The 44,741-nt window shown below is 58.9% G+C and carries 37 protein-coding genes and 1 pseudogene; 16 read left to right on the top strand and 22 right to left on the bottom strand.

Annotated elements, in window-relative coordinates:
• Positions 1 to 43 precede the first annotated feature (43 nt).
• The gene (locus ACVWXF_RS08515; RefSeq protein WP_457474165.1) at positions 44 to 997 is read right to left on the bottom strand and encodes a hypothetical protein; all 954 of its coding nucleotides are present in this window, start codon (positions 995 to 997) and stop codon (positions 44 to 46) included.
• 169 nt (positions 998 to 1,166) lie between these two features.
• Between ACVWXF_RS08515 and ACVWXF_RS08510 the strand changes: the two genes are divergently transcribed.
• Positions 1,167 to 2,627 carry a BCD family MFS transporter gene (locus tag ACVWXF_RS08510; protein WP_457474164.1) on the top strand — a complete coding sequence of 487 codons (1,461 nt, stop codon included), beginning with the start codon at positions 1,167 to 1,169 and terminating at the stop codon, positions 2,625 to 2,627.
• Here ACVWXF_RS08510 and ACVWXF_RS08505 read toward each other — a convergent pair.
• From ACVWXF_RS08505 to ACVWXF_RS08490, 4 genes are all read right to left on the bottom strand, one after another.
• Positions 2,624 to 2,977, bottom strand: coding sequence for a DUF6464 family protein (locus ACVWXF_RS08505; RefSeq protein WP_414349734.1), 354 nt, complete (start codon positions 2,975 to 2,977; stop codon positions 2,624 to 2,626). The two genes, ACVWXF_RS08510 and ACVWXF_RS08505, sit on opposite strands and share 4 nt — an antisense overlap.
• Before the next feature lie 267 nt (positions 2,978 to 3,244).
• Positions 3,245 to 4,747 (bottom strand): DUF697 domain-containing protein, encoded by a 1,503-nt coding sequence (locus tag ACVWXF_RS08500; RefSeq protein ID WP_457474163.1) that lies wholly within the window; start codon positions 4,745 to 4,747, stop codon positions 3,245 to 3,247.
• Between the two features lie 179 nt (positions 4,748 to 4,926).
• Complete coding sequence (locus ACVWXF_RS08495; protein ID WP_414407388.1) at positions 4,927 to 5,106, bottom strand: hypothetical protein; 180 nt, start codon at positions 5,104 to 5,106, stop codon at positions 4,927 to 4,929.
• 67 nt (positions 5,107 to 5,173) lie between these two features.
• The gene (locus tag ACVWXF_RS08490; protein ID WP_457384026.1) at positions 5,174 to 5,260 is read right to left on the bottom strand and encodes a fasciclin domain-containing protein; all 87 of its coding nucleotides are present in this window, start codon (positions 5,258 to 5,260) and stop codon (positions 5,174 to 5,176) included.
• A gap of 305 nt (positions 5,261 to 5,565) precedes the next feature.
• Between ACVWXF_RS08490 and ACVWXF_RS08485 the strand changes: the two genes are divergently transcribed.
• Positions 5,566 to 6,597 (top strand): RRXRR domain-containing protein, encoded by a 1,032-nt coding sequence (locus ACVWXF_RS08485; protein WP_414341962.1) that lies wholly within the window; start codon positions 5,566 to 5,568, stop codon positions 6,595 to 6,597.
• A gap of 28 nt (positions 6,598 to 6,625) precedes the next feature.
• On the opposite strand, the pseudogene ACVWXF_RS08480 reads toward ACVWXF_RS08485, so the two are convergent.
• Positions 6,626 to 7,183: pseudogene (locus ACVWXF_RS08480) on the bottom strand (transposase).
• 101 nt (positions 7,184 to 7,284) lie between these two features.
• Between ACVWXF_RS08480 and ACVWXF_RS08475 the strand changes: the two are divergent.
• Positions 7,285 to 9,060, top strand: coding sequence for a phospholipase D-like domain-containing protein (locus ACVWXF_RS08475; protein WP_457474162.1), 1,776 nt, complete (start codon positions 7,285 to 7,287; stop codon positions 9,058 to 9,060).
• A 199-nt stretch (positions 9,061 to 9,259) separates the two neighbouring features.
• Positions 9,260 to 10,471: an RNA-guided endonuclease InsQ/TnpB family protein gene (locus tag ACVWXF_RS08470; RefSeq protein WP_457474161.1), complete on the top strand. Its 1,212-nt coding sequence runs from the start codon at positions 9,260 to 9,262 to the stop codon at positions 10,469 to 10,471.
• A gap of 17 nt (positions 10,472 to 10,488) precedes the next feature.
• Here the strand turns inward: ACVWXF_RS08470 and ACVWXF_RS08465 are convergent, their stop codons facing one another.
• Positions 10,489 to 11,466, bottom strand: coding sequence for an acetyl-CoA carboxylase carboxyltransferase subunit alpha (locus ACVWXF_RS08465; protein ID WP_457474160.1), 978 nt, complete (start codon positions 11,464 to 11,466; stop codon positions 10,489 to 10,491).
• Positions 11,467 to 11,591: 125 nt separating this feature from the next.
• Here ACVWXF_RS08465 and ACVWXF_RS08460 point away from each other — a divergent pair, with 125 nt between their 5' ends.
• Positions 11,592 to 12,143 (top strand): hypothetical protein, encoded by a 552-nt coding sequence (locus tag ACVWXF_RS08460; RefSeq protein WP_457474159.1) that lies wholly within the window; start codon positions 11,592 to 11,594, stop codon positions 12,141 to 12,143.
• On the opposite strand, the gene ACVWXF_RS08455 is transcribed toward ACVWXF_RS08460, so the two are convergent.
• The 13 genes from ACVWXF_RS08455 to ACVWXF_RS08395 form a co-directional block, all read right to left on the bottom strand.
• Entirely contained in the window at positions 12,119 to 12,601 is a 483-nt protein-coding gene (locus tag ACVWXF_RS08455) for a hypothetical protein (protein ID WP_011434295.1), read from the bottom strand. The genes ACVWXF_RS08460 and ACVWXF_RS08455 overlap by 25 nt on opposite strands.
• Before the next feature lie 3 nt (positions 12,602 to 12,604).
• Positions 12,605 to 15,376, bottom strand: coding sequence for a hybrid sensor histidine kinase/response regulator (locus ACVWXF_RS08450; protein ID WP_011434294.1), 2,772 nt, complete (start codon positions 15,374 to 15,376; stop codon positions 12,605 to 12,607).
• 1 nt (position 15,377) lies between these two features.
• Positions 15,378 to 17,615, bottom strand: a complete 2,238-nt coding sequence (locus ACVWXF_RS08445; protein ID WP_011434293.1) for a methyl-accepting chemotaxis protein — start codon at positions 17,613 to 17,615, stop codon at positions 15,378 to 15,380.
• Between the two features lie 48 nt (positions 17,616 to 17,663).
• Positions 17,664 to 18,212, bottom strand: a complete 549-nt coding sequence (locus tag ACVWXF_RS08440; protein ID WP_011430974.1) for a chemotaxis protein CheW — start codon at positions 18,210 to 18,212, stop codon at positions 17,664 to 17,666.
• A 107-nt stretch (positions 18,213 to 18,319) separates the two neighbouring features.
• Positions 18,320 to 18,694, bottom strand: coding sequence for a response regulator (locus tag ACVWXF_RS08435; protein WP_011434291.1), 375 nt, complete (start codon positions 18,692 to 18,694; stop codon positions 18,320 to 18,322).
• A 47-nt stretch (positions 18,695 to 18,741) separates the two neighbouring features.
• Positions 18,742 to 19,986, bottom strand: a complete 1,245-nt coding sequence (locus ACVWXF_RS08430; protein ID WP_414413063.1) for a response regulator — start codon at positions 19,984 to 19,986, stop codon at positions 18,742 to 18,744.
• Between the two features lie 384 nt (positions 19,987 to 20,370).
• Positions 20,371 to 20,868: a bis(5'-nucleosyl)-tetraphosphatase gene (locus ACVWXF_RS08425; RefSeq protein ID WP_457474158.1), complete on the bottom strand. Its 498-nt coding sequence runs from the start codon at positions 20,866 to 20,868 to the stop codon at positions 20,371 to 20,373.
• A gap of 7 nt (positions 20,869 to 20,875) precedes the next feature.
• Positions 20,876 to 22,111, bottom strand: a complete 1,236-nt coding sequence (locus ACVWXF_RS08420) for a hypothetical protein (RefSeq protein WP_457474157.1) — start codon at positions 22,109 to 22,111, stop codon at positions 20,876 to 20,878.
• 129 nt (positions 22,112 to 22,240) lie between these two features.
• On the bottom strand, positions 22,241 to 22,429 hold the full coding sequence (locus ACVWXF_RS08415) for a hypothetical protein (RefSeq protein ID WP_414374286.1): 189 nt from the start codon (positions 22,427 to 22,429) through the stop codon (positions 22,241 to 22,243).
• 70 nt (positions 22,430 to 22,499) lie between these two features.
• Complete coding sequence (locus ACVWXF_RS08410) at positions 22,500 to 24,572, bottom strand: argonaute PAZ domain-containing protein (protein ID WP_457474156.1); 2,073 nt, start codon at positions 24,570 to 24,572, stop codon at positions 22,500 to 22,502.
• Between the two features lie 232 nt (positions 24,573 to 24,804).
• The gene (locus tag ACVWXF_RS08405) at positions 24,805 to 25,281 is read right to left on the bottom strand and encodes a hypothetical protein (RefSeq protein WP_457403898.1); all 477 of its coding nucleotides are present in this window, start codon (positions 25,279 to 25,281) and stop codon (positions 24,805 to 24,807) included.
• Between the two features lie 64 nt (positions 25,282 to 25,345).
• Positions 25,346 to 26,323 carry a hypothetical protein gene (locus ACVWXF_RS08400; RefSeq protein ID WP_457474155.1) on the bottom strand — a complete coding sequence of 326 codons (978 nt, stop codon included), beginning with the start codon at positions 26,321 to 26,323 and terminating at the stop codon, positions 25,346 to 25,348.
• Positions 26,324 to 26,633: 310 nt separating this feature from the next.
• Entirely contained in the window at positions 26,634 to 27,245 is a 612-nt protein-coding gene (locus ACVWXF_RS08395) for a CpcT/CpeT family chromophore lyase (protein WP_457474154.1), read from the bottom strand.
• Between the two features lie 638 nt (positions 27,246 to 27,883).
• On the opposite strand from ACVWXF_RS08395, the gene ACVWXF_RS08390 reads away from it, so the two are divergent.
• The 6 genes from ACVWXF_RS08390 to murJ all read left to right on the top strand — a co-directional run bounded on the left by ACVWXF_RS08390 (position 27,884) and on the right by murJ (position 33,497).
• Entirely contained in the window at positions 27,884 to 28,402 is a 519-nt protein-coding gene (locus tag ACVWXF_RS08390; protein ID WP_011434282.1) for a globin family protein, read from the top strand.
• 193 nt (positions 28,403 to 28,595) lie between these two features.
• Positions 28,596 to 29,078 carry a globin family protein gene (locus ACVWXF_RS08385; protein ID WP_011434281.1) on the top strand — a complete coding sequence of 161 codons (483 nt, stop codon included), beginning with the start codon at positions 28,596 to 28,598 and terminating at the stop codon, positions 29,076 to 29,078.
• A 471-nt stretch (positions 29,079 to 29,549) separates the two neighbouring features.
• Positions 29,550 to 30,407: a phycobilisome rod-core linker polypeptide gene (locus tag ACVWXF_RS08380; RefSeq protein ID WP_414332161.1), complete on the top strand. Its 858-nt coding sequence runs from the start codon at positions 29,550 to 29,552 to the stop codon at positions 30,405 to 30,407.
• Positions 30,408 to 30,440: 33 nt separating this feature from the next.
• On the top strand, positions 30,441 to 31,271 hold the full coding sequence (locus ACVWXF_RS08375; protein WP_457474153.1) for a HEAT repeat domain-containing protein: 831 nt from the start codon (positions 30,441 to 30,443) through the stop codon (positions 31,269 to 31,271).
• A 151-nt stretch (positions 31,272 to 31,422) separates the two neighbouring features.
• On the top strand, positions 31,423 to 31,689 hold the full coding sequence (locus tag ACVWXF_RS08370; protein WP_457403902.1) for a hypothetical protein: 267 nt from the start codon (positions 31,423 to 31,425) through the stop codon (positions 31,687 to 31,689).
• 161 nt (positions 31,690 to 31,850) lie between these two features.
• Positions 31,851 to 33,497 carry a murein biosynthesis integral membrane protein MurJ gene (gene murJ, locus ACVWXF_RS08365; RefSeq protein ID WP_457474152.1) on the top strand — a complete coding sequence of 549 codons (1,647 nt, stop codon included), beginning with the start codon at positions 31,851 to 31,853 and terminating at the stop codon, positions 33,495 to 33,497.
• On the opposite strand, the gene sigC is transcribed toward murJ, so the two are convergent.
• Positions 33,494 to 34,594: an RNA polymerase sigma factor SigC gene (sigC, locus tag ACVWXF_RS08360; RefSeq protein ID WP_011434275.1), complete on the bottom strand. Its 1,101-nt coding sequence runs from the start codon at positions 34,592 to 34,594 to the stop codon at positions 33,494 to 33,496. The two genes, murJ and sigC, sit on opposite strands and share 4 nt — an antisense overlap.
• A 600-nt stretch (positions 34,595 to 35,194) precedes the next feature.
• Here sigC and ACVWXF_RS08355 point away from each other — a divergent pair.
• Positions 35,195 to 35,755 carry a cofactor assembly of complex C subunit B gene (locus tag ACVWXF_RS08355; protein WP_414398630.1) on the top strand — a complete coding sequence of 187 codons (561 nt, stop codon included), beginning with the start codon at positions 35,195 to 35,197 and terminating at the stop codon, positions 35,753 to 35,755.
• A gap of 12 nt (positions 35,756 to 35,767) precedes the next feature.
• Here the strand turns inward: ACVWXF_RS08355 and mutS are convergent, their stop codons facing one another.
• Positions 35,768 to 38,443 carry a DNA mismatch repair protein MutS gene (gene mutS / locus ACVWXF_RS08350; RefSeq protein WP_457474151.1) on the bottom strand — a complete coding sequence of 892 codons (2,676 nt, stop codon included), beginning with the start codon at positions 38,441 to 38,443 and terminating at the stop codon, positions 35,768 to 35,770.
• 466 nt (positions 38,444 to 38,909) lie between these two features.
• On the opposite strand from mutS, the gene ACVWXF_RS08345 reads away from it, so the two are divergent.
• The 4 genes from ACVWXF_RS08345 to ACVWXF_RS08330 all read left to right on the top strand — a co-directional run bounded on the left by ACVWXF_RS08345 (position 38,910) and on the right by ACVWXF_RS08330 (position 44,626).
• Entirely contained in the window at positions 38,910 to 39,953 is a 1,044-nt protein-coding gene (locus ACVWXF_RS08345; RefSeq protein ID WP_414424714.1) for a FecCD family ABC transporter permease, read from the top strand.
• On the top strand, positions 39,950 to 40,783 hold the full coding sequence (locus tag ACVWXF_RS08340; RefSeq protein ID WP_011434270.1) for an ABC transporter ATP-binding protein: 834 nt from the start codon (positions 39,950 to 39,952) through the stop codon (positions 40,781 to 40,783). Before ACVWXF_RS08345 ends, ACVWXF_RS08340 begins: the two co-directional genes overlap by 4 nt.
• Before the next feature lie 65 nt (positions 40,784 to 40,848).
• Positions 40,849 to 43,278 carry a TonB-dependent hemoglobin/transferrin/lactoferrin family receptor gene (locus ACVWXF_RS08335; RefSeq protein WP_457474150.1) on the top strand — a complete coding sequence of 810 codons (2,430 nt, stop codon included), beginning with the start codon at positions 40,849 to 40,851 and terminating at the stop codon, positions 43,276 to 43,278.
• 46 nt (positions 43,279 to 43,324) lie between these two features.
• The gene (locus tag ACVWXF_RS08330) at positions 43,325 to 44,626 is read left to right on the top strand and encodes an energy transducer TonB (RefSeq protein ID WP_457474149.1); all 1,302 of its coding nucleotides are present in this window, start codon (positions 43,325 to 43,327) and stop codon (positions 44,624 to 44,626) included.
• The last annotated feature ends 115 nt before the right edge of the window (positions 44,627 to 44,741 follow it).

Genomic DNA, 44,741 nt, shown 5'->3' with positions numbered 1-44,741 from the left:
TCGGGCCTGTTTTGTTCTCTGGTAGAGCAGAGCAGGCTCAGGGCTACTGAAAGCCCGCTCCGTACCGCTTAGCGGTCGGAGCCGGGTAGTTTACGGCTTCTTCTGCTACTTCCGCCGAATGGGGATCTCTGGGGGTTGGGTTGGCGGCTTGCTCGGCCCGAAAATCGCTGAGGCGCTGCCCGGTGAGGCTGGCCCGTTCACCGTTTTGATTGAAGAAAAGGCGCTGGCCCCAAATAGCCCCGCCCACCCTATCTTCGGTGCGGTTCTCGATCACCGTAATGCTGGTGCCCTCGCGGGTGGCCAAGATTGCCAGCACGGCTGGGTTACCGGGATAGGATTGGTAGTTGAACAACACCGGGTTGAATTGGGCAGAGCCCCCGGCAGGGATAGGCAAAAAGGCAGCTTGGGCGCTCACCAACACATGGCTATCCCGTGGGGCCAGCAGAGAGTTGCGGTTGCCGGCCCAGGAGCCGGGATCATGTAAGTAGCGGCGCAGATTCCCCAGCAGCTCTCGCAACGACACGGGTTGCAGGGGTTTTCCTTTTTCGTTGCCCACCAGCACCTGTAGGCTGTCGAGGGGCAGGTCGGCAGACAGATCGGCAAAGTTGGGGTAGCGGATCACCGGCATCAAGCTCAGCTCGTAGTGACCCGTTCTGGGGTTGAGCTGTTGTACCTGGATGGTCATGTCGCTGATGTTGGGGCCAAGGGCGGATCCCTTGTGGCGTCCGGTATCTTCCCAGGTGATGTTGACGATATCCAGCCCATACTGCTTTGCCAAGGCTCGCGCTTGCGGATCCCAGGTCATGGAGATCGTCCGGTCGATGACCTGCCTGTAGGCCAAGTACTCTGCCCACTCCGAAGGCGAGGGGGAAGAAAGGGACTGGTGGAGGGGAAAATCCATAGGGGTTGCCTGAGAAGTAGACACCATCGGCGGAGCGGCCAGGGAAATGCCCACCCAGCTCAGTGAACTCAGCAGCCAGGGGATGGGGGCGCGCATAGCAATATTCCTGAGGATTGGAAATTGGGGGACTATACCCTGACAATAGCTCCCAAAAGGGGAGAGGACGTGGCGGTTTCGCTTTTGGCAACCCCATGCTTTTGCCGGGATCCCAGGCTGCCTGGGCTACGATAAAAGGCTGTAGCACCCTTTCGAATCATTCCAGATCATGGCCAATATCCGTCGGGATCCCGAGGTCAACGCTTCTGTGGCTTCTGTAACTCCAGCTTCTCCAGAGCCTCAGGTGCAGGTTCAGTCTTTGCCGCTGCATGTCATGTTCCGCCTGGGCCTGTTTCAGATGGGCTTGGGAATGATGTCGCTGCTCACTCTGGGAGTGCTGAACCGCGTCATGATCGACACGGATCTGCTGGCCATCCCGGCAACGGTGGTGGGGGGATCCCTGGCCATGCACCAGTTGGTCTCCCCGGCTCGGGTTTGGTTTGGGCAGCTCTCGGATGCCAAGCCCCTGTTTGGCTTGCATCGCACCGGCTATGTGCGCCTGGGATCGGTGCTGTTTGCGGTCTGCATCTTCCTGGGGGTGCAGGTGGTGTGGGGTTTGGGGGATAGCTTTGCGGCCACGGGTTGGTCTGGAGCCACCTATGGCTGGATAGGCTTGGCCTGTTTGATGTTTGCCCTTTATGGTCTCTGCCTCAGCGCCTGCTCCACGCCTTTTGCGGCTTTGCTGGTGGATGTGTCAGACGAGGACAACCGCTCTAAGTTGGTGGGGATCGTCTGGTCCATGTTGATGGTGGGCATTGCTGGGGGGGCGATTGGCTCGGCGGTGCTGCTGCGGGGCTTGCAGCCAGACAACCTGCAGAGCACCGTCAACCGCCTCTTTGTCATCATTCCAGCCGTGGTGATCCTGCTGGGGGTGATCGCCACCTGGGGAGTGGAAAAGCGCTATTCCCGCTACGGATCCCGTTCCACCCTGGCCGGACGGGAAGACCAAATCACCCTGGGTACGGCCATCAAGGTGCTGACCGCCAGCCGCCAAACCCTGATCTTTTTCGGCTTCTTGGTGTTGATGACCATGGGTCTGTTTATCCAACAGCCGATCCTAGAACCCTACGGCGGCGAGGTGTTTGGCATGACGGTGGCCCAGAGCACCCAGCTCAATGCCTTTTGGAGCCTGGGTATTTTGGCAGGGATTGTGCTGACCGGATTTTTCATCGTGCCTAAGCTAGGCAAGCAGACAACGGCCCGTCTGGGCTGTCTGCTGGTGGCCATCTCTTTTGGGCTGACCATTGCATCAGGGTTTACAGGCAATCCACGGCTGCTGCAACTGTGCATGATCCTGTTTGGTTTGGCTTCTGGGATCACCACCAATGGCGCCATTAGCCTCATGTTGGACTTGACGGCAGCGGAGACGGCAGGCACCTTTATCGGGGCTTGGGGTCTGGCCCAGGCCATGTCCCAGGCGGTTTCCACCTTGCTCGGCGGGGCTTTGCTCGATCTGGGGCGCATTCTCTTCCCCACTTCTTCAGTGCTTGCCTATGCCACCGTCTTTGGGGTGGAGGCAGCGGTGATGTTGCTGGCCGTGTATTTGCTGGGACGGGTGAGCGTGGCCGAGTTTCGCGAAAAGACCAACCGTGCGCTGACCCAGGTGTTGGCTCTGGAGCTGGAGGGCTAGCAACGCGGGGCCGACTCGTAGTGGGGGCAGCCCTGACAGGGCCCGCTGGGGTTGACGGCACAACGCAGCAAGGGCGAGTGAGCATTAAACCGACAGGAGGGATCCCCCAGGAACCTTCCCACTTCCTGAGGTGGGGTGACCGAACGCACCAGGGCGCGGATCCCACACAGGTGGTATTTGCCTTGCCGGAGCCGGTAGGAATGACGCTTTTCCAGAACCAGGTAGTGCTGCTCTGCCAGTTGGACGTAGGTGCCCGGATGGGGACTGCTCTCCCAAGGGCATTCTTCCACCACCTCTCCCGAATCCGCGTCGATCCACTGAATGGGCAAGGTCGGGTTGATGGAAGACATAAGGCGCAAACGGAGCCAGTTTAGGGCAGCAGACTACAAAATGATGGACTGGGCTTGACTTGTGATTAACAAATTGTGCAACTTTTTCCGGCAACACTGAGTATGGCTGGTACAAATGTTCTCTCTTGTGTGACCTGGAGCCTGCTAATCTACAGAACTTCTACAAAGTTAAGTTAGAAAAAGCTGTACTCAGTGTAATGGATTTTCTGCGGCGGGCGGAGAACGGGATAGGTTGGGCCTGTGGCGGCGAAAAGACGGATGCTTGGACTAGCTGTTGGAATGGGCTTGGCGGGCCAGTTGGGTGAGAAAGGCCAGAGGATGACGGTTTTGGAGCTGCTGCCTAATCCGCTCTTGCAGGATTTCCTCTTGCCAGGGATCCCCAGAGGACAGCCACTCTAGGTAACTGAGCCCCGCCACCCGTGTCAGATAGGCCCCCGTCACTGCCTGCAGGGGGATCCCCATCACCATCAAGGGGCTGGCCTTGAGCAGAGAGCCCAAAGCCTGAGTAGCCAGCTCCAGCCCCCCCAGTTGCACCACCATTTGCGCCAAACTCTGGGCGATTTGCTGGGCCCGGCGTAAGGTAATGCGTCGGTCAAACACCTGGTGCAGTTCCCCAATCATGCGCGCCTGAATGGCTACTCCTGCCAGCACATCCAAAGCAGGAAGAGGGTTTGCCGCCAGGGCAGCAGCGGTGGCCCACTGCATCCGTTCCACGATCTGACGACCCTGTTGGCGACGTTCTTCTTGGAGGGCCTGCTGGACGGCTTCGCTGAGAGTTCGGGTTTGCAACAAGGCATTGGCCAAGCGCAGGTGGGATCCCTTCTGCTGCAGCAGGTGAGCCATTTGTTGAATGAGGGCCTCTGTCTCGGGGGGCTGCGGCTCCCAAGTTTCCCACACAGAGCCATCTTCGGAGTAGTAGCGAACCTTGAGGGGCTCTGGATCAGCGGCGATGGCCACCACCTGTTCGGCAGGGATAACACCGGCGGTGCGTCGGCGCAAATGGGCCAAGATGGTCTCTACATCCTCCGGCAGCATCTGATCGGTTTTGTTGAGGGCCAGGATGGCGGATTTGCCCAGCCGGGCCAACTCCAGCATTTCGGCATATTCCGAAGCCAGCAGATCCCCGGCCACCACCAAGATCAGCAGATCGGCTTTCTGGGCCAGGGCGCGGGCTTCCGCTTCCCCTGCTCCCCCAATCGTCAGCAGCCCAGGTGTGTCGGTAAGGGAAATGGGGCCGTTCCAGCCCTCCAATTGGTAGGTGTGGATGGATCCCTGCTGGGTGGTGCCCAGGGTGGGGGCCGTTTCGCCCACCGGTCGGCCCATCAAGGCATTGATCAACGAGGTCTTGCCGGCGGAACTGGTGCCGAACACCACCAGATGCAATTCCTCCTGGTTAAGCCGCTGATTGATCTCTTGCAGCTTGGCACGCAGGGCACGGCGACTGATGTCATTCTGCAGCTTCTGGATCAGGCGATCGGCATCTTCCAGATCGGCTTGCACCTGATTCCGAGTTAACTTAACCCGCCGCAGCGGTTGTGTCCGCTGGTTTGGAGTACTTTGCCGTCGGCCAGCCTGCTGCCACCAATGGCGCGCTGCCAGACCTGCTGCTGCTGTCCCCCCAAGGATGGCGCCCACCACCAGATCCGCAAGAGGCTCGGAATGGGGAGCCACGAAGCTGTAGATCCCGCCAACCCATTGCAGATATTGGCTTAGGGCCGCCAAACCCAGCCCTGCCCACAACCACACCCAAGTGGAGCGCGACAACACCATCCCAACCCACAGCCTGCCCAAATCTTCAAATCAAGCAACCCAAAATTGCTGAGCCATCCGAGTCGCTTCTCCAGCATAGGGCTTGCTGTAGCTGAGCATACAATTTTGTCAAGAGTTTTGCTGGGGATCAGCCACCCGCAAGTAAAAGAGGAAGGGGAAGCAGGAAGTCAAAAGCGCCCTCAGCTCAACCGGCCCCATGAGCCAGGGATCCCCTCTCCCAAAATCGCCGGCGGCTCCAGCGGTGCCGGCAAAAACTCGCCCCCGCGATAATCCAACAGCTGCACCAGCAGCAAGTAGCCCACCCCCAGAGCAATGGCCAGGATCCCTGTAACGATTGCTACCCACTTAGGCCGCTCCACGCTGAATCTCCCCAATAAAGTGCTGGATCTCGATGCCTCTATGATGCCCGAAGTGGTGGCCCAATTCCTAACGCGGCGGGATCAAGACTGCATCGATGACGTGGATGATGCCGTTGGAAGCTTGAATATCGGCGGTCAAAAGCCTTTCTCTCACGGGTGGCCCTAGAGTAGAGCAGAGAGCACCTTGGCGCAGAAACAGCTGCCGTAAAGTTCGGTATCCTGGGGCTGTGATTGCTGGAGAGGAGAAAGGCCGTCAAGTACCCCCATTCTTAGCTGGGGGCTTGTGGGAGTAGGGCCTAGCCAGCCTGAAACCCCAAGGGCAAGGAAAGACTAGCCTGCCCAAGCAACCCAGTTATGGGGGGCGTTTGAAGGAGACTGAGCCGACTGGGCGTGGCAGCCCAAAGTACGTAGCGAATGCTTCCCTAGTTTGCTACCTCTACGTCGGCCAGGGGCGAAGGGATGTACATACTCCGCAAGGAGACTTACCGCATGTTCGTGCCCGTCGTAGACCACAACCAAAACCCCCTCATGCCGACCACTCCCAGCCGGGCGAGGCGGTGGGTTAAATCCGGCAAGGCTACTCCCTTTTGGAAGAGAGGGGTGTTTTGTGTTCGTCTCAACGGGGAACCTTCTGACCGGCAAACCCAACCCATAGCCGTCGGTATTGACCCAGGAAGCAAGAAAGAAGGGTGGTCGGTCAAATCAGCCGCACACACCTACCTCAACATCCAAGCGGACGCGGTTAATTGGGTGAAGGAGCATGTTGAGCAGCGTCGAAACATGCGTCGGTTGAGGCGGTATCGCCAAACGCCCTGTCGGCAACCGAGAGCGAACCGGGCTAGAGGCGGATTGCCCCCTTCCACCAAGGCTCGGTGGCAGTGGAAGCTCTGTCTTGCCAGGTGGCTGAGCAAGTTGTTTCCCATATCCGTATTTGTGGTGGAGGACATTAAGGCGAAGACCTCAGGCCAGCGTCGCTGGGACGTGTCTTTCTCCCCCCTAGAGGTGGGTAAGCAGTGGTTTTATCAACAACTAGCGGGCTTGGGGCAAGTGTTGATCCGCTCAGGGTGGGAAACCCAGCAGATGCGGGACGCCCTTGGGCTGAAGAAAACCAACAAAAAGACAGCCGAGGTCTTTGAGGCTCACTGCGTGGATGCGTGGGTGTTGGCTAACTCCGTAACCGGTGGGCACCTGCAACCTGACAACCGGCAGATGCTCATAGTAGTTCCTCTACGGTTTCATCGTCGTCAACTGCATCGTTTGCAACCGGCCAAAGGTGGGAAAAGACTGCCCTACGGGGGGACTATCAGTCTGGGTTTGAAGCGCGGCAGTTTGGTGCGTCATCCCAGATGGGGGCTCACTTTTGTGGGTGGCAGTTCTGGGGGGAGGTTAAGTTTGCATTGCTTACGGAGCGGGAAGAGGTTGACGCAGAGCGCCAAAAGAGAGGATGTGCGGTACTTATGCTTTTGTTCCTGGAGGTTTTATGGAGAGTAAAGCCGCCCTCAAGAGCGGGGTTTCAGACCTAGGTTGTGTTGATCTTTAGCCAGAAGAGAGCACCTGCGAAGTAGAGAAAGCTCAAGAAGTTCCTGGCCAACTTGTCAAAACGAGAAAACAAATGCCGATACTGCTTTAGCTTCTGAAAAAAGCACTCTACTAGGTGCCTCTCTCTGTAAACATGCCGGTCGTAATCTCGCACCACCCTCCTCTTCTTCCTAGAAGGAATCACCACCCGACTCTCCCTTATCACTTTCGTGCGTTCTTTTTGCCAGCTGTATCCACCTCGACTCCTGCCCAAGGCTTGCTCCCCTCTGGCTGCACAGGGGTGAGCACGAACGATAGTTGAGTCCAGGATAAGATGCTCTCAATCGGGTTCTGTGATGAAGAACTGAAACATTCTTTCCCAGACTCCCAAGCGACTCCAGTGATGGAATCTTGGGTAAACGGTGTACCACTTTCCACATCTTTCCGGGAGGTAGCGCCAGGGGGAGCCAGAACGAGCCATCCACAGCACGCCCTCGATAAACCGCTTGCATCCTGCCTCTTTGCCAATGTGGGGTTCTGTTCGCAGAAAAGCCAGAATCTTTTGCTATTTATTGTCATCTATGACAAGGCAACTCATCAGACCTTGCCCAAAAACTATCCTCACCTCATACTAAAAGTAAACACAGCCTAGTTTTTTCGATGAACGGGATCCAGTCGTGGTTGCGGCAACTCCGCCGCTGGCTGCCCTGGGTTGCTCTGCTTCTCGTCTTGGTCTTGATCGGCTACTGGGTTGGCCCCCGGCCCAGACCCTACCCCCAAGATCAGGAGCTGCCCACCCTGGCCCCTCTGCCGCAGCACCCCCGCATCCGGGTGGTGTTCAACCAAAGCCGCGAGAGCACCTATCGGGATCCCTACCGCCAGATCCGCCGCTACGGCTACAACCTGGAAGAGTTGATCATTTCCCAGATTCGCTCCGCTCGTCAGTCGGTGGATATTGCCGTGCAAGAGCTGAACCTACCCCTGATTGCCCAGGCTCTGGTGGAGCGACGACAGGCCGGGATCCCTGTGCGTTTTATTACTGAAAACACCTACGTGCGAGCCTGGCACCAGCTCACCCCTGACCAAGTGCGGGCGCTGGACGAGCGCAGCCGTCGCAAGTTCGAGGAGTACCGCAACCTGGTGGATGTGAACCGCGATGGACGGTTTTCTCCCGAGGAGATTGCCAGCCGAGATGTGTACGCCTTGCTGGATGGAGGCCAGGTGCCCTGGCTGGATGATACCGCCGATGGCTCCAAGGGCAGCGGCCTGATGCACCACAAATTTGTGGTGATCGACGGGCAGAAAGTCTTGACCGGCTCGGCCAATTTCACCCTCTCTGATATTCACGGGGACTTTGATGCGCCTGGCAGTGTCGGCAATGCCAACCATCTGCTGCTGCTGGACAGCCCGGAGCTGGCCCGCCTCTACACCGAGGAATTTGATCTCATGTGGGGCGATGGTCCTGGCGGCCTGCCCGATAGCCGCTTCGGCGTGCAGAAGCTCAAGCGTCCCCTGGAAACGGTGTACCTTGGCGATGCCATTGTGGGGGTTCACTTTTCTCCTGCCAGCCGCTCCTTGCCCTACGAAGCCACCTCCAACGGCATCATCGCCGCCACCCTGGCCCAAGCCCGGCGACAGGTGGATCTGGCTCTGTTCGTCTTTACGGATCCGGGCATTGCCAACCAGCTCAGGCAACTGCGCCAGGAGCGTAACGTGGAGATTCGCGGGGTGTTCGATCCCGGCTTTGCCTTCCGCGACTACAGCCGCACCCTGGAGATGTGGGGGCTGTTGCTCCCCGACGAAAAGTGCCAGGTGGAGGCGGCGCGCCTGCCCTGGACGCTGCCGGCCCAGTCTGTAGGCATACCCAACCTCGCCCCCGGCGATAAGCTGCACCATAGGTTTGCCATCATCGATCCCGGCACTCCTCAGGCCACGGTGATCACCGGATCCCACAACTGGTCGATGGCCGCCAATCACGTCAACGATGAAAACCTCCTGATCATCCGCAATAGCCGAGTGGTGGATCACTTTGTGCGGGAGTTCGACCGGCTCATTGCCGATGCCCGCTTTGGCCCCAGCCGCCGCCTGCAACAGCAGGCAGAAGAGGGATCCCGTCGCTGCCCCAACCCCGTCCCCGTTGCCGCTTCCTTGCCTGAACCGGAGCCGGAGCTGCTGGAAGTCGAGGTCGTTCTTCCTCCTGAGGCGGGATCCCCTTCCCCGTCGGTTGCTTTTCCGGTGGCGTCTCCTGGGGGATCCCCTCGCGTTAACCTGAATACGGCCACGGCGGCGGAGCTGGAACAGTTGCCCGGCATTGGCCCCGCCCTGGCGCAGCGCATTATCGAGGCCCGCCCCTTCTCCTCTTTGGAGGATCTGCAACGGGTCAATGGCATTGGCCCAGCCCGGATTGAGCAACTGCGGGATCGGGTAACCTGGTAGGAGTTAGCCCCCTCTTGGTCAGGTTGAGGGCGCGGAGTGCTTTCGGAAGTTCATCCCAGAGCAGCTCCTAAAGGGCCTCTCCCCTCGAATAAACCCCAAATTAAACCCCAAATACAGTCATTTCAGCTAGAAATCGCAGGAGCCCCGCACTGTACCCGTAGGGTCAGTGCCGAGAGGAATGCGAGGTTACAATAGAACTATGACCCAAGTCCTAACCGTATCCTGCAAGCTCAAGGCGTCCCAGTCGCAAGCCGCCAAATTGGACGCGACTTTGGAGGCTTTTGGCCAAGCCTTGAATTGGGTCAACCAGAACACGCCGGAGAAAGTCGCCAACGCCGTTAAGCTCCAGTCTCTGTGCTACCGCGAAATCCGTGCCCGGTTCGGCTTATCCAGTAACTTGGCTCAGCAGGTCTGCAGACGGCTGGCCGGTGCCCGTAAAGTTGCCCAACAGAAAAACCGTCCGGTCAAAGCGTTCAAGAGAGGCTTTGCGACCTACGACGCTCGTATCTTTTCGTTCCGCGAGAAAGACTGGACGGTGTCGCTGACCACGGTGGAGGGTCGGGAGCGCTTTGAGCTGGCGATTGGCCGCTACCAGAGAGAACGGCTGGCGGGCTCCAATCCCAAATCTGCCACTCTGGTCAAGCGTAAAGACGGTTCCTACTCCATTCAAATCTGTGTGGAAACGGAACCGTGCTCACCGCAACGCACGGATAGAGTGCTGGGGGTGGATTTGGGAAGGACGGATATTGCTCATACATCGGAAGGAGATAACTGGAATGGACAGCAGTTGAACAAAGTCCGAGACCATCACTTGCGGTTGAGGGCGGTACTCCAACGCAAAGCCAGTAAGGGCACCCGCAGTTCGCGGCGCAGATGCAGAGAACTGTTGCAACGGCTGTCTGGCAAGGAGAGACGCTTTCAGGCGTGGGTCAATCATCGCATCTCCAAAGCTATTGTCTCTAGGGCAAAAGCTACCAACAGCGCTATTGCTCTGGAAGACCTGACAGGGATCCGGGAAAGGGTCAATCAACAACCCCGCAGCAAAGCCGAGCGGCGCAGGGCCAACAGTTGGGCGTTCTACCAACTACGTCAGTTTCTGGAATACAAGGCGAGGGTTGCAGGGGTTTCTCTGATTCTTGTGCCGCCTGCTTACACGTCGCAGACCTGTCACCGGTGCTTACACATCCACCCTGAGCAGGGCAAGTCCTACCGCAGTGGTAAGTCGTTCAAGTGTGGGCACTGTGGATGGGAAGGAGATGCGGACTTGAATGGTGCGAATGTGATTGCGCTTTTGGGGGCTGTCGTAAACCAGCCTAGAGGTCCGGGCTTGTTTTGTTCTCTGGTAGAGCAGAGCAGGCTCAGGGCTACTGAAAGCCCGCTCTGTACCGCTTTAGCGGTCGGAGTCGGGTAGTTTACGGATGCATAAGTCTATTCAGAAAGCTCCAGAAACGCTCCCATGCGGCGAAACTTTTGGTAGCGCTCCTCGCGCAATTCTCGCCCGCTCAGGCTAGAAAGTTCCTTGAGATGCCTGAGAAGAGCCTCTTTGAGGGTTTGAGCAGCTTCCAGGGGGGCGCGGTGGGCGCCGCCAACCGGCTCCGGCAAGATCTCGTCAATGACCTCTAGCTGCAGCAGGTCTTGGGCGGTAATGCGCAGGGCTGCCGCTGCTTGCGGCGCTTTCTTGGCATCTTTCCAAAGGATGGCCGCACAGCCTTCCGGCGAGATCACCGAATAGACGGCGTGCTCAAACATCAAGATGCGATCCCCAATGCCAATGGCCAAAGCCCCCCCGGATCCCCCTTCGCCGATGACGGTGCAGATGATGGGGATCTCCAGCCGAAACAGGGTCTGCAGGTTGGTGGCGATCGCTTCCCCCTGGCCCTCGGCTTCTGCCTTAACCCCTGGGTAGGCCCCCGGCGTGTCGATAAAGGTCAATAGGGGCAGGCCGAAGCGGTGGGCATGTTCCATCAGCCGCAGGGCTTTGCGGTAGCCGGCGGGGTTGGGCATGCCGAAGTTGCGGTGGATGTTGTCTTTGGTGTCGCGACCCTTTTGGTGGCCGAGGATCATCACCGGCTGATCCCCCAGTTTGGCCAGGCCGCCGACGATGGCCGGATCGTCTTGGCCGTGGCGATCCCCGTGCAGCTCAAACCAGTCGTCGCAGATGGTCTGGACGTAGTCCAAGGTGGTGGGGCGGCGGGGATGGCGGGCCACCTGCAGCCGTTCTACGGGGGTGAGCTGGCTGAAGATCTCGCGGCGCAGCTCTTCGGCTTTGGCCTCTAGTTGGCGAATCTGCTCAGAGGCGTCGATGTCGTTTTCTTCGGCCAAGGCGCGAATTTCCTGGATGCGCTGTTCGAGGGCGGCAACAGGCTGCTCAAACTCCAGCAGCAGGCGGTCGTTGGACTTGGTCATGACCGGTTGGCTAAATTTCGGGAGCGTGCTGTGACCGGCAGAGGCTGCACAGATTTCGGGGTCAGGCTTTGATCTTCTCACATGTAGATCCCGTAGGCTAGAGGGAGCAGCCCAAGAGGGATCCCTTGTCTGCTTCTGTCTCTTCTCCCCCTTCACCCCTTCCCCCCTGGCTGCGCTGGGGGGTGGTGGGATCCGTCGTCTTGGCTATCGGGGTGGGAGCCTTTTGGCAATACGGGCGGCCTGAGCGACAAATCCGCGTCCACACGGAGAGATTGCTGCGGGCGGTGGAGCAGCGCAACTGGGATCAGGTGGAGATGTTGGTATCTGAGGCCTATAGCGATGGTTGGGGCCTGAACAAGCAGCGGGCGCTGGCCTACAGCCGCGAGATCTTCGGCCAATTTTTTCGCTTGCGCCTCCAACCCCAAGCGCTGCAGGTGCAGCTCGACCTAGGGGATCCCAGTCGCCAAGGACGGGCCACCCTCTGGTTTGTTATCGAGGGCTCCGGCGGCCCCTTGGCCAACCTGACGCGAGATCAGGTGAATGCGCTGGAGCAACCCTTCCAATTGAATTGGCAGCGACGGGGTGGGGAGCCCTTTCGCTGGGAGCTAACCCGCGTGGAGAATCCAGAGCTGCAACTGCCCCTTCTCCCTTCTCAAGAACAGGCAGGCCAGAGATGAGGGTCGAACACCAACAGGGGGAGCTGACCTTCAACTGGCGGGATCCACTGCACAATACCCCTTTGGCGGGCCTGAGCTGCATAGCGGCTGGGGAGAGGCTGCAACTGGGAAGAGGGCAGACGGCGCAGGAGGGGCTGAGTGGGAATGGGCAGAGCCCCTGTTTCTGGGTTGTCGATCTGGTCGGACAATCCGTCCTCAGAACTGCCTGGCTGCAACAGAATAACCCCTTCCGGTTGAAAAGGGATCCCTCGGCCCAGCAACAAACGACCGGTATCCAAAAGCTGGGGGCCGCCCTCCTGAGCAAGCTGAAACTCTGCCCAGCTAAAAACTCGCCGCGCCCGATCAACAGGGAGGCCGAAGCAGTAGGAGCCCAGTTGGAAAGTAATCAAGGTCTGCCGGTTTCTCAGTTGTTCTTGCCGAGCCAGACGACGCAGGCGCAGAGGGGAAAGCAGGGGCATGGACTACCTCGCCATCAAAACGCCGGTGGAAGGTGCCGAAGAGGCTGGTTGCAGCAGTTGCCGCAGCTTTTGGATCAGCTCCTGTTCCTGGAAGGGCTTGGAGAGGTAGGCGCTGGCTCCCAGCCGCTGGGCCAGTTGGCGGTGTTTCTCGCCACTGCGGGAGGTGAGCATGACCACGGGAAGCTGGTCATACAGGGGGTGGGCACGAATCTGGGCCAGCAAGCCAAAGCCATCCAGCCGCGGCATTTCAATGTCGGTAATCACCGCTCGGATGGGAATTCCTCTCTGCAAGTGCTCGAGGGCCTCTTGTCCGTCGCGAGCCTGTTCAACCCGGAACCCTGCTCTTTCTAGGGTCATGGCCAAGAAGCGGCGCACGTTGACCGAATCTTCCACCACCAGCAGGGTGGGCTGGGCGGCAAACCTGGGCTGGGGAAGGGGATCCCTTGCCGACTGACAGGGCTGATCCCGCTGGGCGAGCAGCCAGCTCAAGAGGGCAGGCGGATCCACGAAAAGAGCGATTCGCCCATCGGCCAAAACCGTACAGCCGGAGAATCCCGACGGCAGAGGCAGACCTCCCTCCACCGGGCGCAGAGTTACCTCTTGCTCCCGCCAAAAGCGATCCACCAACAGGCCATAGGGCCGGTTGTCTTCTACCACCAGCAGCACCACAGGTCGGTCGAGAAGGGGGGTCTCGTCAATTTCCCGGCGAGGCTGCCAGCGCGCGAAGCGAAACCAGTGGCCCACAGGAATTAAAGGGATCTGCTCCCCTTCCCAGAGAAAGGAATCGGCAGGCAACTGCGGGGGGATAAGCAATTCTTCCACTGCGTTGGCCGGAAAAGCCAACATCAACCCCTGGCATTCTGTCAGCAGCACGCGGGTGACGCTCAAAGAAACGGGCAGAGTGAGGGTAAACAGCGTGCCCCGTCCCGGCCAAGATTCCACCTGCACCTGGCCGCCAATTCGTTGCAGGTTGGTGCGTACCACGTCTAGACCCACTCCCCGTCCAGATAGCTCGCTGACTCGCTCGGCGGTGCTAAAGCCCGGCTGGAAGATCAACTCCAGCAGCTCCTGGGAGCTGGCCTCAGCCAGGTCGGCAGCGGAAAACCCTATCTGCAAGGCGCGGGCCCGGATTTTATCCAGACAGATCCCTGCCCCATCGTCTCGCACCGTGATCAGAGTGCGGTTGCCCCGTTGGCTGGCGGCAATTTCGATGAGGCCCTTGGCCGGCTTGCCCTGGGCCAGGCGGGTGTCTGGAGCCTCGATGCCGTGGTCAAAGGCGTTGCGCACCAAGTGCAACAAGGGATCCGCCAAGGCCTCCAAAATCGAGCGCTCGATTAGGGTGGATCCCCCCAAGACCCGCAGCTCCACGGGCTTGCCATGGGCTAAGCTCAGCTCCCGCAGCGCTCTGGGGAAGCGATCCGTCAAATCCGATAGAGGCTGCATGCGCACCTGGTCGAGACGGGTTTGCATTTGCCTGGAGAGGCGGCTGAGCTGGCGGGCGCTGCCTTCGGTCTCCTGCAGGGTGGTGTCGATATCGTGGGTTACCTCATCAATTTGCACAACGGTTTCCATCACCTCTTGGGTCAGCAGGTGCATCTCTCCATAGCGATCCATCTCCAAGAGGTCAAAGGTATCGGCCAAGGTCAGGCCGGGATCCCCTTCTTTTTTCAAGAGCACAGAAGCAGGCACGGTGGCAGCGACGCGGTCGTAGCTGCTGCGCAGGCGGCTGTTGGTTTCTTCTAGAGTGCGAACCCGCCGTTTGAACAAGCTGACCAGCTCCCGCAGCCGTTGCAGGCGACTGTTTAAGCGGTTGCGCTCCCCTATGAGCTCTCCCAACAGCTCCCCCAACTGTTCCAGAGGGCGAGCCGGCACCCGTAGCATCTCGGCAGCGCTTTTGGCCCCGGCTGGAATCGAATCCGGCAGCTCGGTGGCTCCTGCCATTGCAGGGGGAGGGGCTTCTGGCGGGGGGGAAACTGGAGGCTCTGCCGGATCCCAGGAGCTGGGGAGAAGAGCGACCTGACCGACCAGCACCAGGGCCTGCGAGCGTCGCCAAGCTTGTAAAGCCGCCTGAGCAACGGGCAACACCTGCTCCTTGGCATTTGGCGGCAGCGTCTCCAGAGCTTGGACTACTGAGCCGCACAGGGTGGCAAAGGCAGGCAGATCCAACATTTCCCCCAGCGCCCCCAGCTCTTGGGCAGCAATGAGAAACTCCTCCCGCAAACAGGGCTGCTCGGGGTGGGCCAGCACACCTTCCAACCGCTGCAGACAGGCCTCCACCTCGGTTGCAAACAGCAGCACCCGCATATCGCCCCCGGCCTCTGCTGCCAGGACTTGGACGTTGTCCTCAGGCTGCAACTCTCCCAACTGCTCTCGCAATTGATCGAAAAGAGGCTGCACCCGCTCTGCCAGCCAAGATTCGTCCAAAAGCCGCTGCTGGCGGTGCTGCTGGGCTATTTGGCGCATGCAATCCAACGCCGCCAAGAGGTTGCGCTCCACTGCGGGGTCGGCTTTTTGGGGATCCACCTGCAAGATCTTGAAACCATCTTCCAGGCGATGGGCCAAGTCGCTAAGCACCGGAAAGCCCATCATGGCCGCCCCGCCCTTGATGGAATGAGCAGCCCGCAGCAAGCGATCCAAACGGGGGCGATCCAAACTCTGGGATCCCAGGCCCAACACCCCTGCCTCCAGGGTGTCGAGGTAAGCCTGGGCTTCGTCCAAAAACTGCAGCCTAACCTGCCACTCGCGTGGGTCGAGGGAAGTGGGATTCGGCCCCATGCTAAACCGCCTCCCCCACCTTGAAGGTGGACACAGAAGTCTGCAACTGACGGGCAACCGCCACCGTAGCCTGGAGAGAGTTGGCCACCTGCTGCGAGGCTGCCGCCGTCTGGGCGGCAATGTTGGCGATTTGCTGCATCAACTGGCGCACCGTTTGAGATGCATCTGCCTGGGCATCGGTGGAGCGGGCAATGGCCTGAAAGAGCTGGTTCACCTGCCGCGAGACTTCCACAATTTGTCCCAGGCTCTGCTTGGCTGCTTCCACCAAGCGGGTTCCCTCCACCACCTGGCCGGTGCTGGTTTCCATCGCCTGTACCACCTCGCCGGTTTCCCGTTGGATCCCTTCCACAATGCGCTCGATCTCGCGGGTGGCTTCTGCCGACTGGGCCGCCAGTGCCCCGACTTCCTCGGCGACCACCGCAAAACCTCGCCCTTCTTCGCCGGCACGGGCTGCCTCGATACTGGCGTTCACCGCCAAGAGGTTGGTTTTCAGCGCAATCTGGTTGATCAAGGACACCACCTTGGAAATCTGCTGGGAAGATTCCCCCAGCCGCTTCACCTTCTTGGCCGTTTCGGCCACCGTTTCCCGCAGTTGCAGGATGTTTTGCACTGTGCGATCCATAGTCAAGCTGCTGTTGATGGCCGTGGCGGCGGCAGATTCGGCAACGGTGGCGGCCTGTTGGGCTTTATCGGCTACCTCCTCGATTGAGAGCGTCATTTGCTCGACAGAGCGCAAGGTCTCTTCGATTTGGGTGGCCTGTCGGAGAGCGGCTTCGGCCAACTCGCGAATGGCTGCCTCGTCACGACCAATGGATTGGTTGACTTGACCGGCGGCCTGCTGCACTTGAATCACGATGTCGCGCAAGCTCTCGATAATGACGTTGAAAAAGTCCGCCATGATGCCAACTTGTCCGGCTGTTAGCTGCGCCCGCACCGTGAGATCCCCCCGCGAGGCTTCTGTGACCTCGCTGATAAGCTGCAGCAGCTCTCTTTGCAGCGCTTCCGACCGCTCCCGTTCCTGGGCGGCCACGGCTTTTTGCTCCAGCGCCCCCAGGTTACCCAAAGCTTGACCCAGGCGGTTGGCCAGCTCTGCCAAGGTTTTCTGTTCTTCGTCAGACCAGCTCTGGCTTTGGGCGCGGCCTATTGCCAAAAAACCGTAAAGCTCATCGCCACGCACCACCGGCGCTATCATCTCGGCTTTCAGTTGGGCTGTGGCCAGCCTCTGCAGGTAGTCGGCGCCCAGATCTGGCCTAGGCACCGGGCCAAAAGCGTAAACTTGCCCGCCGTGGAGAGCCTGCTGGATCGGAGCCGGGATCCTGCGGAGGAGGGTGCCCAAGGTGTCGGGCAGGCGGCTGTCGTGAGATTCAGCGATAACCTGCGCCTCTTCGGGAGCGGTCAAGCGATAGAAGGCCACTCGTTCGGCACCGAAGCGCTGGCGCATCTCGCCCAACAAGTCAGTTAGGGGATCGATCAGCTCTTGCTCTTGGCGAATCCGGGCAATATCGGCAAACCGCTGGGCCAGTCGGGTGTCGGAAACCTGTCGCTCGTAGGTGGCGTTGCGTTCCCGCACAAAGTTGCGCACCAGGATCAAAATGATCCCCCAGCTCAGCAGCAGAATCGGGAAGCTGATGCCGGAAAAGATCAAAGCCTGCAGCAGATTTTGCTCGTAAAGCTGGACGCTGGCCTGAATGTTGCTGCGAATGGCCTCCAGGGTTTGGTTGATCCCTTCGGCGTAGATGCGCTTTTGCTCTTCGTACTCAGGGCTGTGCAGCAAGTTGAAAGCCCGTTCCTGCTCGCCGGCCCGAATCAGATCAAAAGCCTGCACTTCCCACTCCACCAGCTTGATGTTGGCTGCTGTGGTTTTGGCTGCATAGGCTTCGTAAGAGGCGGGATCCAATTGCTGAATCTCCGCCAGCACCTCATCCAACTGAGGGACATGGATGTTGTAGCGCTCTTCCCAGGACAGATCCCCGCTGGCAGCGGCCATGCGGGCAGACATGGTCAAGACTTCATCCAAATAGATCACCTGATCGCTCAGGTTTTGCAGGGTGAACTGCCGCGAGATCGCCGGCTTGAACTCGAAATAGGTGCGGGCTACGCTGCCGGCAGAGACGGCAAACAGCAGGGAGCTGATGCCCAGAGGAAAACTGATTGCCAGGGCCAGGCGGGATCCCGCGACTTTGCGTTGGGGCCGGGAAGATGGAGCAGGCCTGAGAAAGAGGGGACGGAAGGAAACCATAGAATTTTGCCTTTAAGTGAGGGTAAGTCGGGGAAAAGGTCGCCAAGATCAAGGGTTTGCCGAGGAATCAACTGAGTTGAGCTTTTGGACAATGGCAAGAGGGTCGAGCACCCAGAGAGGCTCATCCCCTTCCAACACCAGCCCTTTGCAAGAGTCGTAGAAGTTCTCCAGTCGAAAGTTGTTTTGTGCTGCCTGGGCTTTTGTTAAGGGTTGGATCTCCTCGGCGGGCACTCGAGCTACTCCTTTCACGTGTTGGGTTGCCAGGCCCAAGCCTGTTCGCACTGGCGATGCAGAGCCCCCAAATTCTGGGCGCATCACCACCAAGTGGTGTTCGGGCTGCCCAAAGTCCAAGGGCTCTAGGCCGAGAAATTGCGGCAGATCCAGTCCCCAGAGAATGCGATTGCGATAGTTGAACAAGCCCAGCACCCATGCGGGCTGGTTGGGGAGAAGGGTAAAGTGGTGCGGGCCAACAATTAGAGCTTCCTGGGCAAATGCCATGGGCAAAAGGGCCCGACAGTCTACCCCCAACTGTAGATGTAAGTACAGCTCGCCGGTACGGGTAGAAGTAGGGCTGTGTGGGGAGAAAGCTACCGCCATTGCCGTTCTCGCTCTGCCAATTCTAAGACATCTCCTAAGAACAATTCGTGATAATCACAGGGATCCTAACTGGAGGCGCAGCTCAGCAAGGACAGGAGTGGCAAAAATCATGAGCTCGGGCTGAGCACTACTGATTTCACGGCCCGCAAAATGTCTTCGCGGGTAAAAGGCTTGGTCAGATAAAGATCGATCCCTTGCTTCATGCCCCAGAGTTTGTCCAGCTCTTGATTTTTAGAAGTACAGGCCACAACGGGCAACTTTTGGGTTTCCGGGTTTTTCTTGATTTGGCGGCACAATTCCAGCCCGCTCATGCCTTCCATGACCAAGTCCGTCAGCACCACATCGGGTTTGTCGTTGCGGATCTGCTGCAATGCCTCTTGGGCGTTGGCCACCGCTACCACCTGATAGCCTTCTGAGCGGAGGTAATCGCTGATGAGCTGTCGCTCCGAGGCCACATCTTCCACCACAAGAACTTTCACCATGATCGACATCTCCTTATCTCTTTTTCGACGAACCTTTAGAGGGATCCCTAGCTGAGATAGCGAAACACCATCTGCAGCAATTCTTCCTGCCGAAAGGGCTTGGTCAGGTAATCGGTGGCACCGGCCAGGCGCGCCTTCACCCGATCGATCAGACCTTTGTGGCCTGTGACCATCACCACCGGCACATCCTTTAACACGGAGGATTTGCGGATGAGGCTGCACAATTGGTAGCCATCCACGTTGGGCATACCCACGTCCAGCAGGATCAAATCTGGCTTGAGGGTGGTCAGCTTCATCAGGGCTTTCAAAGAGTCGCTGATGGTGTGAATGACCAGGTTGTGCCCTTCCAACAACCGCTGCAACTCGCTGAGCATGGCTTCGCTGTCGTCAATACAGGCCACAATCCAGGTTTTCGAGGCTTGGGGAGATGGGCCTAGATCTGCAAGCCCGTTGGCCAGGTGAAGAGGGACGGTGGGAGTTTCTGAGGGCTGTGATTCTGTCTCAAGCTTGGCCGAGTAGGTTTTGGGCAGCCGATCAAAGGGGGGCTGGGGATCCCGCAGGACAAGGATACCGGCTTTGACCAGAGGATGTAGGCGGCGAGCGATCTGGAGGTCGTCTTGATCGAGAAGGGCGCTCAACTGGCGGAAGCTAAACCCCTTCAGTAACCGGCCTAGCCGTTCCTGTTGCTCGGCGGGAAGGCGTTCTGCCTGGGCCCGGCTGGCAAAGTAGGGCCGTTGGTAGGGGGAGGTGATCTCAGGCCCCAAAGATTGCCATGCCCGTAGCCGCTTTTGGATCAGGTCGAGCAGGGATCCCCCATCCCACTGGCCCAGGGTGGGCACGTTGTCCAGTGGGATGATCTCCTGCTGAAAGCCCCCTGGAACCAGCAACAGATTTTGCAGCACCTCCTCGCCGATCCAAGCATTCAACCTGCGCGCAGCTTCCCAAGGCAGCAGTTGCTCCGTTACCATCCAACTCAGCCCCAGAAGGTCTGCAGGTAGAGGCCCAGTCTCCTGAGCCAATAGCGCCTCCACCTGCCGATGGATGCGTAGGCAATTTTGGCGAGTCAGAGAAAAGACTTGATGGCTGAGCCGACGCAGGTGGCGATCCAAGCGCTCCAAGGGCTCCAAGCTGTGGTGAGCAAACCCCAGGCGACCTTGGTGAAACACCAATGACCAAGTGCCCAGCCCCTCCCCTTTGTCCAAGGCACTGAAATACCGAACAACTCCTGTGAAGCTGACCTCTGCGTTCAGCAGATGGGCCGAGACTTCTGTACAGACGGGGGGACAGTTCATGGGTCGAGAGGACGTGCTCGGACAATTTCCTGCGCTGAGGTTGATGACACGACTGAAGTCTTAGCTACCCCACAAGCCGGTGAAAAAATGCTTTCCAGAATACAGTTCAAGCCCAGCCCTGACCCAGACGAGATCTTTAGATGAGCCAAGCCCAACAAGACGGCCAAGGCTGCACGAACTCAAAGGCAGTTTCAGCGTTCAATCCGTATTCAGAAAAACTCTCCTTCTGGGGAGATGATGACTATTGCTCATCAGCCAATCTCTAAAGGTGAAGGCTAGCCCTCAGATTGTCTGCTGGCTTTCTTACTCGGGAACTTCCCACGGAAAGCCTGCAAGACAAGATAAAGGTAACCCCGATAAACCTCTTCCGTAAAAATACGGAACTTAGGTCTTCTCCAATTTCCAAAGCTGCTCCAGGTGGGCTTGGCAGCGGCGCAGCAGTTGCCGACTTTCTTCGAAGCTGATCTGCTCCAAGGCTTCGGGGTAGGAGCACCAGCGGTAGGCGGCCACCTCCTCCGGTTGCACCTGCAGGGCCGGAGGAGGAAATTGGGGCGGCAACAAGGCCACGTAGTAGGTAACGGTTTTGGCCACTCGGTTCCCCTCGGGATCCGTAAAGGTGTAGGCTTCCTGCAGCGTCAGAGGGTCAGGCTGGCCGGGCAGGGTTAGGAGCTGGTAGTCGGTCAAGCCGGTTTCCTCACGCAATTCTCGCTGCGCCGCCTCCAGGTCGCTTTCGGAGCTATCCTTGTGCCCTTTTGGGAAAGCCCAATGCCCCTTCTGGTGCTGGATGAGCAGATACAAATGAGAAGAGCCCAGTCTGGGAGCTTCCTGGGCGGGTGGGTGGGGCAGGATGGGGATCACCCCATAGGCAGCATCTATCAGCATTGGGGAGCTAATCTCCAAAGAGTTTGATGGCTGGGGGCTTAGGAGCGAAGACCTCGTTGGGATCCACCTGCGGGCGCTCTACCCCCTGCAGGGGCGAGAGGGGGCGACCGGTGTCGAATTGGAAGAGATAGATGGGCAACTGGCCATTCCCCAGAGGCAAAAGAGCTAAAGTATCGATTTGGGTCAGGGCGTTGCGGCTGGTGGGTCGGGTTAGGTTGAAAGCAACGATTCGGTCTTCCAAGGAATTGTCCGGGCTGGAGCGCCGGCCCAGGCCAATGCTGAACTGCTGGTTGCCCTGCTCATCCACTCCCAAGGCCCGCACATCTCCCAACTCCGCTTGAGGAGCGCTCCCCGGCAGGCCGGCTACCACCGGCGGGGCATCTACAGGGGGCTGCGAAGGCAAAAAGCGCAACTCCCCACCTTCCGGTAGGATTTGGTAGTCCTGATAGTCGTGCTGGATGGACAGGGATCCCCTGAACACGCGGCGGTTCAGGCCCTCCAGCGTCCAAAAGCCATAGCCCAAATTGATGCGGGTGCTCTCCGGCAGCCAGTAGCGCTCCCCTCCCTCGGGAGCTGGCACCGCCGTAAACCCCATCAGGACATAGGCCTGCCCCCACACCCCCGACAAAAACAGCAACACCTGCCGCGGCAGCCCCGACTGCGGATCCAGCCACAGCTCCCGCAACTGGCCTTCCTGAATGGGCTCTAGGCGCAAGTGCTGGACAGGGGATCCAGCCAAATCCACCCGTTCTGAGGAGAGGACGCGGTAGCGGCTGGGATCCGCCTTCAAGTAAAAGCTCACCGAGGGCAAGAGGGCTTCCGGTCGGCTCACATACACCGAGTACAGCTGCAGCAGATCCGACTGGTTCACCACTTCCAATTGGCGCGAATCCAAGAGGCGGATGCGATCCCCTTCGGCTACCCAAGCCTGCCAACTGCCGTCGCGGCGGTAGAGCACATCCAACGTGGCTGTGAAGGTTTGGGATCCCTCCACCCGCACCTGCTGGCGATATTGCAAGTTGGGCAAAGGGGGCAATTGCTCTAGAGCGGCGTTGTAGCGCTCCAGCCAAGCTTGGGGATCCTGCTTAGGGCTGGCAAGAGAAGAGGGAGCCGATTGGGCCACGGCTGGATCCCCTGACGGCAGACCGACCAGTCCCGTTGCCAGGAACACCACCCCGCCGAGATAGCCCCAGCCTCGAAGGGATCCCTGCCGCTTCCTAAATTGGGAGGGTTCAGGGAACATCAGCTCACCTCGCAACACCGCTCTTGCTGCCCTTCTTGTCGCTGCTTCTGCCGGGATCGGAGCGCTTCCCACGACCGTGAGTAACCCTTTGGAAGGGATCCCTACTCTCTGCCCGCCGATTGAGTACGCCTATTCAATGGAAATGGATTGGGGGCCGTCGGAGCGACCGGAAGGCGGGGGCTCCTCCACCCTCAGCCCCTGGGACTCCAGCCAACTGCGCAAGGGATCCTGCTTCACATCCAAACGCAGCAAGCCGCTGAGAAAACCGCCACAGAACGGAACAGGATTGCTCAGAAAGGTCTTCCAGACCTCATTCATCTCCATAGCCGCAACACCAACCACCCCCCCAATCCTAGCAAGGCCGGCAGGTGGGGATCCCCTCCCTTGGCTAGACGGCAATCAACTTCTCTCGGTTTATGTTCTGCAGCACACTAAAAATGCTGTTGCCAATGCGCTGGAACTCTTTACTGCTTTTGTCGGCAAAGTGCAATACCCAAGGAAGCCTACAGGCTTGAAAACCACTAGCAGGATGAAGCTGGGAGAGATGGTAAGTTTGTATAGCCAGAACTTCCAAAGGAGTGTTGCCGTGTTCATGGACAACTCGCAGCGGTCTTGCGCTGCCAATTGGCACCGAGGACTTCTTAATGGGCTGGCTTGTTACGAGCATAAATGACCTTCGTTCATGGTCAAAAATGACAGTGCCCATTGCAGCGTCTCTATAGCTTCCTTTTTCCTCTCTTCCCATTCTGACTGTGCCACTTTTGCGCACTCCAACAATATCCACAGCAATCTTTTCTTTTCTTAGTTCCTCAATTGTTTTATCAAATTCGCCTCTTTGAACTAAGCCATCCCTCATCAAAAGAACCTTTCTAGGGTATCGATGAAATTTGTTGTAGAATCTATTGACGAGCTTGGACACGGTTTGATAAATTGCCTCGCCGGAAAAAGTTTCTCCTCTTTGTATATCGGGCAACTCCCAGCCTAAGCTTTGACCATTGGCCAGTACCGCGAAGGCAGAGGTTCCGTAGTAAAGCTCTCGATTCGTCCCCACATCAAAACCAATGGTAAGCTCGGAGCACTCAGGATGATCGAGGGGTTCAAGCAACACGGGTTGCCACGCAGCTTTACACAGAAGTCCTAGTACGACATTTAGAGCTTTGTAGGGGTCAGCTCCAGGAATCATAAACTGAGTTGCTATTCCTGCTCGAAGTGCTTGCAAGCGGATCTTTTGCTTGTGCTCATTAGGCGACAAGGGCATGACAACCAGAACGGTTTTGATCCCTTTGTCGGCCCAGCTTTGCCAAAACCTCTGTTGAGCAAGGTCGCCTTCAGGCAAATCTTGACGGGTTGCGTAAAAGTCTATTTCAACTCTTGCTCCGCTCTTTTTAGCTACTTCAAGTAGGCACTTGCGAACCTCAGTAGGATACTCACGTTTATTATCGTCAAGATTTAGAAGTCCAAACTTTGTCTCGCCAACTCTTGCACATCCTTGGTACCTAACTCTCGCGGGGTTTTGGACTTGTCTATGACCAAACCCCAATAGCCTTGGCCTTGGCATAATGTATCCTTCTGCTTTTAGGGGATCAGCCTGAAAGTCAGAAATATTGTAGACATTTTCTATAATAGTTTTTGCGGTCTCTTTAGACTCTTTCAATCTCTCTTCTAAACTTTTTCTGATGTGCTCGCTAACCAAGGAGCTAACTTTTTTGCCAGTCCATCTTTGATCTTCTATACTTGCTAGCATCTCCAAAGTTAAAACAGGCGACAGTCTCCGCGATAGATGAAGGATAGGCTCTGCCTTTTGTCTGAAATTGCGTTCTCTCGAGACCACTTGAACCACCAGAGAGCCATCAACTTCTTCTGGAGTTGCTCCGTACTTCTGTACATGATAATCCGCTAAGCTAGTGTTTAGCTCCGCTAACCATACTTCCCTTGGCGACTGATTGGAGATAATGCCTCGATACTCCCAAGTTGGGTATTTATTATTTTTTGTCCTGTATGTGTTTCGTACAATTTCAATTGAGACATCTGGGTAATTTTCCAGCCACTCATGCAGCGTCCATGGGCTGTAGAAATGGTATCGGATGTCGATCTCTAGATAGAGCTTCTTATCTTGTCTAATAACAACGTCTAGCTCTCTTCCTCTGTGAACCTCCCACCCATCTCCGCAAAGTGGTTTTACTCCTTCCGAGTCCTCAATCCGTTCTACTCCTTCCAGACCCGTAACCCACCAGATCAATCCTCCTCCTGTTGATCGCTCAATCTCTGTTCTTTTGTACTTAGATCTTAGACTCCAATCTAGTTTCTTGCGCTCGAAAGTTTCTAGAGCCTGTCTCTCTGTAGGGTCTGTACAATCTAGAGCCTTAGAACCAAGCTCTTCCAACTCCCATTCCTCTGTTTTGAGTTTACTGGCCGGAACTTTTTCTCGGGTTATGATGCGATTTCCCAGACGAACAGCCATTACACCTAGCTGATTACAAATCTTGGAGAGAGCCCTCTGCTCCTCTCCTAGATCTGGAAGAGGGTTTGGCCTGCAACTATACTCATAGAAGGTGAGCTCTTCTTGAGTTAGCTCCTTGACGAAGAAGCGATTAAGAGTAACCTCAACTTTCTTCTGGAGTAAATTCATTGGCAGACTCTAGTTTCAAGTTTCTCTCTAGGATCTCTAGGATAAGCTCTAATTCTCCTGCTCTTCACGAGGGATCTCCAAACAACCCTGGCGGAGCCAAATCTCTGCTGATCGCCTCCGCCTGAAACCGACCGCTCATGCCCACCACCTGCCACTCGGCGCTGCGATTTCCCTGGCGGAAGCGCAGCCGTCGGGCTCGCAAGGGCACCACTTCTACGACTTCTACCGGAAAGTGTTGGTATTCGCCCAAGTACTCCCGGTAATCCGGGGGTAAGTTTGAATGACTGTGGATTTGAATCCAAAACACCCGTCCCGCTTCGTTGCCATAGGCGCGGATCTGCTCTTGACCTCGGTATTGCTCCACCCCCCGCAAGCGCTGTCGCCCCACCGGCATGGGCTGTGCCCATTCGGGCAAGGGATCCCCTAAGCTCACGGCCCACCCTGGCCCACCTAGCCCCAACCAACACAACAACAGCAGTCCCCAAACCCAAGGCCATCTGCGCGGCGTGCTGTTCCCGGTTTTCAAGGCTCGACCGAACATGGCAAGTTTTTCTCCGCAATTGAACCCAACGTTAACGTTTGGGATGGTTCAAAACAACTTTGTCTCAACGCACGCGAAAGCCGATCCGCCCGCCCTCAACATCGAAGGCAACGTCGATATTGAAAAACAGCGGCATGCCCAACAGTTGCACCCCCTGGTTGCCGTTGACGAAAATCCGATCTCGACTGGGCGTAATGGGAAAGCCAACCCGAATGCGGTAGTCAAAAGCCCCCTCCAGCACAGCTCGCCATTCAGCGCCGGGGGGCAAGGTCGAGGTGGAGAAAGGAGCTGCCCCCAACAGCCTGACATTGAGAAAAATGTCGGAAGAACCACTGTCAAAAACGGTGGGGCTGAGGGCATTTTGAATGGAAGTGTTGCTAATGCTGTAGGCCACTTGCAAAGCCTCATCCCGCCAGATGGGTGTGCCATCGGGAAAGCTTCCCACCTGGGGAAACTGCCGGAAATTGAAGCCGGCGGTGTTGGCAGCCGTTAGGCCAACCGTGAACAGGCCCTGGGTGGAGTTGAAGCCCCCCGTTTGGATCATGTACCCAGAGCGAAAATTGCCCGGAAGACGGGTGAGCGGGCTAAACAGCTCCCGGTTGGGGCTGCGCTCATCCAAGGACGTGCCTAGGATCCCGGCGAAGGGCCGCCCTTCTCCAAACAAGTTCTCTGAACAACTGGCCACCAGGGCGTCCACACAGGTGATCCGGTCGATCAACTGAATTGTTACCGGCTCTCGACTGGGGATCCCTCCTATGCTGAAGGGGGCGCGGGCCAACACGCCGATAAATTGCGTGCCATCTCCAAACGTCACGGTGGAAGGGATCCCCGTCCGCTCCAGGCCAAAGCGACCTGCTGCTGTCGCTATGATGCGCAAACCTGCCGAGCCGGTATCCAGTAACACCTCAGCTCCGCTCCCGGCCACCCCCACGTTCAGGCCCAGGAGCTTGAAGCGGCTGTTGCCCAGGGTACGCACCGGCATGGGAATCGACTCGGTTCCCGGTTGAGGTGGGAGAGAGATCAACGCAGGGGGGGAAGCCACAGATTCCCCCTGGCCAGAACATCCGGCACCGAGCAGCAGCAAGGCCAAGATCCCAACTAGGGCGATTGCCATTCCCCAAGGGCTGTGCCAAGCCCGCCCAGACCGTGGCTCATTCTTTGGGCTTGACCTCACCTGCATTGAACACCCACACTGAATTAAAAGGAGCCTAGCCCGGTTGCAACCGGTAAACAGCACGCTCAAACCTGGGGGATTTGGATCCCGGCCAAGGACAGTGTACACAAAGCTGGCTGAGGGAGAGTGCGCAATAGCGCTGTCAACTGTGGAGTTGTGGGGCTGGATGGGCTGCAGCCTACAGCATTAGCTCCGCCTGCCAATCGACCACTTTTTGGAAGCGAAAAGCGCCCGCCAGGGCCCCCCAAACCTGTCGGTGGGTGATGGGATCCATCCCTCGGTCATGGCTGCAAAACTCGCTCTCGCTCAGGTGCAAGGTGGTCTGCAGATAAGTGGTTTGGCCGTTGCGCACCACGCAACACCGGCACCCCGGCTCCGTCGCGCCGATGAAGAGGGATCCCTGCCTCTTCACCTGCACATCACACCCCTCTAGATAGGCCAGATCGGCAGCCCTCAGTTGACTCAGTTGGTCTGCCCTTTCCCGAGCACAGCCCCGCCACCGCTGCGGCTCCAGAGGGCGGTAGTTGCGAATCACGATCCCAGCGCTTGCCTGAGTCAATTCCACCACCGCCTGCCGATAGGGATCTTCCAAATGGCCACTGTAGGCTTGCTCCACATAAAAGCCGATCCCGCCCAAAACTTGGGCCGGCAAGGGGCGGTAGGCCACTCGGATTTGGGCAAAAAACGGTGGATTCTCCCAGGCTTGCTCTTGGTTGCTGAAGTCTCCTGCCAGCCAACGCGCCATCTGCAGCAGCTCTGGGGAAGGAGTGCGATCCAACCCAATAGGCATAAGCGGGCATCCAGAACTTCTGTAAAAGGTGTGTACCGAAAATCTTAGGGAATCAAGTGTTAAATTATGTATCCTTTATGAGAATGTTCGCTCCGATACTGAAAATGGATCCCTTGCAAGCTGCAAAGCCGCGATCGGGGCTGACATCTTTGTTCATGTTGTAAAGCTAGGCAAAGAAACATTCTCTTTTGTAAAAAACTACTCCCGCGAAGGACAGGGAGAACAGCCTGGGATCCGAGATGGGAAGCAGGTTGGAAACCGATCTAAGACCTTTTGCGCGAGGTAAAGCCGATTTACATTTTTTGATTTCATCGCTTCTTGCCTTCGCGGTAGAAAAAGACTGGAAACAAGGCGAGCCAGCTTCTCCTCGTCTGCCCAGTTGAGGTTGCCAGCAGCGGCTGAGGCTTCTTGTCCAAGTCCGATCCCGTAGATGGTGGCCTGGCTCTGGGGGCGAGCTTCGCTTGCTCATCTTGGTTCTATCGGCTTTGATCCCGTCGGCGGTTCTGTGAGTTAAACAGCACCTCTCGGCACTGGGGATCCAAGCGGTGTTGCATTCCTGGCCGGCAGGTGCTCTCTTGTCCGCTGCAGGGAATGTGGATTCATAACCTCTTTTACTTTCGCTAGGGAGATTCAAAACCATGAACGATGTATTTGGCAAAGTGGTTGCACAAGCTGACTCCAAAGGCGCTTTTTTGGGAGAGAACGAGTTTGCCGCTCTCCAGCAGGTAATTGCCGAGGGGAACAAGCGTTTGGACGCTGTGAACCGCCTCACCAGCAATGCCTCCAAGATCGTGACCGATGCCATCCGTCAGTTGTTTGCCGAGGAGCCCAATTTGAACGCTCCCGGTGGGCCTGCCTACCCCAGCCGTAACGTAGCCGCCTGTATGCGGGACATGGACATTATTCTCCGCTACATCACCTACGCAGTGGCAGCCGGAGATGCCAGTGTGCTGAACGAGCGCTGCTTGAACGGCCTGCGGGAAACCTATCAAGCCTTGGGCACCCCCGGTAGCTCGGTGGCCAACGGCATCCAAAAGATGAAAAAGGCTGCGGTGGCGGTGGTAAACGACCCCAACGGCATCACCCGGGGTGACTGCAGCGCTCTGATTGCCGAAATCGAATCCTACTTCGATCGCGCTGCTGCCGCTGTGGTTTGATCCCTTGTGGACTGAAGTTTCTGTTGTGTCCGGATCCAGTTGTGAAGACCTCTCTGGGATCTAAGACAACTCGGGTTGGCAGGGGATCCCTGGAAAAGTAACCTGTTTTGCAGCGATTTTGCAGTTGAGACTTTGAATCTTTTGCTTTGTTCTTTGCATTGAGCTTGAGTTAAGTAAAGGAGCGTTTTGAATCATGCAAACCCCAATTGTTGACGCCATCGCCACTGCCGATAGCCAAGGGCGCTACCTGAGCAACAGCGAATTGCAGGCCATCAATGGCCGTTTTCAGCGGGCTGCCGCCAGCATGGAAGCCGCCCGAGTTCTGAGCAGCCGTGCCGACGAGCTGGTGCGCGGTGCCACCGAAGCCGTTTACGCCAAGTTCCCCTACACCACCCAACCCGGTGGGCAGTGCCACACCCAAGCTGGCAAGGACAAGTGCGCCCGTGACGTGCGCCACTACCTGCGCTACATCACCTACTGCTTGGTAGCCGGTGGCACCGGTCCTCTGGACGAGTATCAGTTGGCCGGGATCCGCGAAATCAACGCCGCTTTTGAGCTCTCCCCCAGTTGGTTCATCGAAGCCCTGCGCTACATCAAAGCCAACCACGGCCTGACCGGGCAAGCGGCCACCGAAGCCAACACCTACATCGACTACGCCATCAACGCGCTCAGCTAAGTTCTGGAGCTTGGGATCCCTCTGAAAAGGGCGACGCCGGCTAGCCAGTTGGCTCATCCCATAAACCAGGGGGGATGGCGAGGGAAGGTTGTTGAGGGCAACGGTGGTGAGCCTGCTACGTTGCGGAGAGATACGTTTGACCACGTGGGTTTGCGGATCAGTCTCCCCAATAGGAAGGCGCCACTGTTGCTCTTCTGCAGCTTGGGGCTGCCGATTTTTGATTTCTAATTTTAGTTTTCGATTTCTACAGTCGTTTCAGGCTAGGGTGAGACGCCTGGGCTATTGATCGCGCCAGCGGGACGGAGTCCTTGAAAAGCCTTTTGGCCCCCTGCATTATTGCTCCGCAACGCCGACGCGACGACGCAACCAACACTTTAGGTGTGGGTGCAATGCCCTAGCTTGAATCGAAATGACCCTAAACGCAAGCTTGTTCTCAATCTGTGTCCATTCAGTTCAATCGGGGGAATTAGCATGAGTGCAATTACAGCGGCAAGCCGGATGGGGATCCGGGGCATTACGGAGACCACCCCACTGGAGTTGCGCCCCAACGCCAGCCAGGATCAGCTCAATGCGGTGCTGCGGGCCATCTACCGTCAGGTGCTGGGCAACGACCATTTGTTTGGGGCCGATAGGAAGGAGCTAGCCAGTGCGGAATCGCTGCTGCGCCAGGGCAGCCTGACGGTGCGGGAGTTTGTGCGATGGATCGCCAAGTCCGAAGCCTACAAAAAGCGGTTTTTCTACCCCAACTCGCAAACCCGGGCCATCGAGCTCAATTTCAAGCATCTGCTGGGACGCGCTCCCACCAGCCCCAAAGACATCGCCCGCCATTTGGACATCTACCAATCTGGCGGCCACAGCGCGGAGATCGATTCCTACATCGACAGCCCAGAATACCTAGAAGCTTTTGGAGACAACATCGTCCCCTACCCGCGTGGGTTTGAATACCGCAAGGCTCATTCCACCCGCGACTTTACCAATCTCTTCGCTCTCTACGGGGGCTACGCCAACAACGATCGCTCCCAAGGGCCCAGACCCCGTCTGATGATGCCTTTGGCCACCGGGTTTACCCCGGCCATTCGCCGCATTGGGGTGCGGGGCCTGCTGCCGCCCAGCCCCATTTCCAAACACCTGGGGCCGCCAACGGGCCAGTCGGATCGCATGTTCTGTGTGGAAGTGACCCGACTGCTGAATCCGCCTTCGGCGCTGGCCACTTCCAGCCGAGTGCGCAAATCCAACCAGCAGATTTTCGTCTCTGCCGATCAACTGTCGGCAACAATGCAGCGGTTGCTCAAATCGGGCGCCAAGATCGTCAGTGTCCGCAGCGCTTAATCCCTTCTCGGTGTCCTCTCCGTTGTTGATTCCATGACCACTGCTGTTCCTCTGGATCCCAATCCGTCGGTGGATCTCACCCCGGCTGGACAAATCGCCAAGCTGCGCCACGGGGATCCGGGGGAACGCTACTATGCAGCTTGGTGGCTGGGGCGCATGCGCATTGCCGAAGGGATCCCTGCCCTGATCGAGGCCCTGGCCGATGAAACGGATCGCACCGCTCAAGGGGGATATCCGCTGCGGCGCAACGCTGCTCGTGCTTTGGGTAAACTGGGATCCCTCGCCGGGATCCCTCCCCTGAAGGCGGCTTTGTCTTGCTCCGATGGCCAAGTGGTGGCAGCGGCTGCCCAGGCGCTGGTTGAGATTGCCCTTGCCAACAACCTCCATAGGGATCCCGACGAAGTGGAAAAGCTGGGATCCGCTTTGCTGGAAGGGCTGCGCTTTGTGGAGCAAGGACTGCAGACGGAAGCCCAAGCCGCCCTAGAAGCCATTATCGAGGCTCTTGGACAACTGCAAGTGACCGCTGCTCTGGAGCCAATCTGTCCCTACCTAGAGCACACTTCCATCCGTTTGCAATGTGCGGCGGCACGGGCCTGCTATCGTCTCACTGGGGATCCGACTTTTGCTCAGCGCCTGCTGTCGGTGTTGAATCACCACAACATCCATCTGCGGCGGGCTGCCCTTTTGGATTTGGGGGCCAGTGGCTATTTGCCGGCAGCACAGGCCATTGCGGCGGCGGCGGTGGAGGCCAACCTGAAGCTCCTCGCCCTCAAACAGTTGGTGGAGATCAACCTGGAACAACATCAAAGGATCCCCGGTGCTGAGCTGCAGCAGGTGCTCCGGCTGATCGACGAGCTGCTGTGAGCGGTGGTGCTTCTGGGCCCTTGCTGTTCACATTAGCGGGACGGAGTCCTTTGCAACTGACCTATCAAGGCATTGCCCATGAGTTTGTGCATCCCTCTGCAGCGATTCAAAGCCGTCAGAATCTGTCCGCTCGGCACCAGGGTTGGTCTCCGTGGCTGTAGCACTGCCTCAGTCTTTCCCCCTCACCTATCGAGGTATTGCCCTCGATCCTGGAGCAAGGGCAACAGCAAGGATCCCTGAGGTGCAAGGGAGCCCGGCAGCGGCTGTCTCCTCTCGGAAGCACTTCATGACCTTGGTCGAGGAAACCCATCGGCGGAACCTGCTGCACCGGCTGCAGGAGCGCATCCGTTCTGCTCAAGCCCGTGGGGATGAGCATCTGTTGCAGCAACTGGAACAGGAACGGCAACTGTTGGCCTGACAAGCTCGCTGCCTGCCCAAGGGATCCAGCTAATGCCCGACAATTGCCCAGAAGGGTTCGATATTCCCGATAATGGGAAGCGGCTCCTGGGATTCAAAGAGGGATCCGGGATCAGTTTGTTGTGTTGTTGAGGCAGTGGTTGGGGTGCAGGACACAAGGTAATGGAGGAGTCTGCCACTCAGGAAGAGATCCCTGGGGGATCTCCTTCAGCAGGGCCATCCCGTTCGTTGATGTCGGTGGCGGGCTTGGTGGCCGGGGCGACCTTGCTCAGTAAGGGCATAGGCTTTATTCGCCAAGCTTTGATTGCAGCAGTGTATGGCTCGGGGCCGGAGTACAGCGCCTTCGGGGTAGCCTACATCCTGCCCGGTTTTCTGTTGATTCTGCTGGGAGGGATCAACGGCCCTTTTCACAGCGCCATTGTCAGTGTCCTCAAAAAGCAGCGGGATCGGGACAGGGAGGATGCGGCTGCCTGGCTGGAATCCATTTCCACCTTGGTAGGCTGCCTGCTCCTGCTGGTCAGCTTGGGCCTTTGGTGGGGAGCGGACTGGGTGGTGCGCCTGAATGCGCCGGGAGCCAGCCCCGAAGTCCATGCTCTGGCCGCTGCGCAACTGCGGATCATGGCCCCTTTGGCCTTGCTCTCGGGGTGGATTGGCATCGGCTTTGGAGCGCTGAATGCTGCCGAACACTATGCCTTGCCTGCCCTTAGCCCGCTGATCTCCAGCTTGGCGGTGATCGGGATCCTGGTCACGCTGGGATGGACGGGGATCCCAACTTTGCTGGCCTGGGGCGTGCTCATCGGGGCCATTGCCCAATGGTTGGCCCAAGTTCCGCTCCAGATGCGGTTAGGGCTGGGGCGACCGCGCCTGCGCTTTGAGTGGGGATCCCCGCAGGTACGGGCGGTGGGCTTGCTGATGTTGCCGGCGGTGATCTCCTCCGGGATGATCCACATCAATGTTTATGTGGATCTGTTTTTTGCCTCTTTCGTACCTGGGGATCGCACCATCGGCAACTTGGGATATGCCCAGCTTCTGGTACAAACGCCGCTGGGGATCCTCTCCAACATGGTGCTGGTGCCCTTGATGCCTCTCTATGCCCAGTTGGCAGGGGATGGATCCCGTTGGCCGGAGCTGCGCCAGCGTATCCGCCAAGGGCTGATGCTTACGGCAATTGTGACCCTGCCCCTGTCGATGCTGTTGGTGGCTTTGGCCGAGCCCATTGTCCAAGTGGCCTACCAGCGGGGGCGCTTTACGCCGGAGGTGACACAAGAGGTGGCAGCCCTGCTCATGGCCTATGGTCTGGGGATGACCGGTTACCTGCTGCGGGATGTGCTGGTGCGGATCTTCTATGCCCTGGAGGATGGGGCTACGCCTCTGCGCATCAGCAGCATGGCCATTGGCCTGAATGCCCTACTGGACTTTCTATTTTTGCAGGCTTTTGGAGCGCCGGGCATTGCCCTGGCCACCGCCGGCGTCAACCTGATAGCCGTGATCGGACTGGGGATCCGCCTCCACCAGCGCCTGCCAGGGATCCCTTGGCGGGAGATGGGACAAGCCCTGCTGCCGTTGCTGGGGAGCACCGTCTTGGCCGGGGGACTGAGCCATTGGCTGTGGAGGCAAATGCGCTCCTACGAGATTGTGGGGTCTCCCCTGCTCACCGCCATCATTTGGGCCGGGCTGGCCGCGGGTTTAGGTCTAAGCTTGTTCGCCGCCGGAGCTCTCTACCTGCGGATCCCAGAAGTGGAGTGGGCAGCAGCCCGACTGCGGAAACGGGTAGGACGCTGGGGGAGCCAGTGGGCAAGCTGGAACTAGCTGATAGCTTCCAGGTAATCTCGCACGCGGTTGCGCCGCTTCGGCTGACGCAGCTTCTGCAGGGCTTTGGCCTCAATTTGCCGCACCCGCTCTCGCGACAGATCCAAGGCGCGACCGATTTCCGCCAGCGAATAGGTGCGCCCATCCCCCAAGCCGAAACGCATGCGGATCACATCCCGCTCGCGGCTGGTGAGATCCGAGAGCAACTGCTGCAGATCCCGGTGCAGGGCTTCCCGCATCATGGTCTCTTCTGGAGAAATGTCGTCAGTTTCCAGCAGATCCCCCAGTTCGGTGTCCTTGTCTTTGCCCACCTTGGTTTCCAGAGAAACCGAGCGGGGCACCCGTACCAACAGCTCGCGTACTTGAGGCGGCGTCATCTCCAACTCGGAGGCGATGTCTTCGATGGTGGGGGTGCGGCCCTTTTCCTGGGAGAGCTTGCGCTGCGCTTTTTTGATCTTGTTCAGCTTCTCGGTGATGTGAACGGGCAGGCGGATGGTGCGGCTTTGGGTGGCAATGGCGCGGGTAATGCCCTGCCGGATCCACCAGTAGGCGTAGGTGCTGAAGCGGTATCCCTTTTTCGGGTCAAACTTTTCCACCGCCCGCTCTAGGCCCAGCGTACCCTCTTGGATCAGATCCAGCAGCTCCAAGCCGCGGTTTTGGTATTTTTTCGCCACCGACACCACCAGGCGCAGGTTGGCCTTGATCATGTGCTCTTTGGCACGCTTGCCAATCCGCTGAATCTGCTGCAGCTTTTCAGGGGTCAGTTGCGCCCACTCGGGGTACTGGTTGGCCTTAGCCACCCATTCCGCAAGAGTGGGATCCCGTCCCAACTCTTTCTGCAAACGCAGACGCAAATCCAAGAGCTTCATGTAGTCTTGGACTTTTTGGGCCAGGGCCACCTCTTCATCGCGCCCCAAAAGAGGAACACGACCAATCTCCTGTAAATAGAGGCGCACCAGATCAGTGGAGCGGCGGGTTGGCTCCTCTTCCAGAAACTCGCCATCGGCCAGATCCACCTCTGCTTCTTCGGCGGCCTCGAGGAGATCGGCGGGGCCATCCAACAAAATGTCGTTGAGTTCAGGTTCGTAGTTAGACATGTAGGGTGTTGCTGATGTAGCGACAGGGGTGGACAGTCCAGTGGGCTGAGAGAGGGATAGTAAACGATGTGGAGCGGGTTAAGCTTAAGTGTTCCCCTTTGCTCAACGCCTTGCGGCATTCGGAGGAAAATCACACATTGACCTCTTCCTCAACCCGACCTCCTGCCCATGCCCCATAGGGAAAGGCTGAAGTAGCAGCGAAGGGGTCACACGGAGAGCGTGAGCCCCTTATCATAACTTAATTATAGTTGCATTTCTCAGCCCAGAGACATGAGAGCCAGCGTAGGATCCCCCCAGTTCAACCGTCACCGCCACTGCGAAAAAGCGTACTGCCCTCAGGGTGAACCCAGCAGCTCGTCCTTGGGGGAAGTAACCCATCCATCCTAGAGGGTCTAAACTTCAAAGGTAGCGTGTAAATTGCTTTGCCTATTCCAATCTATTCGATTCTATTCGATGAACTGTTCCCATTCACCTATCCCACCCAGCTGTGGGGGAGCCAGACTCCCCGAACAGGTCAACCCCCTTCCTCTGGGCGGACTGGGCTCTGCTCAGGCACTTGGGTTGGCCATAGCCCCGCTGACGGGGGAAAAGGTTTCAACCTTGGCGTTGACGACTCTATTGGCCATCGGTCTATTCTTTTTTCTGCGAGCTGCGGGCAAGGATCGCGTGGAGAGTCGCCTCTACTTTAGCAGTCGCAGCCTGGAAGAAATGGGATCCGCTCTACGGGAGCACTTGGAAGGGCGCGGCTATCGTCTCCAGTCCGCCGATGCCGAGGGGATCGCCACCTTTGCAGGGCAGGGTCAGGCTAGCGTGGGGCTGGCCCTTTTTTTGACGGGGCTGGCGGGGACGGGACTGGCCTGTTTGGCCTTGGTGCTGCAGACCCTTGAGCCGGGGTGGGGAGCTTGGCCCTGGATGGTGGTGCTGGCTTCTCCTTGGGCGGGTTGGTACTACCGGCAGCGCAACCAACGCCCGGAACAAATCCGCCTGAAACTGCAGGAAGCCGACGAGGACTCCGTCCCGCTCCCCTTCTGTGGACAGCACGGTTCCCCCACAGCACCAACGCGAACGGCCCCTGGATCCCATCTGTGGGTGGAGGGGCATCGGGATGAGCTGGATGGGCTGGCTGCAGCCCTGGGGTTGCAAGAACGGGATCTGGATTAGGGGTAGGGGAGTCTAAGGCCAATCGGGAGAGAGAGGTGCTGGGATCAAAGACAGTTGATCCCCAACGGCGGAATCGGGGCTGCGATTGGGAGCGGGCTCTTTTTTGCAGTTCTTCTGGGCAGGTTGGCTTTTTCCTTGGTTGCGCAGGCCCAGGCCGATGCGGCTGTGTTTTTCCACTAGGGCCAGCACCTGTTCGGCCCGCTGGATTACCGGCTGCGGCAGGCCAGCCATGCGTCCCACCTCGATGCCATAGGAGCGATCTGCCCCCCCAGGCTGTACCTGGTGCAAGAAGATGATGCGATCTTGCAATTCCTTGACCACCACCTGAAAGTTGGCCACGTTGGGCAGCAAGGTCTCCAGTTGGTTGAGCTCGTGGTAGTGGGTGGCAAAGACAGTACGGGCGCGCACCTGAGTGGCCAGGTATTCCGCCACCGCCCAGGCAATGGAAAGGCCATCGAAGGTAGCGGTGCCGCGGCCAATCTCGTCCAGCAGCACCAAGGAGCGCTCGCCGGCGTGGTTGAGGATGTTGGCGGTCTCGTTCATTTCCACCATGAAGGTGGACTGGCCGGTAGCCAGATCGTCCACAGCGCCAATGCGGGTAAATACGCGGTCGCAGAGGCCCAACTCTGCCCGCCGCGCGGGGACAAAGCTGCCCATCTGGGCCAGGATTTGGATGAGCCCAATTTGCCGCAGGTAAGTGGACTTGCCGGACATGTTGGGCCCGGTGAGGACGATCAAATCGGGGCCGTGGGGGGATCCCAGCTGCACCGAGTTGGGGACAAATAGGCCCTGAGGCAGGGATTTTTCCACCACCGGGTGGCGACCCTCCTCGATGATCAGCCGGCGGTCTTCGGTGATTACGGGACGGGTGTAGCCCTGCTGCACGGCCACTTCCGCCAGGCCAAACAGAGCATCGACGGCAGCCAGGGTCTGGGCCACTTGGCGGATGGCTTCGGCCCGGGATCCTGCCTCTTGGCGCAACTGCACAAACAGCTCGTATTCCCGCTGGTTGATGTCGGTTTGGGCTGTGAGGATGCGGGCCTCTTTTTCTTTGAGCTCGGGGGTAATGAACCGCTCTTCGTTGGTCAGGGTTTGCTTGCGGATGTACTCTTTGGGGACTTGGTGGGCCTTGGCGCGGCTGATGCTGAGGTAGTAGCCGAAGGCCTTGTTGAAGCCCACCTTGAGAGTGGGGATCCCAGTGCGGTCGCGCTCGCTTTTTTCCAACTGGGCAACCCACTGGCGGTCTTGCTCCACCTGCTGCCGCAGCCTGTCCAGCTCGGGATCCACGCCGGCTCGGATGAGGCCCCCCTCGGTGAGCACAGGGGGAGGGGAGGGCAGGAGGGTGTGCTCGATACGTTGGCCCAGCTCAACCAGGGCGGGATCCACCTGTTGCAGGCTTTGCAAGAGGGGAGTCTTGGCTTCCCCCACCAGCTCGGCCAACTGGGGCAGTTTGCCCAAGGAGGATCCCAAGGCCACCATCTCGCGCGGGTTGGCGGTGCCCGATCCGACGCGGTTGGCCAGCCGCTCCAGGTCGTACAGAGAGTCCAGAAGGGATCCCAGGCGGGCCCGCAGAGAAGGGTTTTCCAAAAGCTCTTGGATGGTGTCTTGGCGAAGGCGGATTTGCTCTAGATCCCGCAAAGGCTGCATTAGCCAGCGCCGCAAAGTGCGCCCCCCCATGGCTGTACGGCTGTGATCCAGCACCCAGAGCAGGGATCCGACAAAGGATCCCTCGCGGATGGTCTGGGTCAGCTCCAAGTTGCGGCGGGTTTGGGGATCCAAGATGAGGTAGTCCGTGAGCTGGTAGGTGCGAGGGGGACGCAGGAGCGGATGGCCCCCCTGAGGAGAGGGCTGCACTAGGTTCTTTTGCGTCTCCTCCAAATAGTGCAACAGCCCCCCCGCCGCTCGAATAGCTAGGGGCAGCCCCTCGCAGCCCAATCCCTCCAGAGAGCGCAGGCCGTAGGTTTGCATTAGGTTCTCCCGCGCCACCGCCAACTCGAAAGGCTCCGCTGGGCGCAGCGTATAGGCGTACTGGCCGGGTAGCCCCAAAGGCCCTTGGGGATCCCCGGGCCGCAGTAGACCCAGGCCCAGTCCCTCCTCGGTGGGCAGCAGGATCTCCGCCGGCTGCAGCCGCGCCAGTTCCTGCTCCAGAGGCTCTTGCCCCTCGCTTTGACACACCCAGAACTCGCCGGTGGAGACATCCGCGTAGGCCAGGCCCCAGCGGCAGGGAGCTTGCCTTGATCCTTTGAGCTGCACAATGGCCGCCAGGTAGTTATTCTGCCGCGCCTGCAGCAGCTCTTCTTCGAGGACGGTGCCAGGGGTGATCACCCGCGTCACTTCCCGCCGCACCAAGCCTTTGGCCTGATCCGCCGGCTCCATCTGGTCGCAGACGGCCAGGGCATAGCCTTTGGCCACCAACTGAGCCGCATAGCGGTCAAAGGCGTGGTAAGGGATCCCGCACATGGGCACCCGTCCTATGGCCCCTGCCTCCCGCCCGGTGAGCACCAGCTCCAGCTCCCGCGACACCACTTCCGCGTCCTGGAAAAACATCTCGTAGAAATCCCCTAGGCGGTAGAGCAAGATGGCGTGGGGATACTGCCGCTTCAGCTCTACGTAGTGCTGCATCATGGGGGTGAGCAGGGCGGGATCCACCTCTAAGGCATCCCAAGTAGGCTCGGCGGAAGAACTCATGGCATCAAAACGTGGGCCAGCAATGGGCTGAAGGTTCGGAGTCTAGCCAACTCGGGCCGACCAGCTTGGGCCATTCTAGATCCAGGTCTAGATGAAGTTTGAGACGTTTCCCCAGCCCTTCTCCCCTGATTCCCATTTCGCGGTTGGTTGCCATGACCTCGCTCAGGGTAGTTGGATCCCCCCTGAGGTAAGTCTGAATGGCTGGGCAGAGGCGCTGCCCGGTCTTGTCCAAAAGCCCTGAAGCGCAAGAGGGAGAAATTTAGGCACAAGCTATTGAAACTGACTTGCAACATCCAAGAAGCCTTGCTATTCTAGCGACTACGTTTTGTTGAGTTTGACTTTCAATAAAGCTCGGGAGGGAGGCCTGGCCAACTTGGCTGAGTTTTCTATCCTGCCCTTGCGGGCGGAGGGGGTTTCTTGGCCTCAGAAGGCTCTCTTCCTGGGCAAAGCTCGAGAGGTTTTCCCGGTGCTGGTCGATCGCGAGTGTCCGTATACAGAGGTTGAGGGGGGCAGAGGCTGGGGGCAAAGAAAGCGGCTGCTCTCGCCAATCGGTTTGACCTGTTTGCTATTGAGTTTCATTTTCCTAGTACTTTTGGTCTCGATTGCTTTGGGATCCGTTCCCATGACTTTCCCAGAACTCTGGCAAGCCCTGTGGGGGCAGGGGGATCCCATTCGGCAGACGATTGTTTGGCAGTTGCGGCTGCCGCGGGCGCTCTTGGCCCAGTTGCTGGGGGCGGCTCTGGGGATGGCAGGGGCCCTGTTGCAGGGGATGCTGGGCAATGGGCTGGCGGATCCCTACCTGCTGGGCATTTCGGCGGGGGCGGGCCTGGCGGCGGTGGGGTTGCTCACCTTGGGAGAGTGGACGGCTTGGGTGCCCCTGGCCGCTTGGGTGGGCGGGGTGCTGACTACCGTGTTGGTGTACGGGTTGGCGCGTACTCCCTCGGGACTGGCGGTGGAGCGGCTGATCTTGGCGGGGGTGGCCGTCAGCGCCCTGTTTGGGGCCATTAGCTCCACCTTGTTGTTGATGGCAGATGACCGGGTGCAGGTGGCTCTCACCTGGTTGATCGGCAGCTTGAGCGGGCGGGGCTGGCCAGAGGTGCAGGTGGCCGGGGCGTATATCCTGGTCGGCTTGGGATTGGGATGGGGGCAGGCGCGGGCTTTAAACCTGCTGAGCTTGGGGGAAGAGATGGCAGTGAGCTTGGGGATCCCTCTGGCGCGGACGCGGGTGGTGATTGGTCTGGTGGCGGCTTGGCTGGCGGCAACCGCTGTCAGTGTGGGGGGGGTGATCGGCTTTGTCGGTTTGGTGGTGCCCCACATGGTGCGGCAGGGGGTGGGATCCGATTACCGCTGGCTGTTGCCCCTTTCTGCCTTGGCAGGGGCGACCCTGCTGAGCGGTGCCGACATCCTGAGCCGTTTGGGCCCGATAGAGCTGCCGGTGGGGATTGTCACCGCTGTGATGGGGGCTCCCTTTTTCGGCTGGCTGCTGCGGCAGCAGGGGGCGGGGCGATGAGAGAGCCCATCCTGCAGGTCGAGGACTTGAGCGGGGGCTACGGATCCCGGACGGTGGTGCGACAGGTGAGCTTCAGCGTGCAACAGGGGGAATGGCTGAGCATTGTCGGCCCCAATGGTTCCGGCAAATCGACGGTGCTGCGACTGTTGAGTCGGGTTCTGATTCCCCAAGCTGGGCGCGTGTACTTGGGCGGTCGGGATCTGCACGCTCAACTCACTCCAAAGCAGGTGGCCCGGCAGTTGGCTCTTTTGCCCCAGCAGCAGCGGCTCCCGGCAGGGCTAACGGTGCGGCAATTGGTGAGTCTGGGGCGTTCTCCCCACCAGCCCTGGTGGGCGTGGCAGTTGACGCCGGCGGATCGGCAGCGGGTGGAGTGGGCTCTGGAGCAAGCAGGACTGGGATCCCTGGCGCTGCGGCGGGTGGAAACCCTTTCGGGGGGCGAGCGGCAACGGGCTTTTCTGGCGTTGGCTTTGGTGCAGGAGCCGCAGGTGTTGCTGTTGGATGAGCCCACCACCTTTTTGGATCTGCGCCACCAACTGGAGCTGCTGGAGCTGTTGCAACGGCTGAAGCAGGAGCAGGGCCTGACGGTAGTTACGGTGCTGCACGACCTGAATTTGGCCATTCGCTACAGCGAGCAGATTGCCTTGCTGGGATCCGGCCAGATGCAGGCCCTGGGGTCTCCCTTGGCGGTGTTGACCCCCAGCCGGGTGCGACAGGTGTTTGGCCTGGAGGTGGAGTGGATCTCGACTCCGGTAGGGCCACAGCTTTGCCCCCTGCGCAGCACAGCTCCAGCGGCAGCAAGGCTCCTCTCCCTGCCGGTGTCAGGGTGCTGAGGGAGGGTTTGTCCGGTTTTGCAGTGAATTTTCCCTGTTGTGGATTTCGAGGAGCATGAGAGGTTATGCGCGTGAACGGTCGTTGGTGGCGGGTGGTGAGTTTGGGGTTGAGTTTGGGAGTGGGCTGGGGATCCCTGTCCCAGGCTCAGCCCAATGCCCGGATCCCTGATTCGACAACTCCGCCGCTGTTGGCCCAGGCCACCCCTGCACCGACCACCCTGCCAGAGCAGATTAGGGAGCTGGAGGCGCAAATCGAAGCTGCCCGCCAGCGGGGGGATCAGGCAGAGGTGGAGCGGCTACAGGCCGAACTTCGGGCTCTCCAGCAGGAAGGCACGCCGATCTTTAACCTGCAACAGGTCACCGTAACCGGTACTCGCACCGAGCGCACCTTGGCCGACTCGCCCGCCAGCATTACCGTCATCGACCGGGAGCGGTTGCGGCGGGAGCTGGTTCAAAACATTCAGGATCTGGTGCGCTACGAGCCGGGGGTGAGCGTGCGGCGCAGCGTTCGCTACGGCCTGCAGGACTTCAACATCCGCGGCCTCGACGCCAACCGGGTGTTGATCCAGGTGGATGGGATCCGCCAGCCGGAGCGATTTTCCTTCGGCCCCTTCACCATTGGCCGGGATACCTTTGAGCTGGAGACCCTGAAAACTGTAGAAATTATCCGCGGCCCCGCCTCCACCCTCTACGGCAGCGACGCGCTGGGGGGTGTGGTGACCTATACCACCCTGGATCCAGCCGATCTGCTGGGGGAACGGGACAGCCATGTGGGCCTGTCCAGCCAGTACGACAGCAAAAACCAAGGGTACGTCAACACCCTCAGCTTGGCGGGTCGGCAGGATAACTTAGAGGCCCTGCTCATCTACACTCGCCGCGACGCCAGAGAGCCGGATATTAAAGCGGATCCCAGTTTCAAGGATCGGCAGACGGTGGAGGGAGACAATGTTCTGGCCAAGCTGGTCTATCGCTTCAGTCCCTTTGACAGCCTCACCCTGACGGCGGAATACTTCCACAACCGCACCACCACCACCTTTTCGCCCCGCAACCTGGATCCCGGCATCCGCTTTTTCAGGGAGAGCATTGAGACCGAGCGCAGCCGCCTCAGCTTGGAATATCGCTACGCCAACCCCGATACCCCCGCTTTTGAGCTGGCCACCGTCCAGATCTACTACCAGCCGGCCCGCACCCAGGAGCCCAGCGTGGAAGAACGCACCCTCACGGTACAAGGTCGGCCCGTGCCTGTGCGTCGGGATACCTTCAACGAGCTGGTCAGCAACATTCTGGGAGCCAGCGTACAGGCCCAGAGCCGCTTCCAAACCGGGGATCTCTCCCACCGCTTGGTGTATGGAATGGAGATCTCCACCACCCGCAACGAACGTCCCCGCAACCGCTTCCAAACCAACCTGCTGACCGGGGCAGTCACCCAAAACATCCCCCCGGACACTTTTCCCACCAAAGATTTTCCCGACTCCGATACCGTGCGCTTTGGGCTGTATTTGCAAGATGAGATCGACTTTGGGGGCGGCAACTTTACCCTCATCCCCGGCATCCGCTACGACACCTACCGCCTCACCCCCAGCCCTGACGAAGCCTTCTTGAAAAGTGGGGCAGAAGCCGCCAGCCTGTTTGCCGATGCCATTTCTCCCAAGGTGGGCCTGGTGTGGAGGATTAATCCCAACCTCACCTTTACGGCCCAGTACAACACCGGTTTTCGGGCCCCTCAGTACAACGAAATCAACAGCGGCTTCACCAACCTGGTCAGCCCCTTCTTCCGCTACCGCACCCTTTCCAATCCCAACTTGCGACCGGAAACCAGCCAAGGCTTTGAAGTGGGGTTGCGGGGGATCTACCCCCAGGCCAGCTTTAGCTTGGCCGCCTACTACAACACCTACAACGACTTTATCGAGGCTTTCCGGGCGGTGGGATCCGAGCCTTCACCCCCCGGCCCGCCAGGGAGCCCGCCACCTCCACCGGTGACTCTCTTTCAGAGCCAGAACGTCAGTCGGGCCCGCATCTATGGTGTAGAAGCCACCGGGCAGTACTTCTTCAGCCCCGATTTGACCGGCTGGAGCCTCAATGGCAGCTTTGCCTGGGCGGTGGGGGATAACCTCACCGAAAACAAACCCCTCCTTTCCATTGAGCCACTGACGGCAGTACTGGGACTGCACTACGACGATCCCAGCCAGATCTGGGGAGCCAGGTTGGTGGCCACGCTGGTGGCGGATCCCCGCGACCCGCAACGGGAGGTAGTGCAACCGAACCCCAACGCTCCACCTCAAATTCCGTTTGTGCCCAAGGGCTACACCGTGGTGGATCTGCTGGGCTACTACAACCTGGACGACAACTGGCAATTGAATTTCGGGGTGTTCAATCTCTTTGATGAAAAGTATTTTCTCTACTCCGAAACCCGCTCTCTCTTTGTCGGCCCTGAAGTGGAACGGCGGGCCCAGCCGGGACGGCATGCTGCGCTCAGTTTTTCCACCCGGTTTTAGGGGCCAAGACCTGAGGCCGTGTTTACTCTGGATCCTGCTCTAACCGATGCTTGCCGAGCCACCTGCCCGCACCCCCAAGGGATCCCTCTCTCTTCTTCGGAAGTCCTGTCCCCAGCTTTTGTGGCGACTGCAGGGGTGGTATTGGCAGCAGGCGGGCATGGCCTGGGAGGCGGGGCTGGCTTGGTTGGCGTTGTGGCTTTGGGCTGGCGCAAGAGAGAGCGGCTGGCTGGAGTGTGCCGAGGAGCTGCTGCAAGAGGCTTGGGTGGCCGGCTATAGCTGGGCTGCCCTCTGGACAGCTTGCCAGGAGGGGGAAGATCCGCCGGGGACCGTCCTCCACCTGCGAGCCAGGGATCCCCGACCGCTGCGCCGGGAGGGGTTGATTTCCCTCCTCTTGCACCTGATGGCGCTGCTGGGGCTGGCTTGGTGGGGATCCCGGCCTTTATCAGACGCAGAACTCTGGATCCCAGTCACGCTTTTGCTGGAGGACCCCGAGCCACAGTTGCTCGAACCGGATTCAGAATCCATAGAATCTCTCCCACCAGAGCCAACAGCAGAGCCGCCCGGCCCGGCCCCGGAATCGCCCCCTGCAGACGATCTATCCCCACCGGAGCCTGTGCCCCAAGAGATCGAGATGCCAGCCATCCCGGAGGCTGAATCTTTGCTGGCCCTGCAAACTCCGACCCCTACACCCATTCCCACGGCAAAGCCAGAACCCACCCCTACTCCTCCACTGACCCCATTACCGACAGCCACCCCGCAACCCACTCCTCCGCCACAACAGCCCACCCCAACTCCGGCGGTTACCCCCACCTCTACAGCGACTCCACTCACCTCCGCCCCGGTTACCTCAAGCACCCCTCTGCCCCGCTTTACCCCCTTGATCCAAGGGATCCGTTCCAGCGTAAAGACTGCTGCCGCTCCGCCTTCCCCCGGCAGCGAGAGCAGATTGGGGCCAAGGGATCCTGAAACTGGGACACCTGGCGGTATAGGTGCAGCCCAACCCCATTCCTCTGCCCCAACACCTGCCACCCCCAGTTCCTCCCCACCGACAGTGGCTGCCAACCCCCAGCCGGACATCCTGGCCCGCCCGATCCCCGGTCGCAATCCTCCGCCCCCCTACCCTCCTCAAGCTCGCCGTCTCGGCCAACAGGGGCAGGTGCTGCTGCGGGCCAAGGTCAATGCCCAGGGGCAGGTGCAGCAGGTGGAGATCGTCTCTTCCAGTGGGTTTCCCGCCCTGGATAGGGCAGCGCAGGAGGCGGTGCAGCGGTGGGAATTCAGCCCGGCCTTGAGAAACAACGCCCCCATCGAGTCTTGGGTGGTGGTGCCCATCCAGTTCACCCTCAATTGATTGCTGTTTGGGAATTGTTTTGGAGCATGACTCTAGTCAATAATAAGCTCAACTATACTGAAAATAATGTATAATATGTTCAGTACGGATTACTACCAGTTGATCTTTCTGTTTA

The sequence above is a fragment of the Thermostichus sp. MS-CIW-40 genome, assembly GCF_054058315.1.
Note: the sequence above shows the minus strand (reverse complement) of the source record. Positions and strands in the feature narration are given on the sequence as shown.

What these genes read in the sequence shown, in the direction of transcription:
- ACVWXF_RS08415 (WP_414374286.1), bottom strand. Translation starts at nt 22,429, where the DNA reads ATGAATGAGGTCTGGAAGACCTTTCTGAGCAATCCTGTTCCGTTCTGT.
- ACVWXF_RS08515 (WP_457474165.1), bottom strand. Translation starts at nt 997, where the DNA reads ATGCGCGCCCCCATCCCCTGGCTGCTGAGTTCACTGAGCTGGGTGGGC.
- ACVWXF_RS08430 (WP_414413063.1), bottom strand. Translation starts at nt 19,986, where the DNA reads ATGAACTGTCCCCCCGTCTGTACAGAAGTCTCGGCCCATCTGCTGAAC.
- ACVWXF_RS08485 (WP_414341962.1), top strand. Translation starts at nt 5,566, where the DNA reads ATGTACATACTCCGCAAGGAGACTTACCGCATGTTCGTGCCCGTCGTA.
- ACVWXF_RS08470 (WP_457474161.1), top strand. Translation starts at nt 9,260, where the DNA reads ATGACCCAAGTCCTAACCGTATCCTGCAAGCTCAAGGCGTCCCAGTCG.
- ACVWXF_RS08395 (WP_457474154.1), bottom strand. Translation starts at nt 27,245, where the DNA reads ATGCCTATTGGGTTGGATCGCACTCCTTCCCCAGAGCTGCTGCAGATG.
- ACVWXF_RS08330 (WP_457474149.1), top strand. Translation starts at nt 43,325, where the DNA reads ATGCTTGCCGAGCCACCTGCCCGCACCCCCAAGGGATCCCTCTCTCTT.
- ACVWXF_RS08465 (WP_457474160.1), bottom strand. Translation starts at nt 11,466, where the DNA reads ATGACCAAGTCCAACGACCGCCTGCTGCTGGAGTTTGAGCAGCCTGTT.
- ACVWXF_RS08510 (WP_457474164.1), top strand. Translation starts at nt 1,167, where the DNA reads ATGGCCAATATCCGTCGGGATCCCGAGGTCAACGCTTCTGTGGCTTCT.
- ACVWXF_RS08410 (WP_457474156.1), bottom strand. Translation starts at nt 24,572, where the DNA reads ATGGCTGTTCGTCTGGGAAATCGCATCATAACCCGAGAAAAAGTTCCG.
- ACVWXF_RS08450 (WP_011434294.1), bottom strand. Translation starts at nt 15,376, where the DNA reads ATGGGGCCGAATCCCACTTCCCTCGACCCACGCGAGTGGCAGGTTAGG.
- ACVWXF_RS08505 (WP_414349734.1), bottom strand. Translation starts at nt 2,977, where the DNA reads ATGTCTTCCATCAACCCGACCTTGCCCATTCAGTGGATCGACGCGGAT.
- ACVWXF_RS08340 (WP_011434270.1), top strand. Translation starts at nt 39,950, where the DNA reads ATGAGAGAGCCCATCCTGCAGGTCGAGGACTTGAGCGGGGGCTACGGA.
- ACVWXF_RS08385 (WP_011434281.1), top strand. Translation starts at nt 28,596, where the DNA reads ATGCAAACCCCAATTGTTGACGCCATCGCCACTGCCGATAGCCAAGGG.
- ACVWXF_RS08445 (WP_011434293.1), bottom strand. Translation starts at nt 17,615, where the DNA reads ATGGTTTCCTTCCGTCCCCTCTTTCTCAGGCCTGCTCCATCTTCCCGG.
- ACVWXF_RS08500 (WP_457474163.1), bottom strand. Translation starts at nt 4,747, where the DNA reads ATGGTGTTGTCGCGCTCCACTTGGGTGTGGTTGTGGGCAGGGCTGGGT.
- ACVWXF_RS08455 (WP_011434295.1), bottom strand. Translation starts at nt 12,601, where the DNA reads ATGCCCCTGCTTTCCCCTCTGCGCCTGCGTCGTCTGGCTCGGCAAGAA.
- ACVWXF_RS08420 (WP_457474157.1), bottom strand. Translation starts at nt 22,111, where the DNA reads ATGTTCCCTGAACCCTCCCAATTTAGGAAGCGGCAGGGATCCCTTCGA.
- ACVWXF_RS08475 (WP_457474162.1), top strand. Translation starts at nt 7,285, where the DNA reads ATGAACGGGATCCAGTCGTGGTTGCGGCAACTCCGCCGCTGGCTGCCC.
- ACVWXF_RS08380 (WP_414332161.1), top strand. Translation starts at nt 29,550, where the DNA reads ATGAGTGCAATTACAGCGGCAAGCCGGATGGGGATCCGGGGCATTACG.
- sigC (WP_011434275.1), bottom strand. Translation starts at nt 34,594, where the DNA reads ATGTCTAACTACGAACCTGAACTCAACGACATTTTGTTGGATGGCCCC.
- ACVWXF_RS08440 (WP_011430974.1), bottom strand. Translation starts at nt 18,212, where the DNA reads ATGGCGGTAGCTTTCTCCCCACACAGCCCTACTTCTACCCGTACCGGC.
- ACVWXF_RS08435 (WP_011434291.1), bottom strand. Translation starts at nt 18,694, where the DNA reads ATGGTGAAAGTTCTTGTGGTGGAAGATGTGGCCTCGGAGCGACAGCTC.
- ACVWXF_RS08375 (WP_457474153.1), top strand. Translation starts at nt 30,441, where the DNA reads ATGACCACTGCTGTTCCTCTGGATCCCAATCCGTCGGTGGATCTCACC.
- ACVWXF_RS08335 (WP_457474150.1), top strand. Translation starts at nt 40,849, where the DNA reads ATGCGCGTGAACGGTCGTTGGTGGCGGGTGGTGAGTTTGGGGTTGAGT.
- mutS (WP_457474151.1), bottom strand. Translation starts at nt 38,443, where the DNA reads ATGAGTTCTTCCGCCGAGCCTACTTGGGATGCCTTAGAGGTGGATCCC.
- ACVWXF_RS08425 (WP_457474158.1), bottom strand. Translation starts at nt 20,868, where the DNA reads ATGCTGATAGATGCTGCCTATGGGGTGATCCCCATCCTGCCCCACCCA.
- murJ (WP_457474152.1), top strand. Translation starts at nt 31,851, where the DNA reads ATGGAGGAGTCTGCCACTCAGGAAGAGATCCCTGGGGGATCTCCTTCA.
- ACVWXF_RS08390 (WP_011434282.1), top strand. Translation starts at nt 27,884, where the DNA reads ATGAACGATGTATTTGGCAAAGTGGTTGCACAAGCTGACTCCAAAGGC.
- ACVWXF_RS08405 (WP_457403898.1), bottom strand. Translation starts at nt 25,281, where the DNA reads ATGTTCGGTCGAGCCTTGAAAACCGGGAACAGCACGCCGCGCAGATGG.